Origin of the sequence: Burkholderia sp. E168m15 (genome assembly GCF_016586105.1) — a bacterium.
Taxonomy (GTDB): Bacteria; Pseudomonadota; Gammaproteobacteria; order Burkholderiales; family Burkholderiaceae; genus Burkholderia; species Burkholderia orbicola.
In genome coordinates this window covers 1-57417 of record NZ_BCPO01000034.1, presented here as the reverse complement: position 1 = coordinate 57417, position 57417 = coordinate 1, and the positions used below count along the sequence as shown (strand labels likewise).

The following is a 57417-nucleotide window of genomic DNA, read 5'->3' as shown; positions in this document are numbered from 1 at the left end:
CGCATCCCGTACTCGCACGCGATCAACACGCGGCGGTGTCGCGGGGCGAGCGCGCCACCTCGTTCGCACGGTCGAAGCCGCGCGAATCGTCGTACTACCGGCGTCCCGTCGTACTGGATCGATCACGTCATGAGCCGTTCCTCGCTGCGTCGAGCATCAGGTCCTCCCACTACAGCAATATTCAAACCAGCCGGCCCGCCTCCCGGCCTGCTTCGTTCCGCGACCATCGCGTGCGAACAGCGCGTCGCGGAATGTTTCACAACTGCTACGGGCACACGCATCGCCGGATCGACACGACAACGATAAACAGCCGGACGCGCGCGCGATCCGTCTGACGACGTCGTCCGATGAATCGTGCATGCATGTCGAGCGCGCGTGACGCGGCGAATCGCATGCATCTTTCGACGCGCGTTGCGTCGCCTCGATTCGACGCTTTCGTCTGTGCAGCGTGCAGCGCGCACGCGACCGTCGTCCACCCTCGCGCGCACCGGATTTCCCACGCACACGACGGTGCTTGCCTCACACGAATCGGTGCGCGGGAAATGTTGCGAATGTGTAACGCCACGCCCAAACCGGCAAATACATCGGAGTCCGGTCCATTCGTCTCATGTGAAAACGGCGTTCGTTCAGCGCGCCGGACCGTCTCGCACACGACGCACGACACACGACGGTCAGCCATGCCAGGCTGCGCCGACAATGCGGCACGACAAGTCGGACCGCCCCGGTCGCCGCGCGACATGTTCGAATGCATGCGATCGCCCCTGCGGAGTCGAATGCGGCGCGCGCACGCTGATTCGTCAGTGAATCAAAACACGCCGCCCGCGCGCCTTCCGCGTTCGCCTGCGGCGCTCGCCCCCTTGTCGCGCGGGGCATGCCGGCAGATGGCGCACGCCTTGCTTAATGTCAGACAGGTGCGTCCCGAAGCACTCGCACGGCAGCAAACCGACGGGAACGCCAAAGCAACGAAGCCGGGAGGCAACGCGTCCGTCCGGGGCAACCGACAACCGCCCCTGTGCGACGAACGCGTCACCGCCTTCCATTGACATCCGCGCGATCCACGGAGCGCCTTCAGCTCTCATCGGTCGTCGTCGCGGGCACGGGGACCAGGACATGACGAAAACGCGGGCGGCGTCACTCTGCGAGCAAGGCATCCTGCTGCTGATCGTGCTGGCCTGCTCGCTGGTCGTGCGCGACACCGGATCGCGGGCGATCGCCGAACCGGCCCGCTTCAGCGTGCCCGCCGCCAACATCACGACTGCCGCGAACCTCGCGATCGCGATGGAGCGCACCGCGCTCGACAGCGTGACGCTTTCGCTCGCCGCACAGGCCGCGACCGACACGGACGCGTCGCTCGAACCGCCGCCCGCCACCACGGCGGGCATCACGTTCGATCCCGAGCTGCTGCTGATGCCGTGCGTGGCGTACCTGTGGCTGTTCACGCTGCTGACGTGCGCGTATGCCGCGCGGCATTACGTATTCAGCCTCGATCGCCTGTTCAAGCCGCAGCACGCGCCTTACCGGACGATGACCCACGGCGATTGGCCGCGGCTCACGGTATTCGTCGCCGCCCACAACGAGGAAACGGTCATCGTCGATTGCCTGATGGCGCTGCTGGCCACGACCTACCCGCGCGACCGGCTCACGATCATCCCGGTCAACGACCGCTCGACCGACAACACGCGCGCGTTGATCGACGAGGTCCGGGCACTCGCGCCCGAGCTGATCCAGCCGTTTCACCGCGAAACCGGCAAGCCGGGCAAGGCAGCCGCGCTGAAGGATGCGCTGCGGTTCATCCGCGGCGACATCATGGTGGTATTCGACGCCGACTACCTGCCTCGACCGGGGCTGCTGAAGGAACTCGTCGCGCCGTTCTTCGATCCGGAAGTCGGCGCGGTGATGGGCCGTGTCGTGCCGCAGAACGCCGACAGCAACCTGCTCGCGCGGCTGCTCGATCTCGAGCGCGCGGGCGGCTATCAGGTCAACCAGCAAGCCCGCAACAATCTCGACCTGGTGCCGCAGTACGGCGGCACGGTCGGCGGCATCCGCAAGGGTGCGCTCGACGCCGTGGGCGGCTGGTGCGACGACACGCTCGCCGAAGATACCGACATGACCTACCGCCTGCTGCTGAGCGACTGGCGCACGGTCTATCTGAACCACGCCGAATGTTATGAGGAAGTGCCGGAGCGCTGGGCCGTCCGCGCCCGGCAACTGACCCGCTGGGCGAAGGGCCACAACCAGACGATGCTGCGCTATCTGGTGCCGGTGCTGCGCAATCCGCTGATCTCGCGGCGCTGCCGGCTCGACGGCGCACTGCTGCTCGGCGTATTCACGATGCCGGCGCTGCTCGCGATCGCGTGGAGCGCCGCGCTCGCGCTCTACCTGTTCAACGGCGTCAACTCGACCGCGCTCGGCCTGCTCCTGTCGCTGTTCGCGCTGTTCTCGTTCAGCACCTTCGGCAACTTCGGCGTGTTCTTCGAGATCGTCGTCGCCGCGCGGCTCGACGGCCGCGCGACGCGCCTGCGGCTCGTGCCGGTCAACGTCGTCGGCTTTTGCGTGACGATCGCGGCGGTCGTCTCCGCGCTCTGGGGGCTCGCGCTCGACGCCGCGTTTCGCCGCGAACTGAAATGGGACAAGACCGAGCGTTTTCGCCGGCAGTTGAAACCGGAGCGATGAGCGATGACGACCTTCAATGTGATGGTGCCGGTGGCCAGCGTACTCGCCCTGCCGTTCCTGCCGATGCTGCATGAACTGATCCGGCGCAGCGACGTCGCGGCACTCCCGATCGGCGACGGGCCGTTCGTCGATCAGGCGCTGCTCGCCGCGCGCTGGCACGACGCGCTGCGTGCCCACGTGGCCGGCACGCCGCCGGCGGATGCGTCGGCCGTGCCGCCGTGGCAAACGCTCGGGCTGGCCGTGCAGCACGCGGACGCGATCCACGTCGCACGTGACGCGCATCGCGACGACGTGCTCTACGCCGATCGCACGATCACGCTCGACGAAGGCGCGCAGGCCGCGTACGCGTTCGCCGACGAGCACATCGACATCCATGCCGGCGCGACGATCGGCACGCTCGCGCATGCGCCGCTGATCGACGTCGACGACGCAGTGCTGCGCGGCGTCGTGGTCGGCGACACCGTGCGCCTGCGCGGCGCCGGCGGCTTCGCGTGCCTGTACGGCGAGCCGCTCGTCTTCGGCGCGGCGCCCGGCCCGCGACCCGCTGACGCACCGGCCGCCCCGCGCCGCGCGATCTCGCTCACCCGCCACTTCGCGTCGCTGCCGCATCGCTTCGTGCACGGCCGTTACCTGCTGCCGTGCGACGTTCGCCTGCCCGCACACACGGTCGTGCAGGGCAACCTGATCGTCGAAGGCGCGCTCGTCCTCGGTGAAGGCTGCGTGCTGCGCGGCAGCGTCAAGGCGCATCGCGTCGAACTCGAACGTCATGCGTTGCTGCACGGTGCGGTATTCGCGCGCGACGACGTGTTGCTCGCCCACGCGAGCTGCATCGACGGCGTCGTGTCGGCCGGCGGCCTGCTGCGACTGACGGGGGCGCGCATCGGCGTCGCCGGCCATCCGGTCAGCGCGTGCGCGCGCGACGTCTCGATCATCAATCATGCCTGCGTGCATGGCGATCTCGTGGCGTGGCGCAGCGGCTGGTTCCACACATCCCGTTAAGGAGCGCCTCATGTCCGATCGCCCCAGCCATCGCGACCCGCGCGTGCCGGTTGCCACTCTCGCGATGCTGTGCGGCGTCGCCTTCGGCGCGCCCGCGGCGCTGGCGGAGCAGCCTGACGATGCCGCCGCCACGCCGGCCGTGCAGCCTCCGGCCCCCGCGACCGTCATCACGCCACGGATGCGCGACGAGTCGATGTTCGTGCGCGTGGACGCCGAAGGCCTGCCGGACGGCGTGCCGCTCGCCGAGTTCACGCCCGAGGATACGAACCGCCCGCCGCTGCCCGATGCAGTCGTCACGCATGTGCAGGCGCCGCAGGAATCGCACACCGAATTGACGCTCGGCTATTCGAACGCACACCTGACGCACGGCTACGGCGACTGGTACGGCGTGCATCTGCGCGGCGTCTACCAGGATGGCGGCCGCACCGTGCTCGGCGAATTGGCGCAACTGCACCGCTTCGGCGAGAACACGCAGCTCGGCGCGCTGACCTACGTGCAGGACCTCGGCCCCGACTGGTTCGGCGGGATCGGCTTTTCCGGCACCACATCGGGCACGATCCTGCCGAGTGCGCGCGTCGACGTGTCGATCAACCGCAAGCTATTGTCCGATCGTTCGCTGGTCGTGTCGCTCGGCGCCGGCTACGCATGGAACCGCAGCGGCCACCGCGATCAGCTGTATCACGCCGGCGTGATCTGGTATGCATTGCCGAAGTGGATTTTCGAGGCGGGCGCGAACTATACGGTCGATTCACCCGGATCGGTGAAGGCGCCGGCGTACTACGGCGCCGTCACCTACGGCGAAGTCGGCAAGAGCGTGATCGTGCTGCGCGGCGGCGTCGGCCGCGAGGCGTATCAGGTCACCGGGTCCGGCACGCAAATCGCGGATTTCCGCAGCCACGAGATCACCGCGAAATGGCGCTACTGGTTCACGCGCAAGTGGGGAACGCAGCTCGAATTCGACTATTACCACAACCCGTACTACTCACGAATCGGCGGCGAGCTCAGCGTCTTCTATCGCTGGTAACCGGGCGGGCGCCATGCACACGCATCCCGTCCGTCCTCCCGTCGATCGTTCGCTGCGCACCCACGCGTACCCGCAGCGCTGGCTGTCGTCGATCGCGCTGCTGACGCCCGCGCTGTACGCGTCGCTGTGGTTCGGCTTGCCGCTGGCGTGGCGCTACTGGCGCTCGGTCATGGCGTGGGGCGCGCACCAGCTCGATCCGGCGCTTCACGTGATCGTGATCGGTTACCCGCCCGACGCACCGCGCGTGCCGCTGCTGTCGATCGACGTCGCGGCCCGCATGCCGGGCGGCATGCTGCTGGCCGCCACCACCGCGCTCTGCGCGACCGGCTTCGCCGCATCGTTCATCCGGCGGGCGAACTGGTTGCCTGTTGCATATCTGTTACGTATCGCGAGCTTCACCCAGCTGCTGATCTGCGCATACTTCTGGCTTGCGCCCGGCACGTTTCCGTATGTCCCGCAATTGCACCTGCGCGACATGTTCGTGCTGTACGGCGCGGCGATCGCAGTGATCCCGCTGGTGATGGCCGCGCTGTACTACCCGCTCGATTTCTCGCTGCTGCAAAAAGCCGTCGCGTCGCTGCTGGTGCTCGGCTACTTCGTGTTCGCGCTGCCGTTCGTGATGCTGCTGCACGCGACGATCATCCATCACGGCTCGCTGCTGTTCCTGCCGTTCTGCTATTTCCTGCTCGGCGGGCCACTGCTGATCGGCCTGCTGGTCACGCTCTATACCTACTGCGCAAGCTGGCCCGGCGCACTGACGCGCGATCGCGATTCCGTCTGCTGATAGCGCGTTCAAACGCGCCGTATCAGCGATGAAACGAATCCGCCGCGTTTCCGGCCCTGCCGCCCGGCCCGCATCGCAGGAAGCCAGCAGGACCGGGCCTCCTGCGCCAATGGCACGTTGTTCGCTTCTTTCAATACGTCGCATCGAGTCCTCTCATCGGCGAAGGCAGCGCGGCGCCCCGGCGCCCTGGCGCAATCCGTCCGCCGTCGACATGCACCGCTCGATACCCGACGAACCGGACAGCCGCACACACCTACGGGGCTGGATTGGTCGCCCTGGCGGCACGCGCATTCCGGCTGCCGCACGCCCCCATTCCTTGAGCGAGGAGCACACCATGTTGGCAAAGTCAGGCAAGTTCTTGCGGATTCTGTTCGCGCTGTTCGCGCTCGCGTTCGCATTCAGTCCGGGCGGCGTTCAGGCGGCCACCAACCAGCTCCTCCTGTTGGTGCCCGACACGCTGACGCTGCCCGATTCGCGCGTGTCCGCATGGCTCGACAGTGCGCAGGAAGAAGGGCTGCAGATCAAGGTGATGACCGACAGCCAGTTCATGGCGGCCGGCGCGTCGCTGTCGCAGTATCCGGGCCTGATTCTGCCCGACCAGGTGCACACGACGGCCAGCGACACGCTCGTGACGGCGATCCAGAACTACGCACTGAACGGCGGCAAGGTGATGCTCGTCTACGATTTCGGCGTGCTGAATTCCGCCGGCTTCTACGTCAGCCCGAAATCGCGCTTCAGCAGCATGGTCGGTGTGGACTATGTGCTGTATGACCAATACGGCGGCAACATGATCGGCCTCGGCAACGTGACCGGCATGAGCAGCTGGCTGCGCACGCTCCAGGTGCCTCCCGGCAAGTCGATGGCATGGACCACGGCTTCGTCGAGCACCACGACCGCGACCGCGCTCGCCTCGACGAGCACCTCGGGCACGTCGACGAACACGTCGTCGGGCAGCGCGCAGTTCCTGGCCGCCAGCCCGTCGAACCCGGGCGGCCTCGCCAATTACAACCACGACGCATGGTTCATGTACACGACGCCGCCCACGGGCAGCGGCGTGCTGAACCAGACGACGCCGAAGCTGACCGGCACCGTGACCGGCAAGCTGAAGAAGACCACGACGTATACCGCCAATTCGCTCCTGAGCACGTCGACCGGCAAGACGGCCAACACGCTCGCGTCGACGCTGGCCACCACCAGCGACACGCTCGAAGGCATCTCCGGCTACGTGTACGGCTTCCTCACCTATCCGAGCTTCGTTACGCAGGGGACGTACACCGGCACGACGATCCTGACCTCGCCGACCTTCGGGCTGGTGTCCGGCTACAACACGTACGGCAACGGCGGCGTGCTGTTCGTCAACCTGCCGCTCGCCTACCTCGACGGCCAGACCGACGGCATGCTGATTCACGGCTACCTGCATTATTTCGGCACGCAGATGCTGAACCTGCCGTCGCTGTCGCCGCTGCCGAAGGCGATGGCCGGGCTCGTGTTCAACTGGCACTTCTGCGCGGGCGACCAGATCCAGCCGGCGCTTCAGCTGAAGAGCCTCGGCGTGTGGAACAACGGGCCGTTCTCGCTCGTGATCACGGCCGGCCCCGATGAAGCGACCTTCGGCGACGGCAACGGCGTCAACCTCGCCAACAACCCGACCGCGCAGAACCTCGTCAAGTATTTCCTGACCAAGGGCCATCGCGTCGGCAGCCACGGCGGCTGGATTCACGATTACTGGGGGGCGAATGCGAGCGAAACGAACGCGAGCACGTTCACGCAATACCTCGTGATGAACCATCAGGCCGTCCAGGCCGCGACCGGCCAGCCGGACGTCGAATACGCGGCGCCGGAAGGCAACACGCCGACCTGGTCGGTCAACTGGCTCGAAAGCAACGGCTTCAACGGCTACTACTTCACCGGCCACACCGGCTCGGCACCGACCCGCGCATACCGCAACGGCGCGCTGCTGAACCCCGGCCTGTGGGCTTACCCCGTGATGCCGTTCGGCAAGTACGCGACGTTCGAGGAGTTCCAGCAATACGCGGTGCCGACGGCCGACGTCAACAACTGGTACGCATCCCTGATGAACTTCGTCGTCGCGAACCGCACGAGCCGGCTGATCTATGCGCATCCGCTGGGCGCGTCGTCCTACACGTCGACGTTGTCCGCGATCTTCTCGCAAGCCAATACGCTGAAACTGACGGGTCAGTTCAAGTGGTACACGATGAGTGACATCACGACCTTCGATCGTGCACGCCTGAACGTCACGTGGTCGGCCACCGACACGGGCAGCGGCTGGACGTTCGCCGCCAGCCATCCGACCAGCCTCGCGAACATGACGTGGCTCCTGCCGAAGAAGAGCTTCGCGCTGCCGATCATCACGCAAGGCTTCGGCAGCGTCGTCATCACCGATTCGACGTACTGGCTCGTGACCGCGAACAGCGGCACCAGTCTCAAGTTCACCAGCGCCAAGGTGCACTGAGCCGCGACATCGACACACCCGTCGGCGCGCGGCGCGGCCAACGCCGCGCGCGGCGGGATTTGCGCAGGACCATCGCGCAGGAGCCCCCCATCATGAACCGGCCCGCGCTTTTCCCGGCCGCACGCGCACGCGTGGCGGCCACCGCCCGGCTATGCCGCCTCTGGTGCGTCGCCTGCTGTGTCGCCGCGTGCGGCGTCGCGCTGCAGGCGAGTGCCGCCGAACTCCAGCTCAACGGACTCTACCAACGCCCCGACGGCGCGATCACCGTGCGCCTGAACGGCGCCGGCATCGATCCTTATTTCGCGGCGAAGGCGCTGCTCGGCGCCGCCGACGCCGGGCTCGACGCCCATCAGGCCGCGCTCGCCTGGATCGCGTGGCTGCTGCCGCGCCAGCGCCCGGACGGCGGGTTCGATCGCTACTGCGTGAAGAGCGGCCAGTACAGCTCATGTGCCGAAGCCGACGCCGACGATGCAATGATGGCGACCTGGATCGAACTGCTCGCCCGCTTCGCGCCGCCCGACGGCCTGCCCGCCGCATGGGAACTCAGCCTCGATCGCGCGGCCGCGCATCTGGACGCGCTGCTCAGCAAGCCCGCGGGTGTCTATCAGATCTCGTCGACGCTGCACGTCGCGCTGCTGATGGACAACGTCGAGGTCCACAGCGCGTTCCAGGCGCTCGCCGCGTATTACGTCCGGCATGGCGACGCCACGCGCGCCGGCCCGTGGAGCCAGCGCGCCGACCGGCTCGCGTCCGCGATCCTGAAGGTGTTCTGGCGCGGCACGCAGTCCGGCTTTCGCGCGAGCACGCAGCGCATCAGCGACACGACGTTCTATCCGGCGAAAGTCGCGCAGGTCTTTCCGCTTCTTTCCGGTATTCAGGTTCCCCAGCAATCGAACGAGACGATCTACGCGCAGTGGATGCAGAAGTACGGCAAGACCTGGCTGCAACTCGCCAGCTCCGACTATCCGTGGGGCTTGATCGCACTGGTCGCATTCAAGATGAACGACATGAACACGGTCGCGTGCTGGCATGCACGATCGGGGCCGTACCGGCACGGCGCGCACTGGAACGTACTGGAGGAGGCGCTTTACCTGGCATTCGAAAGCCGGATGGCCGACCCGGTCGCACCCGCTCGATGCGGCTTCACGACGGCGGCGACAACGGAGACCGCGTCACGCTGACCCACGCGTGCGCACGGTCCGGGGAAATCTACAGGGAAGGAGACGTGTCATGTGTGGCATCGTCGGCGCGGTCGCGCAACGGGATATCGTCCCGATTCTGATCGAAGGTTTGCGCCGCCTCGAATATCGCGGCTACGATTCATGCGGAGTGGCGACCGTCGTCGACGGCCAGGCACGCCGCGAGCGCAGCATGTCGCGCGTCGCCGATCTCGACGCCCACGTGCGCAGTGCCGGCCTCGCCGGCAGCACCGGCATCGCGCACACGCGCTGGGCAACCCACGGCGCGCCCGCGACGTGCAACGCGCATCCGATCTTCTCGCGCGACGAAATCGCGCTGGTGCACAACGGCATCATCGAGAACCATGAAACGTTGCGCAAGCAACTGTCCGACGAGCACTACGAATTCGACGGCCAGACCGACACCGAGGTGGTCGCGCATCTGATCCACAGCAAGTATCGCGGCGACCTGCTCGCCGCCGTGCGCGATGCGACCTCGCAACTGCACGGCGCCTACGCGATCGCGGTGTTCAGCAAGCACGAGCCGCAGCGGCTGATCGGCGCGCGGGCCGGCTCGCCGCTCGTCGTCGGCGTGAAGGACGGCGAATGCTTTCTCGCGTCCGACGCGCTCGCGCTCGCCGGCATCACCGACCGCTTCATCTTTCTCGAGGAAGGCGACATCGTCGAACTGACGCCGGGCGGCGTGCGGGTACTCGATCGCACCGGCGCGCCGATCGAACGCGCGATACAAACCATTTCGTCCGCGCAGGGCGTGGTCGAGCTCGGCCCCTACCGGCACTTCATGCAGAAGGAAATTTTCGAGCAGCCGCAGGCCGTGGCCGCGACGATCCCCGATGCCGGGCTGTTCGATCCCGCCGTATTCGGCCCGGACGCCGCGCGCGCGTTCGAGCAGATCGACAACGTGCTGATCCTCGCATGCGGCACGAGCCACTACTCCGGCCTGACCGCACGCCGCTGGCTCGAGACGATCGCACGCATCCCCGCGCAGGTCGAGATTGCGAGCGAATACCGTTACAGCGACGCGCTTGCGACGCCGAATACGCTGGTGGTCAGCGTGTCGCAATCCGGCGAGACCGCCGACACGCTCGCCGCCCTCAAGTACGCGCAGGCGCTCGGCCACATCGACACGCTGGCGATCTGCAACGTGCCGACCAGCGCGATGATGCGCCAGACCGGACTGCGCTTCCTGACGCGGGCCGGCCCGGAAATCGGCGTCGCGTCGACCAAGGCGTTCACGACGCAGCTCGTCGCGCTGTTCATTCTCGCGGTGACGCTCGGGCGACTGCGCGGCTACGTCGACGATGCGCAACTCGCGCGCTATACGACGCAGTTGCGGCGCCTGCCCGGCGCGCTCGAAGACGTGCTGGGGCTGGAGTCGCAGATCGCGCGCTGGGCGGCGGAATTCTCGCAGCATGAAAACGCGCTGTTTCTCGGGCGCGGGCTGCACTACCCGATCGCGCTCGAAGGCGCGTTGAAGCTGAAGGAGATTTCGTATATCCACGCGGAAGCGTATCCGGCGGGCGAGCTGAAACACGGGCCGCTCGCGCTCGTCACGCACACGATGCCCGTTGCCACGATCGCGCCGAACGATGCGCTGCTCGAAAAGCTCAAGTCGAACATGCAGGAGGTGCGGGCGCGCGGCGGGCAGCTTTACGTGTTCGCGGATGCCGATACGCGGATCGACAACGGCGAAGGCGTGTCGGTGCTGCGAATGCCGGATTACTACGGGTTGTTGTCGCCGATTCTGCACGTCGTGCCGTTGCAGTTGCTCGCGTATCACGCGGCGTGCTTGCGGGGCGCGGATATCGACAAGCCGAGGAATCTGGCGAAATCGGTGACGGTGGAGTGATGCGTTTGCGTCATCCGGGGTGGCCCCGGGAAGATCGCCCAGTGATCAAACTGGCCCGCCCTACACGATTCGAACGTGTGACCTACGGCTTAGAAGGCCGTTGCTCTATCCAACTGAGCTAAGGGCGGTCGGGGAGAAAAGACACGGCCTGACACGAACCGCATTCGGCATCGGGGTTTTGAGCAACAACAACTCAAACCCCCGAAACAAAACGGGTCCGACACAAAGCCGAGCCCGAAATTATACCCGATCATCGCGCCAGATCACGCGAGATCGGCGCCGCCGCATCAAACCGGCTGCGGATGCAGCATGAACCAGCCGAGACAGAACACACCGGCGATCACGCAATACACGCCGAACGACGCGAGCCGGCCGCGCCCTTCGAAATAGCGCATCAGGAACCGCACGCTCAGGTACGCGGCGATCGCCGTCAGCACGCCGCCGAGCAGCGCATCCGCGAGCTGGTCGCGCGCATGGAACAGCTTCGGCAGTTCGAGCACGCCCGCGGCAAAGATGATCGGCGTGCCGAGCAGAAACGAGAATTCCGCCGCCTTTTCCGCCGTCAGCCCGGCCACATTCCCGGCAATCATCGTCAGCCCGCTGCGCGAGAAGCCGGGAATCAGCGCGCCGATCTGCGCGAGGCCCACGAAGAACGCCTGCTTGAACGTCATTTTCTCGGGCGCCTGATGCGCGCGGCTGCGCTGGATGCGATCACCCAGCCACAGCAACACGCCGTTGACGATCAGCGCGATCGCGACGATCCTCAGATCGTGAAACACGCGCTCGATGCGCTTTTCCAGCAGCAGCCCGACGATGCCGGTCGGGATCGTGCCGATGATCAGCGCCCACATCAGGTGGCCGTCGTCGTTCTTGCGGCCGCCGAGCTGCGCGAAGAAACCGCCGATCAGCGCGATCCAGCGCGCGCGGAAGTACCACAGTAGCGCCAGCGCGGTGCCGAGGTGGAGTGCGACGAGGAACGGCAGCAGTTGCGGCGCGTGCTTGTCGATGTGCATGCCGAACAGCGCCGGCACGAGCAGCGTATGGCCAAGGCTGCTGACGGGGAAGAGTTCGGTGACGCCCTGCAGGACGCTCAGGAATACCAGAAACCAGAGGCTCACGCGTCGGTCCTTTTAGTGAAGATTAAGCGGGAAGGAAGGCGGACGACGCGATGCGCGTCCTGAAAAACGCGCCCCGATTATGCCGAGCCCGGATTACTGCGCCAAGGCATTTGGCAGGATATTGCGGCGCTGCACACAAACGCTTGCAATTTGTAAGCGCCCAGAAAGCAAAAAGCCCGCCATTTGCATGGCGGGCCTGTCGACTTCGGCAGAAATTGCCGTCAGCGGCCGAGCTGATAGAAAAATAATACCGTGCTGCCGGTAAACATGCCGAACAGTGCGATTCCCATTGCCATTGCCAGATCCATGGCCCCCTCCACGAAGTGTCATGACCCGGCAACATCACCGGTTTAGAGACATTATCCCGACCGTCGACAATGTTAAAAACTCGCAATTTCCCGAGAAGGGTTTTCCCCGACCGGCCGCGGCCCGATAATGGAACGCCCGTTGCTCCCGTCACTCGCCCAACCCGATTCGCCATGCCGATCTTCCAGCAACACGACATTCACGAACTTCACGCCGGCCCGTCGCTCATCCGGGTCGCCCCGCAATTCGGCGGCCGCCTGCTGTCCTGGCACGTCGATGGCGAACCGGTGATCTTCTGGCCGGAAACCGCCGACTGGAGCAACCTCGCCCGCGTGCGCGGCGGCAATCCGCTGCTGTTCCCGTTCCTCGGCCGCCACCGCGTCGACGGCGAGATCGGCCGCTGGCGCGACGCCGCCGGCGTGGTCCGCGACCTGCCGATGCACGGCTTCGCGCGCGATCTGCCGTTCGACGCGCAGCCGTCGGCCGACGGCGCCGCGCTGTCGATGACGCTCGACGCGAACGACGCGCTGCGCGCGAGCTACCCGTTTGATTTCCGGTTCGAAACCACGTACCGGCTGGCCGACGCGCATACGCTCGACGTCGCGCTGACGACGACCAATCGTGGCGACACGCCGCTGCCCTACTACGCCGGCCACCATTTCTACTTCGCGCTGCCGCACGGCGAGCGGGCCGACACCCTCCTCGAGTTGCCGCCGACCCGCCGTTGCCACCAGCGCGCGGACGGCTCGATCAGCCCGCCCGAACCGGGTGAAGCCCGCTACCGCCTCGACGATCCGGACATCCTCGACCGCTTCCACTGCCTCGACGGTACGCCGTCCACGCCAGTGCGCATCGTGATGCCGGGCCGCCGCCGCACGATCGAGATCGCGCTGGACGTGCCGGGCTCGATCCCGTGGTACGCGGTCACCACCTGGACCGAAAAGCCGGATTCGGACTTCTATTGCGTCGAGCCGTGGCTCGGCCTGCCCGATGCGATCCACAACGGCCTCGGCCTGCGCATGCTCGCGCCGGGCGCGACCGAAACGGCCACGCTGCGAATCCGCGTGATCCCGCTCGCCGGCTGATTCGACACGCACGGAACCGGCGCCCGGCGGCCTTGGTAGCGCCCGAAACTGCGGTGCGCGAGTCGAACCCGTTAAAATCGGACGTTTTGTGTTGCCTGCCGCGTCACGCGTGGCAGGGTCTTGCGAGGTTCAATGTTCGGAACAACAACGAAGCGACTCTTCGCAGCCGCCTGCGCCGCGCTGCTCGTCGCGTGCGGCTCCGCGCCCGTCGGCCCCGGGTTCTATCGCGTCGAGCGTGGCGACACGCTCTACAAGATTGCGCGCGACAACCGCACGTCGGTACAGAGCATCGTGCGCTGGAACCAGATGACGAACCCCGATGCGATCGAAGTCGGCCAGGTGCTGCGCGTCGCGCCGCCGCCCGGCACGACCGCCGCATCGACGCCGTCGACCACCGGCACCGGCAGCGCGGGCCGTGCCCGCCCGGCGCCTTCCGCCCCGGTCGAATCGGCCGTGAAGCCGGCCACGAGCATTGCGCTGATCTGGCCGGCGGCCGGCAACGTGGTGCGCACGTTCGACGGCTCGAAATCGAAGGGCATCGACATCGCGAATTCGCCGGGCACGCCGGTGGTCGCGGCCGCGCCGGGTGTCGTGGTCTATGCCGGTAACGGGCTGCGCGGCTACGGCAACCTGATCATCCTGAAGCACAACGCCGATTACCTGACGGCCTACGCGCACAACCGCGCGCTGCTGGTGAAGGAAGGCCAGTCGGTCACGCAAGGGCAATCGATCGCGGAGATGGGCAACAGCGACAGCGATCGTGTCGCACTGCATTTCGAGCTGCGCTATGGCGGCCGCTCGATCGATCCGTCACGCTACCTGCCGGCGCGCTGAGCGCACGACAGACGACACGCGATGCCGGCGCGCATCGCGTGCCGTCGCGGCGAAAACGGAACACATCAAGTCAGCGCTTGCGCAGACGTCCGGTGAAACGGCCGGACAACGGATCGACGTGACGAGCAAACGCCACCAGCACCCCGATTCCGATCAGGCTGAACCCCGCAGCTATCAGAAGCAAATCCATGGTCACACCACTGTTTTGTCTTGATCTTATGCGTCATTGTGGAATCGTGCACTGAGCCTCGCCTATTGGACGAGTCCGAACATTCCCTATCAGCAAACACCATTGTGGATTCGTCTGCATGAAATCCTGATGTAAGCCGTTCACCCGACGCCACGCTCGACACCAGGAGACCTCGCGATGCTGCCCGCCGCCGACCGCTACGATCACCTCCTCTCCCGCTTCCGCTGGGACATTCCGGCGCGCTACAACATCGGCGTGGACGTGTGCGACAAATGGGCCGACGGCAGCGGACGCGTCGCGCTGATCCACGAAACGGCGCAAGGCGACGTTTCCCGCCTCACGTTCGACGACCTGAAGCATGCTTCTAACCGGCTCGCGAATAGCTTCGCGCGTGCCGGCCTGCGGCGCGGCGACCGGATCGGCATCTTTCTCGCGCAAGGCCCCCCGAAACGGCGATCGCACACCTGGCCGCGTACAAGTTCGGCGCGATCGCGGTACCGCTCTTCACGCTGTTCGGCGTCGATGCGCTCGAGTACCGGCTCGCGAACAGCGAGGCGGCCGCGCTCGTCACCGACGCGGCCGGTTACGCGAAGATCGCGCCGCTGCGCGCGCAACTGCCGGCGCTGCATACCGTCTACTGCATCGGCGACGATGCGCCCGACGTGCCCGGCGTGCTGCGCTACGACGCGGCGCTCGCCGCCGAGGCGCCGGATTTCGTGCCGGTGGATACGGCCGCCGACGATCCGGCGCTGATCATCTACACGTCCGGCACGACGGGCAAACCGAAGGGCGCACTGCACGCGCATCGCGTGCTGCTCGGCCACCTGCCGGGCGTCGAGATGTCTCAGCAGTGCTTCCCGCGCGACGCGCGCCTGTTCTGGACACCCGCCGACTGGGCATGGATCGGCGGCTTGCTCGACGTGCTGCTGCCGTCATGGCATCACGGCGTGCCGGTGCTCGCGCACCGCTTCGAGAAATTCGACGGCGACGCGGCGTTCGCGCTGATGGCACGGCACGGCGTCACCCACGCCTTTCTGCCGCCCACCGCGCTGAAGCTGATGCGCGCCGTCGTGACGCCGCGCGAACGCTACACGCTGGCGCTGAAATCGGTCGCGAGCGGCGGCGAATCGCTCGGCACCGAACTGACGGCGTGGGGCCGCGATGCGCTCGGCGTGACGATCAACGAGTTCTACGGGCAAACCGAATGCAACATGGTGCTGTCGTCGTGTGCGGCGCTGTTCGATGCGCAGCCCGGCGTGATCGGCAAGGCGGTGCCCGGTCATGCGGTCGCGATCGTCGATGCGCACGGCACGCCGCTGCCGCCCGGCGTCGAAGGCCGCATCGCGGTGCGCCGCCCCGACCCGGTGATGTTTCTCGAATACTGGCGCAACCCCGACGCGACGCGCGACAAGTTCGCGGGCGACTACCTGCTCACCGGCGATACGGGCACGATCGACGCCGACGGTTTCGTGCGCTTCGTCGGCCGCGACGACGACGTGATCACGAGCGCCGGTTACCGGATCGGCCCCGGCCCGATCGAGGACTGCCTGCTCACGCATCCGGCGGTGCGGATGGCCGCCGTCGTCGGCGTGCCCGACGCGACGCGCACCGAGATCGTCAAGGCGTTCGTCGTGCTGAACCCCGGCCACGTCGGCGACGCCGCGCTCGTCGGCGCGCTGCAGGCACATGTGCGCACGCGGCTCGCCGCCCACGAGTACCCGCGCGCGATCGCGTTCGTCGACAGCCTGCCGATGACCGCGACCGGCAAGATCATCCGGCGCGCGCTGCGCGACGCGTGAGCGCCCCGCTGCCGCTCGGCCCGCCCGGCCGGATGGTTTATAGTGGCGCCACGCAGTCTTTCCAAGAAACCGATGTCCTCTGATCAACACGCCGCGGGCGCGTCGCACAGCCCGCTCTACGCCAAACTCCTCGGCGAAACCGCCAAGATCGACTGGTGCGATCTCGAACGCTTCTTCGCGCAGGGCAAGCTGCTGTCGATCGCGCGCGACCTCGATCTCGTCAGCGTCGCGGAAGCGGTTGCCAGCGACGATGCCGAACAGGTCACGCGCTGGCTGTCGTCCGGCCTCGTCGCGCGCATGCCGGCCGAAACCGCCGCCGACTACGCGGCGCGCAATCCGGAGCTGTGGGCGGTCGTCGTCTCGCCGTGGGTCTGCGTGCAGGAACGCGCCTGACGCATCCGTCATGTCCGAATCCGCCTTACCGCTCGGGGCCGGCAGCGCGTCGGCCGCCGTCACGCATCGGCGCGTCCTCGCGCTCGCTTTCCCGATCGTCCTTGCGAATCTGACCCAGCCGATCCTCGGCGCCGTCGACACGGCCGTCGCCGGCCACCTCGACGGGACGCAATATCTCGGCGGTGTCGCGCTCGGCGGGCTGTTCTTCAATTTCGTGTTCTGGGGCTTCGGCTTCCTGCGGATGGGGACGACCGGCCTCGTCGCACAGGCGCATGGCGCCGGCGACGCCGCCGGAATCCGCCTGAACCTGCTGCGCGCGCTGATCGTCGCGTTCGCGCTCGGCGCCGCGGTGCTGGCGCTGCAGGTGCCGCTGCTGTCGTTCGCGCTGTCCGCGCTCGGCGGCAGCGATGCCGTCCGCGCGACGGCGCTCGCATACAGCCACGCACGGATCTGGAGCGCACCGTTCGCGCTCGCGAACTACGTGGTGCTCGGCTACCTGCTGGGCGTGCAGCGCGTCCGGCTCGCACTCGTCGCGCAGGTGTTCATCAACGCGGTGAACATCGGCGCCGTGCTGCTCTACGTGTACGGTTTCGGCTGGGGCATCGCCGGCATCGGCGCAGCGACCGCCACCGCGGACGCGTGCGGTTTCGCGCTCGGCGCGTGGATGCTGTGGCGGCTGCGGCCGCGCGGCCTTGCACCGCTCGCGGTACGCGCGCTTGCCGACCGCGTCGCGCTCAAGCGGCTGATCGCGCTCAATCGCGACATCTTCCTGCGCACGCTGTGCCTGCTCGGCGCGTTCGGCTGGTTCGCGCATCTCGGCGCGAAACAAGGCGACGCGACGCTCGCCGCGAATGCGCTACTGCTGAATTTCCAGACCTTCATGGCGTACGGCCTCGACGGCTTCGCGCATGCGGCCGAGGCGCTCGTCGGCGCGGCGGCCGGCGCGCGCGATCGCCGCGCCTTCCGGCAAGCCGTGCGCGTCACGCTGTTCTGGTCGGCACTCGGCGCGCTGCTGTTCGCGCTCGTTTACTGGGCGGCGGGCGGCTGGATCGTTGCGCGCCTGACCGACCAGGCCGAGATCCGCGCCGTCGCGCTGCGCTACCTGCCGTGGGCCGCGATCTCGCCGATCGTGTCGGTCTGGGGTTTCCTGCTCGACGGCGTGTTCATCGGCGCTACGCAGACGCAATCGCTGATGCGCGCGATGGTCGTGTCGTTGTCGATCTTCGTCGCGGCCACGCTCGCCGCCGTCGGCATGTTCGGCAATCATGGCCTCTGGTTCGCGCTGCTGCTGTTCATGGCGGCGCGCGGCGCGACGCTCGCACGCTACCTGCCGGCGCTGTTGCAGCGCGTTGGCGCCGAACCGCAGGCCGCGCCTGCGGCCCGCGCGTGACTACGGGCCCGGCCGACCGTTACTGCTGCTGCACGGGTTTCGGCGGCGGCGCGTCGAGCATCGACGGCGGCGTCATGTCGGTCGGCACGCCGTGATAGTCGGCCGGATCTTCCGGCGGGTGACCGCGGCGGGCCTGACGAGGATCGCTGCTGCAGGCGGCAAGAAGGGATGCGGCCAGCACGGCCAGCACGAAACGGGTCATCAGGTAGGGCTCCGGAAAACGGCGCGCCCATCGCACGCCGGGACCGCGCCGAGTCTAGCGGAAATCCGGTTTCGGGGTTGCGCCGCGCATGTCCTACTATGTACGCATGGCGCTGTGCCGTTGAAAGGAGGCTGCCATGTCGTCTGAGGAAATTGCGGGCCTGATCGGCCTGTTCATCGGTCTGATGGTGCTGGTCGCGCTGTCGTACTTCGAGTCGCGCGAATACAAGCGCAGCCACGAAGGCGAAGGGATGATCCACCACTGGATGGCGGAACACCACCTGCTCGACTGGCGGCGCAAGCACTGAGCGCGCCGCTGTCGTCCGGCCCTCCCACGGGCCGTCCCAGCCGTGCCGCCCTGCGGCACGGTGGTCGTTGCGTGTCTCTGAAATTATCGGGGCCCGATACGCAGACACGGGCCGGATACACGAACGCCGTCGTGCGGCAGCTACCGCGCGACGGCGTTTGCTTGCGTGCGCCCCGCCTCGGAGGTGCGGCGCGATTCGGATCGCTCAGCCCAGGAAGTGGCGGGCGTAGCGCGCGTTGATGTCCGACAGACGGAACAGCGTCAGGAAATCCGCGCAGTTGAAGTCGGGATCCCAGGCCGGGGCGCCGCAAATCTTCGCGCCGAGACGCAGGTAACCCTTGATCAGCGGCGGCGGTGCGACGACGGTGCCCGTCTGCAGTTCATCGACCGGCAGGGCCGTGTGCGGGAATGCGCGATACTCGGGCGCCGTCAGCGAGCTCGCCGACAGCGACTGGTACAGGTTCGCCGCGTAGTGGCCGCCGTCGGCCATCGACACGCTCGCGCAGCCGAGCATCGTCTCGTAGCCGTTCTGCATCATGTACGCGCCCAGACCGCCCCACAGCGCCATGATGACGGCGCCGCTGCGGTAGTCGCTGTGCACGCACGAGCGGCCGACCTCGACCATCTTGCCGCGCAGGTGCGTGAGGCGCGACAGGTCGAATTCGCCTTCGGCGTACAGGCGGCCGACACGCGCCGCCTGGTGCGGCGGCAGCACGCGGTACGTACCGACGACTTTCAGCGTGTCGAGATCGCGGACCAGCAGGTGGTCGCAATACACGTCGAACGGATCGACATCGAGACCGGACGGGCCGCTGACCTGCGCGCCCATCTCTTCGGCGAACACGCTGTAGCGCAGGCGCTGGGCTTCGCGCAATTCGTCTTCCGTACGCGCCCATGCGGCGCGCAGGCGATACTCCGATGTGACGGTTTCACTGGCGCGCGGCAGGTGGCGTCGCGACGTGTCGAGGGGCAGCGAGGCAAAAGGGAGCGTAGGCGTCGGCAGTTCTCGCATTAGGCTTTCCTGGTCGTAAGGAATAGGACGACATGCCCGCCAATGTAGTAACCGGCCGTGACCGTTATGTGGCACGACCGTGTCCTTTCAATGACGTGTCGCCGAATTGACTTTAGCAGAAAGCTTGCGAAACCGTACGATCAATCCCTTCAAACCAATTCAGGCGGGCTTTACACCAGTTCCGGCGTCAAAACCGCCCGCAATACGGCCTGCCGGCTGCCGTCGCGCGTGCGGCTCGCCAGCCACACGATTCCGCCCTTCTTGATGCTCCAGTTGTCGTCGCCGCCGGCGACCAGCTGCGCGGCCACGCTGCCGAGCGTCGGCTGATGGCCGACGATCACGACCGTCGGTGCGATACCGTCCGGCCAACCGGCCGCCGCCAGCACGTCGTCGACACTGCCGCCTGGCGCGAGGGCGTCGACGGTCCGGTACTGGTCGGTCAGCGCCTCGACGGTCTGCACGGTGCGCGCCGCCGGGCTCGCGAGAATCACGGTATTCGTCTCGAGCCGGCCGCGCAGCCATTTGGCCATCGCCTGCGCATCCTTGCGGCCGCGCACGGTCAATTGGCGCGCGAGATCGCTCGTCGCGTAGTCTTCGGCTTCGGCGTGGCGCCACAGGATCAGGTTCATCATGATGTTCTCCTTGCTTCGGCGAGCGCCCGCGCGCGCATGCGTGGGGGGCGGCCGATCATCCTGTGAATTGTCGCAAATCGCGGACCGCTCGCCGCCGCGGCATTTACCCGCATATCGTGATTGACCGATGCGGCCGTTCGACGTTATTATCTTTGGCTCGTCGGAGCGTAGCGCAGCCTGGTAGCGCATCTGATTTGGGATCAGAGGGTCGTAGGTTCGAATCCTATCGCTCCGACCAAGGAATCAAGGGGTTACGGTTGAACACCGTAGCCCCTTTTTCCGTTTACGGGTGTTTTTTACCGGCCCTTGAATCGCCCCGCCGTTTTCCGGGCTCGCCGCGATGCGGGCCAAGCCCGGCTCAACCGCCGCGTCGACGCACCCACGCCTCCACCACGAGTCCCGCGCACGGAACTTGCTGGAACACGCGATAATACGTGTGAAACAACCCGCAACCGCGCATGAAAAACAACGTTCTCAAGCCAGCCCTCTGCGCGTCGCTGCTCGTACTCGCGACCACCGCCGGCACCGCGTCGGCGAAAGCGCTCGACGACGCGCTCGACTGTCATTCGACCGGCCACAAGTTCGTCGCGCCGCTGCTCGCCGCCGGCGACATCCAGTCCGAGCCGATGCACGTCGAATCGAATTCGGTCAACGCGTTCCGCACGAACCGCTCGCTGACGGCCTACGGCTTCGGCGTCTACGTCGTGCTCGGTTACCAGGCGAACGATCCGATCTTCCGGCCGGGCGACGGCACGCCGATCGGCGACTGGGCCTACGGCGTCGTCGTGCGCGGCACGAAGAGCGCGGTCGAGGAAGCCGTGCGCAAGGCCGGCAGCGATGCAACCGTCAAGCAGGCGTTCCCGTTCCTGACCGCGATCGTCTGCTCGTCCGATTGAGCCGACCGTCGGTACCCGCGTTGGGTGGCCCTTGACGATCGTGCGGGGCGATACCTGACGAGCGCCTCACCCGCACATCCATCCACCCGGCGCCCGGAGCACCTCCCGGGCTCGCTATTGGCCCGTCACGCGCCGGTATAAACCACGCGATACGGGATACCGACCTTCTCCCACTCCGCCGCCTCCTGGCTGAGGCTGTAGTCGGTCAACGGGTTCTGCTCGACCCAGGCACTCGGCAGACGCACCTCGTACCCGCCCTTCTTCATCTGCGAAACGGAAATGTCGGGCAGCCCCGCATCGGTCCGGCGCCGGCACAGCAGCGCCGCGAGCCGCAGGCAGAACAGCAGCGGCCATTCGACCTCCCGCGCCTGCGACAGCTTGCCGAGCTTGCCCGCATGGCCGAGCACGAGCGCGGCAAGCCGCGCCTGGTCGGTACGCGAAAAACCCGGCATGTCCGCATTGCTCGCGATATAGGCCGAATGCTTGTGATACGCGCTGTGCGAGATCGACAGGCCGATCTCGTGCAATGCGGCCGCCCAGCCGAGGAACATCCGCCCTTCCTCGCGCGCTTCCTCGTCGTCTTCCTCGAGCTCGTCGTAAAAACGCGCGGCGAGCGCCCCGATCCGCTCGGCCTGTGCGCGATCGACGCCGTAGCGGCGTGTGAAACCCTCGACGGTCACCGCGCGCATGTCCTCGTGCTGGGTCCGGCCGAGCAGGTCGTACAGCACGCCGAGGCGCAGCGCGCCATCGGTCGTGTCGACGTAGTCGACGCCCAGTTCCTCGAACACCGCCAGCATGATCGCCAGGCCGCCCGCGAGTACCGGCACGCGGTCGGGCTTCAGCGCGATCAGCTTCAGCCGGTTGACGTTCTCCGACTTGATCAGCGCACGCTTCAGCCGCTCGAGGCCGCCGCGCGAAATGCCGTGCGTGATGCCCGGATCGTTGAAGCCGTTCGCCTCGACGAGCTCGGCGAGCGCGCGTGCGGTGCCGGACGAGCCGATCGCCTGGTCCCAGCCGGCCTTCTTGTATTCGCTCGAAATGATCTGGATCTCGCGCTTGGCCGCGAGTTCGGCCTGCCGCATCGTGTATTCGTCGACGTTGCCGGCCGGAAAGAAGGTGCGGCTATGGCTCACGCAACCGATATAGAGGCTCTCCATCACGATCGGCGTGTAGTGCGAGCCGATGATGAATTCGGTCGAGCCGCCGCCGATGTCGACGACGAGCCGCTTGCCGGCGCTCGCCGGTACCGAGTGCGCGGCGCCCGCATAGATCAGGCGCGCCTCTTCGCGGCCCGCGATCACTTCGATCGGGAACCCGAGCGCCGCCTCGGCCTCGCCGAGGAATTCGGCGGCGTTCTTCGCGACGCGCAGCGTGTTGGTCGCGACCGCGCGCACATGATCGGGATGGAAATCGCGCAGGCGCTCGCCGAACCGCTTGAGCGCCTCCCAGCCACGCTCCTGCGACGCGCGATCGAGCATCTTGTCGCTCGACAGGCCCGCGGCCAGCCGCACCGGCTCGCGCAGCGCGTCGACGGGATAGATCTGACTGCCCGCCGGCGTTTCCTCGACGCGCCCGACGATCAGCCGGAAGCTGTTCGAGCCGAGATCCACGGCAGCCAGCAAGTGGGGAGTTGTAACCATCAGAAGGGGGCTCCGTGCGCGTTCTTCCGCGGCAGCCGTTCCTCCGGCAACCGCGGGCGATCAATCAAAGGCGACATTTTAAGCGTGGAACGCTTGCCGTTGCCACGCTTCACGGGCATGCACACTGCTCGATTCCATATAGCCGAAACATTTATGCGACGAAAGGGTTACGGCGTAGAATTTCCCGATATAAAACCATTATTGTCATCAGCACGTCATCGTACCGTGAGAGTTTCCGAGCGTCCTTTCGAATCATCGCCTGAATTACCTCCTACTCTGCCGATGTCCGTCCGTTACCCGCTTCTCAACCGTGAACTCGGCATCCTCGGTTTCAACGAGCGCGTGCTGGCCCAGGCGGCCGATCCGCAAGTCCCGTTGCTCGAGCGCCTGCGCTTCATCTGCATCACCAGCAGCAATCTCGACGAATTCTTCGAAGTCCGGATGGCCGGCCTGCAGGAACAGATCCGCGACAACCCCGGCGCGCTGACGCCCGACGGCATGTCGCTGCAGCACGCTTACGATCTCGTCGTCGAACGCGCGCAGCGGCTCGTGCATCGACAGTACACGATGCTGCACGAAACCGTGCTGCCGGCGCTCGAACAGGAAGGCATCTACTTCCACGCGAGTGACTCGTGGAACGACGAGCAGCTCGAATGGGCGCGACGCTACTTCCTCGACGAACTGCTGCCGGTGCTGACGCCGATCGGCCTCGATCCGGCCCACCCGTTCCCGCGCGTGCTGAACAAGAGCCTGAACTTCGTCGTCGAGCTCGAAGGCCGCGACGCGTTCGGCCGCCAGGCCGTGATGGGCATCGTGCAGGCGCCGCGCGCGCTGCCGCGCGTCGTGCGCATGCCGCATGCGCTGTCGGGTTTCGAGCACGGCTTCGTGCTGCTGAGCTCGTTCATGCAGCGCTTCGTCGGCGAACTCTTCCCGCAACTCGTCGTGAAGAGCTGCAACCAGTTCCGCATCACGCGCAACAGCGAGCTGTTCGTCGACGAAGACGAAATCACGAACCTGCGTGTCGCGCTGCAGGGCGAACTGCCCGCGCGCCACCTCGGCAACGCGGTGCGCCTCGAAGTGTCGGCCGACACGCCGCTGCACATCGTGCGGCGCCTGCTCGAGGAAAGCGAACTCGGCGACAAGGACTGCTATCGCGTGGCCGGGTCCGTGAACCTCGTGCGCCTGATGCAGATTCCCGATCTCGTCGACCGCCCGGACCTGAAGTTCACGCCGTTCACCGCATCGACCCCCGCGGTAATCGCCAACGCGCCGACGATGTTCGACGCGATCGACGCCGGCGACATCCTGCTGCACCACCCGTACGAGAGCTTCCAGCCCGTGCTCGAACTGCTGCAGCAGGCCGCGAGAGACCCGAGCGTCGTCGCGATCAAGCAGACGATCTATCGCACCGGCACCGACTCGCCGCTGATGGACGCGCTGATGGAAGCCGCGCGCAACGGCAAGGAAGTGACCGTCGTCGTCGAGCTGCTCGCGCGCTTCGACGAGGAAACCAACATCAACTGGGCGTCGCAGCTCGAAGCCGTCGGCGCACATGTCGTGTACGGCGTGGTCGGCCACAAGTGCCACGCGAAGATGATGCTGATCGTGCGACGCGTCGTGCAGGCCGGCAAGGCGTCGCTGCGCCGCTACGTGCATCTCGGCACCGGCAACTACCATCCGCGCACCGCACGCCTCTACACCGACTTCGGGCTGATGACGGCCGACCAGAAGATCTGCGAGGACGTGCATCACGTGTTCCAGCAACTGACCGGGATCGGCGGCGAACTGACGCTGCACGAGCTGTGGCAGTCACCGTTCACGCTGCATCCGCGCATCATCGAGTCGATCCGCGCGGAGATCGACAATGCGCAGGCCGGCAAGCGCGCGCGCATCGTCGCGAAAATGAACGCGCTGCTGGAACCGTCGGTGATCGCCGCGCTGTACGAAGCGTCGCAGGCCGGCGTCAAGGTCGATCTGATCGTGCGCGGCGTCTGCGCGCTGAAGCCCGGTGTGCCGGGGCTGTCGGAAAACATCACGGTGCGCTCGATCGTCGGCCGCTTCCTCGAACACCACCGCATCTACTATTTCCATGCGGGCGGCGCCGAGGACGTCTATCTGTCGAGTGCCGACTGGATGGACCGCAACCTGTTCCGCCGCGTCGAAGTCGCGTTCCCGATCCGCGAGCGCAAGCTGAAGCGGCGCGTGATCGCCGAGGGGCTGTCGGTGTGCCTCGGCGACAACCAGTCGGCATGGCAGATGCACAGCGACGGCCATTATCGCCGGCGCCGCACCGGCAAGACGATCCGCAACGCTCAGCTCGGGCTGCTCGCGAAGTTCTGCTCGTGAACCGTCGGCGCGATGCAGATCGCGCCGACGCATCGCCATGAAAAAAAGCAGCCCGCGGGCTGCTTTTTTGAACGCCGACGAGCCGCTACACGATCATGCTTCGTAAGCAGCCGGCCGGATCGCGATGACGCGCGAGCCCGGGAACCGCGCGGTGAACGTACTGCCGCGCCCTTCCTCGCTCTGCACGTACAGATGCGCATCGTGCCGCTGCAGCACGTGCTTGACGATCGCGAGCCCGAGGCCCGTGCCGCCCGTATCGCGCGAGCGGCTGCGATCGACACGGTAGAAGCGCTCGGTGAGCCGCGGCAAATCGGCGGCCGGAATCCCGAAGCCGCTGTCCGTGACCGAAAACACGCCCTGCGCGCCCTCGCGCCGCCACGACACGACGATCTTGCCGCCGTCCGGCGTATAGCGGATCGCGTTCGTGACGAGATTCGCGAACGCGCTGAACAGCTCCGTCTGCGCCCCCGTGACGCCGAGCGTCTCGTCGATCGAGAACGCGATGTCGTGATGCCCGTTCGACAGCGTCTGCGCATCCTCCTTCAGATGATCGAACACCGCCCGCATGTCGATCGCATGATCGACCGGCGGCTTGCTCTCGCCTTCCAGCTTCGCGAGCACCAGCAGGTCGGTCACGATGTGCCGCATCCGTGACGCCTGCTGCTCCATCATGTCGAGATAGCGCGCGCGGTCCTCCTCGTTCAGCGGCAGCTCGCGCATCGTCTCCAGGAAACCCGACAGCACGGTGAGCGGCGTCTTCAGCTCGTGCGACACGTTCGCGACGAAGTCACGCCGCATCGCGTCGGTGCGTTCGAGCTCGGTGATGTCCTGCGTGAGCAGCAGCTTGCGGTTCTCGCCGTACGGAAACACCTGCACGGCCAGCACGTTCTGCCGCGAGTCGCCCATGCCGCGCATCAACAGCGTCTCGTCGTAATGCTGCGCATTGAGGTAGCGGACGAAATCGGGATGGCGCACCAGGTTCGTGATGTGCTGGCGCAGGTCGCGCTTCGCATCGAGGCCGAAATGGACTTCGGCGATCGCATTGCACCACTCGATCTGGTCGTGATCATCGAGCATCGCGACACCGTTCGGCGAGGCCTGGATCGCCTGGATGAAACGCGAGTGCTGCTGTTCGACCTGCCGCACCTGCGCATGCCACTGCTTCGCGAGCTTGTGCAGCCGATAGTAGATCTCGCCCCAGATGCCCGGCGCGCTCGGCACCTCGCCGTAGACGGGCGCATCGAGCAGGCGCCACAGACGCTGCGTATGGAAGGTGCTGAAAAAGCCCTGCGCGACCAGCATCACGACCACGAACACGAGGCCCGCGGTCGGGCCGGCGAAGACGCCGACCAATACGCCGATCAGCACGAGCAGCACGAGCGACACCAGAAAGCGCGCCCAGATGATGTTCATGATTCAGCGTCCGAAAGAAGGAGCGGCACGCCGCGGCACGCGGCATGCCCGAATACGTTACGCGTGCTTGGCGAGGCGGTAGCCGCTGCCGCGCACGGTTTCGATCATCGCATCGCAGCCGGCCGGTTTCAAGGCCGCGCGCAATCGTTTGATGTGCACGTCGACGGTACGCTCCTCGACGAACACGTGGTCGCCCCACACCTGGTCGAGCAGCTGCGTGCGGCTGTGCACGCGCTCCGGATGCGTCATGAAGAAATGCAGCAGGCGGAACTCGGTCGGGCCGAGATCGAGCTTGATCTCGCTGCCGTCGCCGTGCGCGGCGACGCGATGCGTGGCCGGGTCGAGGCGCAGCCCGTTGATCGACACGACGTCCTCGGTCAGCTGCGGCGCGCGGCGGCGCAGCACGGCCTTGATGCGCGCCATCAGCTCCTTCGGCGAGAACGGCTTCGTCACGTAGTCGTCCGCGCCGATTTCGAGGCCGAGCACCTTGTCCTGCTCGTCGCCGCGGGCGGTGAGCATGATGATCGGGATGTGCTTGGTCCGTTCGTTGTTGCGCAGGTCGCGCGCGAACGCGATGCCGGACTTGCCCGGCAGCATCCAGTCGAGCAGCACGAGATCGGGCAGCACGTCGCTGATCAGGTTCTGCGCCTGTTCGGCGTTGTAAGCGCGGATCGGGCAGTGACCGGCGTGCTGGAGATTCACCGAGATCAGTTCGGAAATCGCGGGCTCATCTTCAACGACGAGAATGTTGCTGGGCATCGGCACCTCTGTTCTTCCTATGGAGTCGATTAACTGTTGGCTTCGCGATCGAGCGTGTCGCGCGGCTGGTGCCGCACGTCGGTGCCCTTCACGATGTAGATGATGAATTCGGCGATGTTCTTCGCGTGGTCGCCGATCCGTTCGATCGCCTTCGCGATGAACAGGTAGTCGAGGCCGACCGAGATCGTGCGCGGATCTTCCTGCATGTACGACACGAGCTTGCGCACGAACGCGCGGAATTCCATGTCGATTTCCTTGTCGTCCTTGACGATCTGCGCGGCGGCCACCGTATCGAGGCGCGCGAACGCGTCGAGCGCGCGGCGCAGGATCGTCACGGCCATCTCGCCCGACACCTTGATCTCGGCGATGTTGACCGCACGCGCGGCCGGCTCGTCGACCAGGCGGCGCACGCGTTTGGCGATCTTCTCGGCCTCGTCGCCGGCGCGCTCGAGGTTCGTAATCGTTTTCGAAATCGACATCAAAAGACGCAGGTCACGTGCGGCAGGCTGTCTCCGCGCGATGATGTTGCCGCATTCCTGGTCGATGTCCACTTCCATCGCGTTCAGCGTTTCCTCGGCCGCGATCACCTTCTCGGCCGTATCGCGATCGAATTCGTTCAGCGCGCGCATCGCGCCGACGATCTGCGACTCCACGAGTCCGCCCATTTCCAGCACTTTCGACGACACGGCATTCAGGTCCGCGTCGAACTGGCTCGACAGATGTTTATCCGACATGGTTGTTGTTCTCCGTCATCAGCCGAAGCGGCCGGTGATGTAGTCTTCCGTTTCCTTGCGCACCGGCTTGATGAAGATCTTTTCGGTCTCGCCGAACTCGATCAGCTCGCCCAGGTACATGTAGGCCGTGTAATCCGAGCAGCGTGCGGCCTGCTGCATGTTGTGCGTGACGATCACGACCGTGTAGTCGCTCTTCAGCTCCGCGATCAGCTCTTCGATGCGGCCCGTCGAGATCGGGTCGAGCGCCGAGCACGGCTCGTCGAGCAGCAGCACTTCCGGACGGATCGCGATGCCGCGCGCGATGCACAGACGCTGCTGCTGGCCGCCCGACAGCCCGTAGCCGCTCTGGCCCAGCTTGTCCTTCACTTCGTTCCACAGCGCGGCCTTCGTGAGCGCCCACTCGACACGGTCGTCCATTTCCGAGCGCGTGAGCTTTTCGAACATCTTCACGCCGAACGCGATGTTGTCGTAGATCGACATCGGGAACGGGGTCGGCTTCTGGAACACCATGCCGATCCGCGCGCGCAGCAGCGAGATGTCGCGCTTCGTCGTCAGCAGGTTCTCGCCGTCCATCAGGATCTCGCCTTCGGCGCGCTGCTCCGGATAGAGCGCGAACATCTTGTTGAACGTGCGCAGCAGCGTCGACTTGCCGCAGCCCGACGGGCCGATGAACGCCGTCACCTTCCCTTCGGGAATGCGCAGGTTGATGTTCTTCAGCGCGTGGAACTTGTTGTAGAAGAAGTTGAGGTTGTTGACCTCGATCTTCGCGTTCAGCGGCGCGAGCGGACGGCCGTGCGCCGCGTCTTGCGTGCCGGCGGGCGCAGCGGTGCGCTCGACGGGATTCAGGTGGCTTTCTGCCATATTCATCGGATTGCTCCGCCGTTACTTTTTCGAGAAGATCGAGCGCGCCAGGACGTTCAGTCCGAGCACCCCGAGCGTAATCAGGAACACGCCCGCCCACGCGAGCGACTGCCATTCCGCGAACGGGCTCATCGCGAACTTGTAGATCGTGACCGGCAGGTTCGCCATCGGCTGGCTCATGTCCCACGAGAAGAACTGGTTCGACAGCGCGGTGAACAGCAGCGGCGCCGTTTCGCCGGCGATCCGCGCGACCGCGAGCAGCACGCCCGTCACGATCCCGCCGACCGACGCGCGCAGCGTGATCTTCAGCACCATGCGCCACTTCGGCGTGCCGAGCGCGACGGCCGCCTCGCGCAGCGCATTCGGCACGAGCTTCAGCATGTTCTCGGTCGTGCGGATCACGATCGGGATCTGCAGCAGTGCGAGTGCGATCACGCCGGCCCAGCCCGAGAAGCGCCCCGACTTCGCGACGACGATCGCGTACACGAACAGGCCGATGACGATCGACGGCGCGGACAGCAGGATGTCGTTGATGAAGCGGATCGTGCTGGCCAGCAGGTTCTTCTGCCCGTATTCGGCGAGATAGACGCCCGCGAGGATGCCGATCGGCGTGCCGACCAGCGTGCCGAAGCCGCACAGCAGCAGGCTGCCGACGATCGCGTTCGCGAGACCGCCGCCTTCGGTGTTCGGCGCCGGCGTCGATTCGGTGAACAGTTGCAGCGACAGGCCGCCGACGCCGAGATGCACGGTCGTGTAGAGAATCCACACGAGCCACAGCAGGCCGAACGCCATCGCGCCGAGCGACGCGGTGAGCGCGATCGCGTTGACGGCCTTGCGCTTGCGCTGCAGGCGGTTGCGCATCGCGTCGAGCGCGGCGCCGTCCGGCCCCGGGAAATTCATGATGGGCTCGCTCATTTCTTGCCCTCTCCCTTCTCGAGACGAAGCAGCAGCAGTTTGGAGATGGACAGCACGATGAACGTGATCACGAACAGGATCAGGCCGAGTTCCATCAGCGCGGACGTATGCAGGCCCGGCTGCGCTTCCGCGAATTCGTTCGCGAGCGCCGACGTGATGCTGTTGCCCGGCGCGAACAGCGACACGCTGTCGAGCAGGTTCGTGTTGCCGATCACGAAGGTCACGGCCATCGTTTCGCCGAGCGCGCGGCCGAGGCCGAGCATCACGCCGCCGATCACGCCGGTCTTCGTGTAGGGCAGCACGACCTTCCACATCACTTCCCAGGTCGTGCAGCCGATCCCGTATGCCGATTCCTTCAGCAGCACCGGCGTGACCTCGAACACGTCGCGCATCACCGATGCGATGTACGGGATGATCATGATCGCGAGGATCACGCCGGCCGCGAGGATGCCGATACCGATCGGCGCGCCGGACGTCAGCGGGCCGAGCACCCACACGTCCTTGAGCAGGCGGCCGAGCGGCTTCTGGAAGTATTCGGCGAAGATCGGCGCGAACACGAGCAGGCCCCACATGCCGTACACGATCGACGGAATCGCGGCGAGCAGCTCGATCGCGATGCCGAGCGGACGGCGCAGCCACACGGGCGCCAGCTCGGTGAGGAACAGTGCGATGCCGAAACTGACCGGCACCGCGATGACGAGTGCGATCAGCGACGTCACGATCGTGCCGTAGATCGGCACGAGTGCGCCATAGATGTCCGAGTTGGGGTCCCACTCGGATTGCCACAGGAAGCCGAGGCCGAACTTCTGGATGGTCGGCAACGACGCAATGATCAGGGAAACGATGATCCCGCCAAGCAGCAGCAGGGTCACGATCGCGGCGAGCCGTGCGAGGCCGCCGAACAGGACATCCCCGAGACGGCTCGGCGCGCGCTGCTGCGCGCTGTCGGGCGATCGGGAGGACGTGTATGAAATATCAGACATGGGTGCCTGCTTTTGATCGCCGGGCGCCGTAACGCCCGGCTTTACCGCACACACTGCCCGACCGGCACGGCCGGGCAGCGAACCGCTGGATGGCTTACTCGGCGGCGACCGGCTTGCCCGAAGCGTCCGTCACCTTCGTCTTCCACTGCTTGCGGATTTCCGTCTCGACCGTCGCCGGCAGCGAGATGTAGTCGAGGCTGTCGGCAGCCTTCTCGCCGTTCTTGAACGCCCAGCTGAAGAACTTCAGCGTTTCCGCGCCCTGCTCCGGCTTGTCCTGCTTCGCGTGCAGCAGCACGAACGTCGCGCCGACGACCGGCCACGCTTCCTTGCCCGGCTGGTTCGTCAGGATCTGGTAGAACGACTTCGACCAGTTCGCGCCTGCTGCTGCGGCCTTGAACGTTTCCGTCTTCGGCTCGACCACCGTGCCCGTCGAATTCTTCAGCGCAGTGTAGGTCATGTTGTTCTTCTTCGCGTACGCCCACTCGACGTAGCCGATCGCGCCCGGCAGACGCTGCACGAAGGCCGCGACGCCGTCGTTGCCCTTGCCGCCCGTGCCCGTCGGCCAGTTGACCGTCGTGCCTTCGCCGATCTTCGACTTCCACTCGTCGTTGACCTTCGACAGGTAGTTCGTCCAGATGAAGCTCGTGCCCGAGCCGTCAGCGCGGCGGACCACGGCGATGTCCGTATCCGGCAGCTTGACCTTCGGGTTCAGCGCGGCGATCGCCGGATCGTTCCACTTCTTGATCTTGCCGAGGTAGATGTCGCCGAGCACCGGGCCCGACAGCGTCAGTTCGCCGGCCTTCACGCCCGGCACGTTGACGACCGGCACCACGCCGCCGACCACCGTCGGGAACTGGAACAGGCCTTCCTTCGCGAGTTCTTCATCCTTCAGCGGAGCGTCCGAACCGGCAAAATCGACCGTCTTCGCGACGATCTGCTTCAGGCCGCCCGACGAGCCGATGCCCTGGTAGTTGACCTTCGAACCGCCGGACTGCTGGTAGTCCGCAGCCCATTTCGTATAGATCGGCATCGCGAACGTGCTACCTGCGCCCGTGATGTCGGCAGCGTGGGCGGCGACGGCGAAAAGCGCGCCAGCCAGGCCGGCAATCGCGGTTTGCATCAATTTCATGAGACCTCCAGTGTGTGAGCGGATGACTACGGCACCGCGAAGGTTAGGGGCTGCTCATGACGGTAATGTGACAATCGATGAAACTGGCGTGACAGTAACATGACTGGTTGAAAGGGAATATCGGGCGGCGCGTCGGGACGACTGAGCGGCGGTGGCGGCAAGAATTGCCTGGCGCGGAGGGATGGGGACGACGCCTGTCTTCGAGGGCGTGCTGACGCATCGTAGCGCAGCGTCAGCCGGGCGGGAAGCCTGTTTCGCGGTCGCTGAAATCGTGGGGTCGGATACCTGATGAGATCGGAATAATGCGTTTGCCGAAGTGCGTTACTTATAGGTATGGCAAACCTTTGCGTCTGACAAAAACGACGGCGCCCGAAGGCGCCGCATGCGAATTCGCCGGAAGCCGGCGCGCGGGCGGCCGGACCGCCGCGCGCGCCTGCCGCTGGTCAGGTCGTTGCCGCCCGCACCGCGTCGGCGATCGTCTCCGCATGGCGCACCGCATCGGCCGCCTGCTGCGCTTCGACCATCACGCGCAGCACGGGCTCCGTGCCCGATGCGCGGATCAGCACGCGCCCGCTGCCGGCGAGCGCGGCTTCGGCGGCATCGATCGCGGCGCGAATCGACGCGCTGCCCTTCCAGTCGGCACCCGGCTTCATCCGCACGTTGATCAGCTTCTGCGGGAACAGCGTGACGCCGTCGAGCACCTGCGCGAGCGTGCGGCCGCTGCGCTTGAGCGCCGCCAGCACGAGCAGCGCCGACACGATGCCGTCGCCGGTCGAATGCCGGTCGAGCGACAGGATGTGGCCCGACCCTTCCGCGCCGAGTTGCCAGCCGTGCTCGCGCAACTGCTCGAGCACGTAGCGGTCGCCGACCGCCGCACGGACGAACTTCACGCCCTCGCGCTGCAGCGCGACTTCGACCGCGAGGTTCGTCATCAGCGTGCCGACCGCGCCGTCGACCTTGCCGTCGGTCGCGATCCGGTCCTTCACGAGCACGTAGAGCAGTTCGTCGCCGTTGTACAGGCGGCCGGTCGCGTCGACGACCTGCAGGCGGTCGGCGTCGCCGTCGAGCGCGATGCCGAGATCGGCATGGTTCGCCCGCACCGCGCGCACCAACGCGTCCGGCGCAGTCGCGCCGACGCCGTCGTTGATGTTGAAGCCGTTCGGCGCGACGCCGATCGGGATGACGTCCGCGCCGAGTTCGTGGAACACGTGCGGTGCAATTTGATACGCGGCGCCATGCGCGCAATCGATCACGAGCTTCAGGCCGCGCAGGTCGAACGCGGCCGGAAACGTGCTCTTGCAGAACTCGATGTAGCGGCCGGCCGCGTCGTCAAGGCGACGCGCCTTGCCGAGCCCGTCGGACGGCGCGCATTCGAGCGGCTTGTCGAGCCACGCTTCGATCGCGGCTTCGGTGTCGTCGGGCAGCTTGTTGCCGTCAGCCGAGAAAAACTTGATCCCGTTGTCGTGATAAGGGTTGTGCGACGCGCTGATCACCACACCGGCCGACAGACGCAGCGCACGCGTCAGGTACGCGACGCCGGGCGTCGGCATCGGGCCAGCCAGCATCACGTCGACGCCGGCCGCCGAGAATCCGGCCTCGAGCGCGGCTTCGAGCATGTAGCCCGACACGCGCGTGTCCTTGCCGATCAACACCGTCGGACGCGAGCCTGCCGCGACGTCGGCCGAGCCGGCCAGTACCTTGCCGGCCGCGTAGCCGAGGCGCAATACGAAGTCCGGCGTGATGGGCGCTTCGCCCACCGTGCCGCGAATGCCGTCCGTGCCGAAATATCGACGTCCCATGAGTCCTTCCTCCTTCGTCTTTCTGACTTGCTTATCGTTGCCGTGCGGCTGCGCGCACGGTATTCCATACTTTCAGCGCATCGACCGTCGCCGCGACGTCGTGCACGCGCACGATCGCGGCGCCCCGCTCGACCGCGCACACCGCGGCCGCCACGCTCGCCGCGACGCGTTCCATCGGCGGCTTGCCGCCGATCACCGCACCGAGCATCGACTTGCGCGACATGCCCGCGAGAATCGGATAAGCGCGGCCGTCGGGCCGCGCGGGCGCCGTGTCCGGCAACGCGGCCAGCAGCGCATAGTTGTCGTCGACGACCGCCTTGCCGAACCCGAAGCCGGGGTCGACGCAGATGCGCTCCGCCGCCACCCCCGCGTCGCGCAGCGCCTCGGCGCGCGCAGCGAGAAAATCGCGGACGTCGGTCACGACGTCGCCGTAGTCGGGCTCGCCGACCTGCATCGTCTGCGGCTCGCCGAGCATGTGCATCGCACACAGGCCGCTGTTGCCGTCGCGCACCGCATCGATCGCACCCGGCTGGCGGAACCCCCAGATGTCGTTGATCAGATCCGCGCCGGCGGCCAGCGCCGCGCGCATCACGGCCGGCTTGTAGGTATCGATCGACAGCGGCACGTTGAGCGGCCGCAGCGCCTCGACGAGCGGAATCACGCGCGCGAGCTCCTCGTCGAGCGGCACCGGCGGCGCACCGGGGCGCGTCGATTCGCCGCCGATGTCGAGCAGGTCCGCGCCGTCGGCGATCATCCGCTCGGCCTGGCGCAGCGCATCGTCGCGCGCGAGGAAGCGGCCGCCGTCGGAGAACGAATCGGGCGTGGCGTTGAGGATGCCCATCACGAGCGGGCGTTCGAACGTCAGTTCGAAGCGGCCGCACTGGAGCGGAGCGGGAATGAATGGGGACACAGCGGAATCGGACACGAGCAACGGGCGTGGATGAATGCAAAACGGGCCGGTGTGAAGCCACACCAGCCCGTGAACGGCGTTAAAGCGGAGATTATGCCGCCGGCGTAGCCGGCGCCGGCGCGCTGCCGGGCTTGACCTCGGCGCTGCCACCGCCCGACGAATCGCCGCCGACAGCCGGCGAGCTCTTCGGCGAGCGCGGCGGACGGCCTTCCATGATGTCGTTGATCTGATCGGCGTCGATCGTCTCCCACTCCATCAGTGCGGCCGTCATCGCCTCGACCTTGTCGCGGTTGTCTTCGAGCAGGCGGCGTGCGAGGTTGTACTGTTCGTCTAGCACGCGGCGGATTTCCGAGTCGACCTTCTGCTGCGTCGCTTCCGAGATCGTACGTGTGAAGCCGCGGCCGAACGGCGACGCATCGTTCTCGTCGTCGACGTAGACCATCGGCCCGAGTGCGTCGGTCATGCCGAAACGAGCCACCATCGCACGCGCGGTCTGCGTGGCCTTGTTGAAGTCGTCCGATGCGCCGGTGCTGACCAGGTTCATGAACAGCTCTTCGGCCACCCGGCCACCGAACAGGATCGCGAGGCGGTCCAGCAGGTAATCCTTCGAATACGTCTCGTTGTCATGCTCCGGCAACTGCCACGTGACGCCCAGCGCGCGACCGCGCGGGATGATCGTGACCTTGTGCACCGGGTCGGCCTTCGGCAACAGCTTCGCGATCACCGCGTGGCCCGACTCGTGATAAGCGGTGGCGCGCTTCGCTTCCTCGCGGATCACGGCCGACTTGCGCTCCGGACCCATGAAGATCTTGTCCTTCGCGTCCTCGAAATCCTGCATCTCGACGATACGCTTGCCGCGACGGGCGGCGAACAGCGCAGCCTCGTTCACGAGGTTCGCGAGATCGGCGCCCGAAAAGCCCGGCGTGCCGCGTGCGATGACCGCCGCGTCGACGTCGTTCGCGATCGGCACCTTGCGCAGGTGCACGCGCATGATCTGCTCGCGGCCGCGGATGTCCGGCAGGCCGACATAGACCTGACGGTCGAAACGGCCCGGACGCAGCAGCGCCTTGTCGAGCACGTCGGAACGGTTGGTCGCGGCGATCACGATGACGCCCGAATTCGCCTCGAAGCCGTCCATCTCGACGAGCATCTGGTTCAGCGTCTGTTCGCGCTCGTCGTTGCCGCCGCCCATGCCGGCGCCGCGATGACGGCCGACCGCGTCGATTTCGTCGATGAACACGATGCACGGTGCATGCTTCTTCGCCTGCTCGAACATGTCGCGCACACGGGCCGCGCCGACGCCGACGAACATTTCGACGAAGTCCGAACCCGAGATGCTGAAGAACGGCACCTTCGCTTCACCCGCGATCGCGCGGGCGAGCAGCGTCTTGCCGGTACCCGGAGGGCCGACCAGCAGCACGCCGCGCGGAATGCGGCCGCCCAGCTTCTGGAATTTCTGCGGATCGCGCAGGAAGTCGACGAGCTCGGACACTTCTTCCTTCGCTTCGTCGCAGCCCGCGACGTCGGAGAAGTTCACCGCGTTGTTGTTCTCGTCGATCAGCCGCGCACGCGATTTCCCGAACGAGAATGCGCCGCCTTTGCCGCCTCCCTGCATCTGCCTCATCATGTAGAACCAGAACACGATGATCAGGATCGTCGGCCCGAGATAGTACAGCGCGGACATCAGCGCGTTCGGCTCGTCGTCGGCCTTGCCGCTGACCTGCACGCCGTACTTCATCAGATCGCCGACCATCCAGATGTCGCCGGGCGACACGATCTGGTATTTCTGGCCATCAGCCGGAGTGACGGTGAGGTTGCGCCCCTGAACGATGACGTTCTTGACCTTGCCGTTCTTGGCGTCGTCCATGAACTGCGAATAGGACACGCCTTCCTGGACGCGGGGCTTGTCGAACTGCTTGAACACCGTAAACAGCACCAGTGCGATCACCAGCCACACCGCTGCCTTCGAAAACATATTGTTGTTCAAAGCACCACTCCTTCACTCGTAGACGAGCGCCTACATTTTCCTTGCGGCGCCCCTCGGTCATTCTAATCCAGTCCGACCACCCCCGCCATAAGCATTGACAACCGCCGCGATAGCGCTTCGCTTGTCTGGCAAGGGCCGGAGCCCGTTTGCGGCACCGCACTCCGCATCAGCGCGGATGCTTCAGCTGCCGACCCAAAATGAACGTTTCGGACGATTTGTCGCGGGATGCCTTGGGCTTGCGCGGCGCGACAACCTTAAACTGCTGTTTGAACTTCTCGACGATCTGGCTGTAGCCACTGCCGTGAAAGCACTTCACGAGCAGCGCACCGTCCGGCTTCAGATGGTTCTGCGCGAATTCGAGCGCCAGATCGCAGAGATGCTCGATGCGCGCCGCGTCCGCCGAGGCCACGCCGGAGAGGTTGGGGGCCATGTCGGAAATAACAAGGTCCACCGCGCGGCCTTCGAGCACTTCTTCGAGCTGGTGGAGGACGTCGTCCTCGCGGAAGTCGCCCTGCAGGAAGTGGACGTCGGCGATCGGCTCCATCGGCAGGATGTCGAGCGCAACGATCGTGCCGTCGATGCCGCCTTCGCGCTCCGCGTCACGCTTCTTGCCCTGCGCGAGCTTGTTGCGGGCATACTGGCTCCAGCTGCCCGGCGTGGCGCCGAGATCGACGATCACCTGGCCGGGACGGATCAGCTTGTCCTGCTCGTCGATTTCCTTAAGCTTGTACGCGGCGCGCGCGCGATAGCCCTCCCGCTGCGCCATTTTGACGTACGGGTCGTTGATGTGGTCGTGCAGCCAGTGCTGGTTGAAGCGGTTTTTTGCCATTCGAGAGAGAGATTGCTGCCAATTGCTTCGTGAAGCCGCGCTTTTAGCGGATAATACGCGTCTTCTTCGCGCGGCTGCGGCCCCTTTTCAGGCCCAAGCCGCGATTTTACGTGGTTTCGGCGCACGGCTGACGCGGGAACGTCCCGCGATCGCTTTTCAGTCAGCGCGCCCTTATTTAGATTTCGACATTTCCATGCCCGCCCTTTCGCTTTCTCCCGCCGAGCGCTCCGCGCTGCGCTCCCAGGCCCATGCGCTCAAGCCCGTCGTGCTGATCGGCGCCGAAGGGCTGACCGACGCCGTGCTGAAGGAAATCAAGGTGCACCTCGACGCGCACCAACTGATCAAGATCCGCGTGTTCGGCGACGAGCGCGACGAACGGATCGCGATCTACGACGATATCTGCGACCGCTTGAACGCGGCCCCGATTCAGCATATCGGCAAGCTGCTGGTGATCTGGAGGCCCGAAGCCGCAGCAGCCCCGGCCCGCGGCCGTCGTGCCGGTGCGCTGCCCAGCGCGGCAGAAGCCGCCGACGACAAGAAAGGCCGCGCCCCGCGCACCGTGAAGGTCGTCAAGGTGTCGCCGAACGCGAGCCCCGTGCGCCGTCCGAGGCCGGTGAAGGTCACGGTGCGCGGCAACGAACGCGTGACGGCAGGCGGCACCGTGAAGCGTGCGAAAAAGCGCCAGGCCAGCACCAAGCGGCCGTTCCAGGACAAGTAACACGCCGGTGCGGCACGGATTCCCGTGCCGCCCTGCCCCGTCGTTGCGCAACGCGCAACGACGAGCGCTCAGGCGTCGCGCGCCGGCAGACGCCAGATCAGCATCAGCCCCAGCACGCTTTCGACGAGATAGAACACGCTCGAAACGCCGTGCAGCATCCCGAAGCGGCTCGCATACGGCGAATTCGCGATATCGGTGCCCGCATCCATCGCGGCCACGCGCAGCGCGTTCATGAACGGCTGCAGCGCAAAATACCCGACCAGCACGCATACGACCATCGCGGCGACGATCCAGCGCACGCGGCGATACTCGCTGCTGCCGCGCCGCACCTGCTGATTCGACAACGCGAGCAGCAGCACGCCGCACACGACGCCGAGGATCGCCTCGATACGGAACAGCTGGGCGGCGACCGAACCGGCCGTCATCCGTTCCAGCGTCTTGAACAATACGGGCGCGACCGCATACCCGATCGTCAGCAGGCTGCCGACCCATACGGCCGACAGCAGACGGAACACGCGATGCGGCATCACGTCGCCCCGCTTCAGATGTAGCTGACCGAGATGATTTCGTACTCGCGCACGCCGCTCGGCGCCTGCACGGCCGCGACGTCGCCTTCGGACTTGCCGATCAGCGCACGTGCGATCGGCGAGCTGACCGAGATCAGGCCGTGATCGATGTCGGCTTCGTCGTCGCCGACGATCTGGTACTTGACGGTGTCGCCCGACTCGAGATCCTCGAGTTCGACCGTCGCGGCGAACACCACGCGGCCATCGGCGTCGAGCACCGTGGGATCGATGATTTGCGCGGCGGACAGCTTGGATTCGAGTTCCGCGATGCGGCCCTCGATAAAGCCCTGCTTTTCCTTCGCTGCGTCGTATTCGGCGTTTTCGGACAGATCGCCCTGTGCGCGGGCCTCCGCGATCGCGTTGATCACGGCCGGCCGCTCGACGGACTTGAGGCGCTGCAATTCATCGCGCAGTTGCTCTGCGCCACGCTTTGTCAACGGAATGGTGCTCATAAACGGCTCAATCGCTAAAAACGGCTATAAAAAAAATCACCGCGATTAAGCGCGCTTCCGATGCACTGGAAACACCGCCTAATCGCGGCACGTGTTGCTTCGACAGGTAACTGACCGCTTAGTTTAGGCGAGCGTGAAGACCTTGTAAATCATAGACTTCCAGATCCTTCAGGTAGCGCAAGCCTTCAACTGCCGCGCGCGCGCCCGACATCGTCGTGTAGTACGTGACCTTGTGCGCCTGCGCGCTCATGCGGATCGAGCGCGAATCGGCGATCGCCTGGCGCGTCTCGTCGACCGTCGTGAACACGAGGGCGATCTCGCCGTTCTTGATCATGTCGACGATGTGCGGACGGCCGTCCTTCACCTTGTTCACGACCTTCACCGGCACGCCGGCCGCTTCGATCGCGGCAGCCGTGCCCTTGGTCGCGACGATCGGGTAGCCGAGGTCGTGCAGCATGCGCGCAACTTCGACGGCCTTCGGCTTGTCCGCGTCCATCACGGTCAGCAGCACCGTGCCCGACTCCGGCAGGCGCGAACCGGCCGCGAGCTGCGACTTGAAGAGCGCTTCGCCGAACGTCTGGCCGACGCCCATCACTTCGCCGGTCGAGCGCATTTCAGGCCCGAGGACCGGATCGACGGTCGGGAACTTGACGAACGGGAACACCGCTTCCTTCACGCTGAAGTACGGCGGCTCGACTTCCTTCGTCACACCCTGCTGCGCGAGCTTCTGGCCGACCATCGCGCGCGCCGCGATCTTCGCGAGCGGCAGGCTGGTCGCCTTCGACACGTACGGTACCGTGCGCGACGCGCGCGGGTTCACTTCCAGCACGTAGATGATGTCCTGCTTCGAGCCGTCCGCCTGCGGTACCTGCTGGATCGCGAACTGCACGTTCATCAGGCCGACCACGTTCAGCGCCTTCGCCATCGCGCCCGTCTGGCGCTTCAGCTCGGCCACGGTTTCCTTCGACAGCGAGTACGGCGGCAGCGAGCATGCCGAATCGCCCGAGTGGACGCCCGCCTGCTCGATGTGCTCCATCACGCCGCCGATGAACACGGCTTCGCCGTCGCAGATGCAGTCGACGTCGCACTCGATCGCGTCGTTCAGGAAGCGGTCGAGCAGCACCGGCGAATCGTTCGACACCTTCACGGCCTCGCGCATGTAGCGCTCGAGGTCGCGCGGCTCGTGGACGATTTCCATCGCGCGGCCGCCGAGCACGTACGACGGACGCACGACCAGCGGGTAGCCGATTTCGTCGGCCAGCGCGAGCGCTTCGTCTTCGGCGCGCGCGGTGCGGTTCGGCGGCTGGCGCAGGCCGAGGTCCTGCAGCAGCTTCTGGAAGCGTTCGCGGTCTTCGGCCGCGTCGATCATGTCCGGCGACGTGCCGACGATCGGCACGCCGTGCGCCTCGAGGTCGAGCGCGAGCTTCAGCGGCGTCTGGCCGCCGTACTGGACGATCACGCCGACCGGCTTTTCCTTGTCGACGATCTCGAGCACGTCCTCGAGCGTCAGCGGCTCGAAGTACAGGCGGTCGGACGTGTCGTAGTCGGTCGACACCGTTTCCGGGTTGCAGTTGACCATGATCGTTTCATAGCCGTCCTCGCGCATCGCGAGCGCCGCGTGCACGCAGCAGTAGTCGAACTCGATGCCCTGGCCGATCCGGTTCGGGCCACCGCCCAGCACCATGATCTTCTTGTTCGTGGTCGGCTGCGCCTCGCACTCTTCCTCGTAGGTCGAGTACATGTAGGCGGTTTTCGTCGCGAACTCGGCCGCGCACGTGTCGACGCGCTTGTAGACCGGGCGCACGTTCAGTTCGACGCGACGCTTGCGGACGTCTTCCGGCGTCGCGCCGAGCAGCTTCGCGAGGCGGCGGTCGGAGAAGCCGCTCTGCTTCAGGTAGCGCAGCTCGTCGAACGTCAGCGACGCGAGCGTACGGCCCGACAGCGCCTTTTCCTTCAGGATGATCTGCTCGATCTGCTCGAGGAACCACGGATCGATCGCGGTTTCCGCGAAGATTTCCTCGGCCGTCATGCCGATGCGGAACGCATCGCCGACGTACCAGATGCGGTCCGGACCCGGCTCGTGGATCTCGATCGCGATCTCGTCGCGGTTGGTCGACTTCTCGTCGAGGCCGTCGACACCGACTTCGAGGCCGCGCAGCGCCTTCTGGAACGATTCCTGGAACGTGCGGCCGATCGCCATCACTTCGCCGACCGACTTCATCTGCGTGGTCAGGCGCGAATCGGCTTCGCGGAACTTCTCGAACGCGAAACGCGGAATCTTCGTGACGACGTAGTCGATCGTCGGCTCGAACGACGCCGGCGTCTGGCCGCCGGTGATTTCGTTCTTCAGCTCGTCGAGCGTGTAGCCGACCGCCAGCTTCGCGGCGACCTTCGCGATCGGGAAGCCGGTCGCCTTCGATGCGAGCGCCGACGAACGCGATACGCGCGGGTTCATCTCGATGACGACCATGCGGCCGTCCCGCGGGTTGATCGAGAACTGCACGTTCGAACCGCCCGTGTCGACGCCGATCTCGCGCAGCACCGCGAGCGATGCGTTACGCAGGATCTGGTATTCCTTGTCGGTAAGCGTCTGCGCAGGCGCTACCGTGATCGAGTCGCCGGTGTGCACGCCCATCGGGTCGAGGTTTTCGATCGAGCAGACGATGATGCAGTTGTCGGCGCGGTCGCGCACGACTTCCATCTCGTATTCCTTCCAGCCAAGCAGCGACTCTTCGATCAGCAACTCGCGCGTGGGCGACAGGTCGAGACCGCGCTTGCAGATCTCCTCGAACTCTTCGCGGTTGTACGCGATGCCGCCGCCCGAACCGCCGAGCGTGAACGACGGACGGATCACGACCGGGTAGCCGCTGCCGCCCGTCTCCGCCATGATCTCGGCGTGCACCTTGGTCGCCTCTTCCATCGAGTGCGCGATGCCCGACTTCGCGGAACCGAGACCGATCTTGGTCATCGCTTCCTTGAACTTCTGGCGGTCTTCCGCCTTGTCGATCGCTTCCGGCGACGCGCCGATCAGCTCGACGCCGAACTTCTCGAGCACGCCGTGGTGGTGCAGGTCGAGCGCGCAGTTCAGCGCGGTCTGGCCGCCCATCGTCGGCAGGATCGCGTCCGGGCGCTCCTTCTCGATGATGCGTGCGACGACTTCCCACGTGATCGGCTCGATGTAGGTCACGTCGGCCGTGTTCGGGTCGGTCATGATCGTCGCCGGGTTGCTGTTGACGAGAACGACCTTGTAGCCCTCCTCACGCAACGCCTTGCAAGCCTGCGCGCCCGAATAGTCGAACTCGCACGCCTGGCCGATGATGATCGGGCCGGCGCCGATGATGAGGATGCTCTTGATGTCTGTGCGTTTTGGCATGGCTTGTGAATTCAATAAGTAATCGTTGTCGTGGGTCGGCCGGCGGCGCTCAGCTCATGGTCGCCAGCGCCAGCTTCACCGAGAAACCGATGAACAGGCCGCCCACGCTGCTCGCCGCACCTGCCGCGAGCTTGCGGCGGCGGCGGAAGTGCTCGGCGAGCCGCGCCCCCGCGAAGATCAGCGTGCTCAGGTACAGGAAGCTCGCGCATTGCGCGATCGCCCCGAGCACGACGAACGACAGCGCGGGATGCGGGAATGCCGGGTCGACGAACTGGATGAAGAACGAGATGAAGAACAGGATGGCCTTCGGATTCAGCAGGCTCACGATCAGCGCTTTCCGGAACGGCCGCTCGCCGTCGACCGCCTGCGGCGCCTCGACCGGCGCATCGCCGCGCGCGCGCAGCTTGCTCCACGCGCCGCGCAGCATCCCGGTGCCGATGTACAGCAGGTAGGCGGCGCCGCCGTACTTGACGACGGAGAACAGCAGCGGGTTCGCCTTCAGCAGCGACGCGACGCCCGCGGCGGACAGCACCATCAGCACGGTATCGCCGACGAACACGCCGCACGCCGCGCGATAGCCGGCCTTCACGCCGCGCTGCGCGGCGAGCGACAGCACGTACATCGAGTTCGGCCCCGGCAGCAGGATGATGAAGATCACGCCGAACACGTAGGTCCAGATATCCGTGATGCCGAGTGCGTGGCCGAACATGATGTGAATCTCCCGTTCTTCGGTTGCGTCAGTGACTCAGGCGTTGCGCTGCTTCGCCGCGTCCATCAGCGCGGTGAAACGGTCGAACAGATAGCCGATGTCGTGCGGGCCGGGCGACGCTTCCGGGTGGCCCTGGAAGCAGAACGCCGGCTTGTCGGTCAACTCGAAGCCCTGCAGCGTGCCGTCGAACAGCGACACGTGCGTCACGCGCGCGTTGGCCGGCAGCGAATCGGCGTCGACCGCGAAGCCGTGGTTCTGCGACGTGATCACGACCCGGCCGTCGCCGAGATCCTTCACCGGATGGTTCGCGCCGTGGTGGCCCGTCTTCATCTTCAGCGTCTTCGCGCCGACCGCGAGACCCATGATCTGATGGCCGAGGCAGATGCCGAAGGTCGGCACGCCGCGCTCGATGAATGCCTTGGTGGCCGCGATCGCGTAATCGCACGGCTCGGGGTCGCCGGGGCCGTTCGACAGGAAGATGCCGTCCGGATTCAGCGCGAGCGCATCTTCCGCGCTCGCCTGGGCCGGCAGCACCGTCACGTGGCAGCCGCGCTCCGCGAGCATGCGCAGGATGTTGTACTTGACGCCGAAGTCGTACGCGACGACGCGGTACTTCGGCGCTTCCTGCATGCCGTAGCCGCCTTCGAGACGCCATTCCGTCTGCTTCCACTCGAACGGCTTGGTGGTCGACACGACCTTCGCGAGATCCATGCCGGCGAGACCCTCGAACGAGCGCGCGAGCTCGATCGCCTTCGCTTCGTCGTCGGAGCCCGTCAGGATGCAGCCGCTCTGCGCGCCCTTGTCGCGCAGGATGCGGGTCAGCTTGCGGGTATCGATGCCGGCGATCGCGACGACGCCTTCGTCGCGCAGATAGTCGCCGAGCGTGCGGTCCATGCGGAAGTTCGATGCGAGCGTCGGCAGATCGCGGATGATCAGGCCGGCGGCATGGACTTTCGTGGCTTCGACGTCTTCGGCGTTGACGCCGACGTTGCCGATATGCGGATAGGTGAGCGTGACGATCTGGCGCGAGTAGCTCGGATCAGTCAGGATTTCCTGATAGCCGGTGATCGCGGTATTGAACACGACTTCGCCGATCGTATGGCCTTCGGCCCCGATCGAATAACCACGAAAGACCGTGCCGTCGGCGAGTGCAAGCAAGGCGGGAGAAAAAGACGGCAACACGGGAGGCTCCTTGGGGAACACCCTGCTGCCGACCTGTTTACCCTGCCGCGCGAGCGCCGCGCTGCGTGGGCGCGCGTGGTCGCTAGCTGGACGCGGCCTGCGTTGTCGAGACGCGAACCCGGCGCGTGGCGCACGAGGCTTCGCGGCATCGCCCGGCAGGCGGCGTGCGGCGGATGAACGGGATGAATGAGGTAGGCGCTAGGGTGCGAGGTTGATCAGCACAAACTTTCAAATTATAGCCTGAAAATGGCCCTATCTTCAATTGATATGGCCGTCCGATCATGCGCGCGCCGCGAGCGGCGGGCGCAGCGCACCGTGCTGCGGCCCTGTTTTCGCGGCCGCCGTACCTATCAGCGTACCGCCGGATCAGTGCGCCTGGCCAGCGCCGCGCGTGGGCCAGACGTACCAGATCGCGCTCGCGAGCTGCAGCGCGAGCAGCACGCCCCAGGCGGTGAAGTGCGCGGCGGCCGGATAACGGCCGTCGACCGCCGGCCAGTGCGACAGCACGGCGCCGACGCCGATCTGGAACGCGAAGATCAGCAGGAAGATCACGAGCGTGAGCGTCGTGTTCGCGCGACCGATCAGATGGGCGGGAAAGTGGCCGGCCATCACCGCGTAGGTCAGGATGCCCACGCCGCCGAACATCCCGTAGGCGGCCCACAGCACGGCGGGCGGCAACGGCACGCGCGCGACGATCGCGAGCTGCGTCGCGACGAACAGCGCCATGCCGATGCCGCACGTCGCGTAGACCGACACGCCGCGCCGCTCGAGCACGCGCGCCGCCGCGCCGAAGCCGACGCAGCCGGCCATCATCGCGAAGCCGAGCACCGACACGAGGCGCGCGGCATGCGGCGCGTCGAATCCGCCGACATCGCGCAGATACGGGCCCACCCACAGCGACTGCATCGCATAGAACACGCCCTGCGTGACGACGGAGAACGACGCGATCTTCCAGAACGCGCGGCTCGTCAGGATGTGCCACGTGCCCTTGAACTGGCTGACGAGGCCACCCTGGTGACGTGCCTGCTGCGCGTCGGGCGCCCCGAAGCCGATCGACGCCGCGACGGCCACGGTCAGCACCGCGAGGCCGAAACAGATCGCGCGCCAGCTCGCCCAGCCGAGCAGCAAGGTCAGCGGCGAGCCGACCATCACGCCGCCGAGGCCGCCCACGGCCATCACGAGGCCGTTGACGAGCGGCAGCCGGCCAACCGGGAAATGCTGCGCGAGCGCCTTGAACGCCGCACCGAGACACACCGATACGCCGACGCCGATCAGCAGCCGGCCGGCCATCATCGTGCCGATGCCATGCGCCGCACCGAACACGGCCGCGCCGGCCGCCGCGAACAGCAGCATGCCGGCCGTCACGCGCCGCGGGCCGAAGTGGTCGAGCATCACGCCGGCCGGGATCTGCGCGCCCGCGAAGCCGAGGAAATAGAGGCTGGTGAGCAGGCCGAGATCGGCGGCCGACAGCCCGAGCTCATGCGTGACGAACGGCGCGAAGCCCAGATTGACGCCGCGAAACACATACGACACGAAATACCCGACCGAAAACAGCGCGAGCACCCTCACCTGCACCGACGACATCGCTCCCCCTTGTTCGATGAAGACGCGCGACGTTATGCCGCGCGCAAACGAAAACGCCGTCACCTCGGTGACGGCGTTTCGTCGATTTCGTCGGATGATAGCGCAATCGCGCGGGCCTCACCGGCCGCCACGTTGCGCGCGGCAGCCGCGCTTACTTCTTCTTGCCCTTGTGCGCGGCGGCCTTGGCCGGCGCGGCTTTCGCGGGCGCGGCCTTCGCCGCCGGCCGAGCCGACGACTTGGCGGCGCCGCGCTTGCCGCCGTGCGACTTGCCGCCCACCGCCAGGCTCGCGCGCTCGATGTGCGCACCGCCCGTCGACGTCGCGATCCGCTCCGGACCGGGTTCCGCCGGCACCGAACGGCCGACCGGCACGTGCAGCACGAGCGCCTGGCCCGGCATCGCGAGATCGCGGTGCGTACGGTTCCACGCCTTCAACTGGCCGACCGACACGCCATAGCGGCCGGCGATCGCCGCCATCGACTGCTTGCGGCGCACGCGGATCAGCATCTTGCGCGTATCGGGGACGTCCGGCTCCATCGCGAGCGCGCCGTTTTCGGCGACGTCGGCGCTGATGTCCTCGTCGTCGTCATTGCCGCGCGGCACGACGATCGTCGAGCCCGGCTTCAGGCGCATGCCGGCCGGAATCTTGTTGACCGACATCAGTGTATCGGCGTCGACGCCGATCTTCTCGGCGATCGCGGCCGGGCGTGCACGCTCGCTGACCGTGTAGGTGGTCCACGACGACAGCTGGCCGTTGTACGCTTTCAGGCTCTTCTCGAACGCGGACGCGTTGTCGAACGGCAGCAGGATCTGCGGCTCGGTCGCGCCGAGGATCACGGGCTTCGAGAACGACGGGTTCAGCGAGCGGAACTCGTCGAGCGGCAGGTTGGCGAGCTTCGCGGCCACCGCCACGTCGATGTCGCGCGACGTCGTGACCGTCACGAAATACGGGTGGTTCGGGATATCCGGCAGCGCCAGGCCGTACTGCTGCGGGCTCGCGATGATGTTCTTCACCGCCTGCAGCTTCGGCACGTAGTTGCGCGTCTCGTTCGGCATCCGCAGGTTCTGGTAGTCGGTCGGCAAGCCGGCCGCCTGGTTGCGCGCGATCGCGCGCTGCACGTTGCCTTCGCCCCAGTTGTACGCGGCCAGCGCCAGATACCAGTCACCGAACATGTCGTGCAGGCGGGACAGGTAGTCGAGCGCGGCGCTCGTCGACGCGAGCACGTCGCGGCGCTCGTCCTGCCACATGTTGCGCTTCAGGTTGTACGTGCGGCCGGTGCCGGGCATGAACTGCCACATGCCGGCCGCCTTCGCGACCGACAGCGCCTGCGGGTTGTACGCGGACTCGATGAACGGCAGCAGCGCGAGCTCGGTCGGCATGTGACGCGCCTCGAGCTCCTCGACGATGTGGTACAGGTACTTCTGCGAGCGCTCGGTCATGCGCTGCACGTAATCGGGACGCTGCGTATACCAGGTCGTCTGCATGTCGACGAGATCGCTCTGCAGGTCGGGCATCTGGAAGCCGCGGCGAATGCGCGCCCAGAGATCGGAGTCTGCCGTGGTCAGGTCGCCGACGGATTGCTTGTCGACGTCGACAGTTTCTTTGGCGGTGGCTGATTTACGGAGGTAGTTGGACGTCGCCTGCGAATCGGCGGCGTTGTTGGCGACAGGGGGCTGGCTCGCACAAGCGGCGAGTAGCAGCACCACCATCGCACTCAATATAAGTCGCATGAAAATCTCGGCTTCCGACGGCTGGAAATTGCAGGCGATACTACGGAAGTGCGTGCTTCACGTCAATAAAAACACCGAAAACTCAGCGAAATCCTACATTTGGAGCAATTTTTACAGACACCGCTTGAGCTTTGGAGTCCTCCGGAAAACGTCACCGGAACCGGTTTTTCCATTCGCGCATCAGCGTGAACGCCGCCAGGCGATCCGTCACCGTTTCGTGCAGCTCGGCCTCGAGCGTCGCGTGGATCGCCGCGCTGTCGGCCCGCATGAACGGGTTAACGGCACGCTCGTGCGCGATCGTAGTGGGCAGCGTCGGCACGCCGCGCGCACGCAGCGCCTGTGCGTCGTCGCGCCACGCGGCGAGTGCCGCATTGCCCGGCTCGCACGCGAGCGCGAAGCGGATGTTCGACAGCGTGTATTCGTGTGCGCAATGCACGCGGGTGTCGCCCGGCAACGCGGCGAGCGCGTCGAGCGACGCGAGCATCTGCGCGGGCGTGCCTTCGAACAGACGGCCGCAGCCGCACGAGAACAGCGTGTCGCCGCAGAACACGTGCGGCACCGCGTTGCCCTGCCCGGCCGCGCCTTGACCGGCCGCCTGAAAGTAAGCAATGTGGCCGCGTGTATGGCCGGGCACGTCGAGCACGTCGAATGCGACCGCGGGCGCGTCGAGCGTCACGCGATCGCCGCCCGACAGCGGCCGCGTGACCACGCCGATCGCTTCGGCCGCGGGGCCGTAAACGGTGAGCGGAACATCGGCCGGTTGGCTATGCTGCAGCGCCTCGACACCGCCGACGTGGTCGGCGTGGTGGTGCGTGAGTAAAATAGCGGTCAACCGCCAGCCTCGTTCGGCAAGAACCCGGCGTACGGGCGCGGCTTCACCCGGGTCGACGGCGATCGCATCGCGGCCGTCCGAGACGAGCCAGATATAGTTGTCTTCGAATGCCGGAACCGGCACGTATTCCAGCTCGTTCATAGGCGCGCAATCATCGTTATGTCTGACCGTCAAATTATAGACTGGCCCGCCTGGACCGACTCGCCGCCCGGCCGTTACGTGCTGGGCTGGGAGCAGGCGCAGCTCGACCGGATCGTATCCGACGTCTTCGGCTTCCACGCGCTGCAGCTCGGCCTGCCGCAGCTCGACGCACTGCGCGAGAACCGCATGCCGTATCGCGGCCTCGTGCTCGACCCGGCGAGCGGCGCGAGCGCGCCGTATCAGTATCCGTGGGCGCGCGAAGCACACACGGCGGCCCACGCGCCCGCCGATCGCAGCACGACGTGGTGCGATCTGCTCGACCTGCCGTTCGAGTCGCAGAGCGTCGACCTGATCGTGATGCCGCACACGCTCGAATTCACGTCCGACCCGCACCGTCTGCTGCGCGAGGCCGAGCGCGTGCTGATGCCGGAAGGCCAGCTCGTGATCACCGGCTTCAATTCGCTGAGCCTGTGGGGCATGCGGCAGTCGTTCGGGCGCATGGCGAACCGCCCGTTCGTGCCGGCCACGCGCGACCAGATCGCGTTCATCCGGCTCAAGGACTGGATCAAGCTGCTCGGTTTCGACCTCGAACGCGGCCGCTTCGGCTGCTACCGGCCGCCGCTCGCCACCGACCAGTGGCTGGCCCGCTACGGCTTCATGGAGGCCGCCGGCGACCGCTGGTGGCCGATCTTCGGCGCCGTCTACATGGTGACGGCCGTCAAGCGCGTGCGCGGCATGCGCCTCGTCGGCCCGATCAAGATGAAGAAGCCCGTGCTCGCACCGGGCCTGACGCCGGCGGCCTCCCCGACCACTCACCAAGAACGTTCATGACAACCGACACCATCGACATCTATACCGACGGCGCCTGCAAGGGCAACCCCGGCCCCGGCGGCTGGGGCGCCCTGCTGCGCTACGGCAGTCAAGAAAAGGAACTGTTCGGCGGCGAGCCGAACACGACCAACAACCGCATGGAGCTGATGGGCGTGATCGCCGCGCTCGAAGCGCTGAAGCGGCCGTGCCGGGTGATCGTGCATACCGACTCGCAATACGTGCAGAAAGGCATCAGCGAGTGGATCCACGGGTGGAAGAAGAAAGGCTGGGTCACCGCGGCGAAGACGCCCGTGAAGAATGCCGACCTGTGGAAGCGGCTCGACGCGCTCGTCGCTCAGCACGAGATCGAGTGGCGCTGGGTCAAGGGCCACGCGGGCCATCCCGAAAACGAGCGCGCGGACGCGCTCGCGAACCGCGGCGTCGAATCGCTGGCCGCCTGAACCCCGGCCGCCCTCTCCTGTTTTCGTTGCTTTTCCCGATATGCGCCAGATCATTCTCGATACCGAAACCACCGGCCTGAACGCCCGCACGGGCGACCGTCTCATCGAAATCGGCTGCGTCGAGCTGCTGAACCGGCGGCTCACCGGCAACAACCTGCACTTCTACGTGAACCCCGAGCGCGACAGCGATCCGGGCGCACTGGCGGTGCATGGCCTCACGACCGAATTCTTGAGCGACAAGCCGAAATTCGCGGAAGTCGCCCACCAGATCCTCGACTTCGTGAAGGACGCCGAGCTGATCATCCACAACGCGCCGTTCGATCTGGGCTTCCTCGACGCCGAATTCGCGCGGCTCGGCCTGCCGCCGTTCACCGAGCATTGCGGCGGCGTGATCGACACGCTGGTGCAGGCCAAGCAGATGTTCCCCGGCAAGCGCAATTCGCTCGACGCGCTGTGCGACCGCTTCGGCATCAGCAACGCGCACCGCACGCTGCACGGCGCACTGCTCGACTCGGAGCTGCTCGCCGAGGTCTATCTCGCGATGACGCGCGGCCAGGACAGCCTCGTGATCGACATGCTCGACGACGCGAGCGCCGACGGCGGCGCGGCGAACGGCAAACGCGTGTCGCTCGCCGCGCTCGACCTGGCCGTGGTGACCGCGAGCGAAGACGAGCTTGCCGCGCACCAGGCTCAGCTCGACGAGCTCGACAAGTCGGTCAAGGGCACCTGCGTGTGGCGCCAGCCCGCCGACACGGATACCGCCGAAGCAGCCTGAGGCACGCGGCACGCGCCGCGGCCGCGCCGCTCAGGCGCGCGGCTGCAGCGCGATGACGGCCATTCCGCCGAGCGCGAGCACCGCGCCGGCCACGTCCCAGCGGGTCAGCGCGACACCGTCGACCACCCGCAGCCAGATCAACGCCACCGCGATATAGACGCCGCCGTACGCGGCATACGTGCGCCCCGCCGCGCTCGGGTGCAGCGTCAGCAGCCACGCGAACAACGCGAGCGACAACGCCGCGGGCACCAGCAGCCAGGCCGGGCGCCCGGCCTTCAGCACGAGCCACGGCAGGTAGCAGCCGACGATTTCGGCCAGCGCAGTAGCGGCGAACAGCGCCGCGATCCTCATCAGTTCGGTCATCCGGTTCCTCGCGAATTCAGCCCCGTCGCGGCGGCCGGCACGGCCGCGCCGCGCCGCGCGCCGCCGATCATACCCGAGCAGGCTCCCCGGGATGCCCCGCCAGACGGGCGATTCCGGGCAATTTGCACGATCGTCCGTCATCGTGCTATCATGTCGCCTGTTTCAACATTCAATCTCTGTCTTTTCGATTTTGAGAGAAGTCCGTCCGCACGTTGCGGCCCGGTGCCTCGATCGAAATTGCATCCACAGGAAAGCCCGCCCGACAGGCCCGCTTTTCTCGTTTCGCTGCCCCTCCGGGGCGTTGCCGGCACGCCGGACCCATCGTCCGCACCGGCATCCGCCGCCTGCATTACGCGGCCCATTCTTCATGAGCGCACTGTCGCGACGGCCCATCGGGCCCGCGTCGAAGCAGCCCCTTGGCCCTTTGCTGCCCTCTATGCAGTAAGTGCTTAATGGTCTGCCCCGACGCGCAGCACACGACACCGCGCTCGCCGGCAAACCGTGTCGGACGGCCCGCCCGTTCCGGCGCTGTCAAAGGAGTGCATGACCTTGACCGCAACACACGTCAGCCCGACCGCTGTCTCTTCCCCCGCTTCGTCGTCCGGCGAAGCCCCGCTCGCCGCGGACGACATCACCGTCGTCGACCAGAGCCTGCTCAAGCGCGCCGTCAGCGCAATGGCCATCGGCAATGCGATGGAATGGTTCGACTTCGGCGTCTACAGCTATATCGCCGTCACGCTCGGCAAGGTGTTCTTTCCGTCCAGCAGCCCGTCCGCGCAGTTGCTGGCCACCTTCGGCACGTTCGCGGCCGCGTTCCTCGTGCGCCCGCTCGGCGGCATGGTGTTCGGCCCGCTCGGCGATCGCATCGGCCGCCAGCGCGTGCTCGCCGCCACGATGATCATGATGGCCGTCGGCACCTTCGCGATCGGCCTGATCCCGAGCTATGCGTCGATCGGCATCATGGCCCCGATCCTGCTGCTCGTCGCCCGCCTCGTGCAGGGCTTCTCGACCGGCGGCGAGTACGGCGGCGCGGCCACCTTCATCGCCGAGTTCTCGACCGACAAGCGCCGCGGCTTCATGGGCAGCTTCCTCGAATTCGGCACGCTGATCGGCTATGTGCTGGGCGCGGGCGTCGTCGCACTGCTCACCGCGTCGCTGTCGCAGGAAGCGCTGCTGTCGTGGGGCTGGCGCGTGCCGTTCCTGATCGCCGGGCCGCTCGGCCTGATCGGTCTGTACATCCGGATGAAGCTCGAGGAAACGCCCGCGTTCAAGCGCCAGGCCGAAGAGCGCGAAGCGCAGGACAAGGCCGTGCCGAAGGCGCGCTTTCGCGAGACGCTGCTGCGTAACTGGCGTGCGCTGCTGCTGTGCGTCGGCCTCGTGCTGATCTTCAACGTGACCGACTACATGGTGCTGTCGTACCTGCCGAGCTTCATGTCGTCGACGCTGCACTTCGACGAATCGCACAGCCTCGTGCTGGTGCTGCTCGTGATGGTGCTGATGATGCCGATGACGCTGTACGCCGGCCGCCTGTCGGACAAGGTCGGCCGCAAGCCGGTGATGCTCGCCGGCTGCGTGGGCCTGCTGGTGCTGTCGATCCCGTCGCTGATGCTGATCCACACGGGCACCACGGCGTCGGTGTTCGGCGGCCTGCTGATCCTCGGCGTGCTGCTGTCGTGCTTCACGGGCGTGATGCCGTCGGCGCTGCCCGCGCTGTTCCCGACCGAGATCCGCTACGGCGCGCTCGCGATCGGCTTCAACGTGTCGGTGTCGCTGTTCGGCGGCACGACGCCGCTGGTGACCGCGTGGCTCGTCGACGTGACGCACAACCTGATGATGCCCGCGTACTACATGATGGGCGCCGCGCTGATCGGCATCGTGTCGGTCGTCGCGCTCGCCGAAACCGCGCGCCAGCCGCTGAAGGGCTCGCCGCCGGCCGTCGCGACGCGCCGCGAAGCGCACCAGCTCGCGCGCCAGTTGCGCGAGGACGACGACGAATCGGAGGTCTACGGCGTCGCGACTCCCGCCCGCGCGTAAGCGTCGCGCAATGAAAAAGCCCCGGCCGAAGCCGGGGCCCGATCGAACCCGATCTGCCCGACCGGCTTGCGCCGGCCGGGCTTTTTTTTCATTCAGTCGGCGCGAACGCCTTCATGCCTGCGCTTCGCAGTGACGGCAGAAGATCAGCGCGCGCGACCGCGACACGGCTGCCTGCGCACCGCGCGCCGCGACGATCATTCCGACCTGGCCGAGATTGAAATCGCGCTCGACCATCAGCTGCGTGAGCCCGGCAAGCGCCAACACGACGGACGGGTGGTACAGGCTCGATTCGATCAGGGCTTTCATCATCGGCTCCATCTGGCAATGCGTGATTTGATGGAGTGGATTCTAGGGATCGGTCGCGTCCGGATAAACAGCGCGAATGCGAAGTCACTTGTCAGCCGCCGAGAACAATCGGCAGCGGCTTGCCGGACAAGGGCGAACGGCGGCCGACAGCGGTGCGCGACAGTCCGGCGCCCCGCTTCGAAACCTAGACGAGCGGCGTTTCGACGAAAGCCGGCAACGCTTCCGCCCGTGCGGAATGCGCGGCGAGCGCCGGATAACGGGCCGGATCGATCCGCGCCAGCACCGGGTAATCGGCCGCCATGAACTGCGTGAAGCGCCACGCCACCGCGACCGTCACGTCCGACTGCAACAATCGCGCGCCGCCGAACCAGCCGTTGGCGGCCGCGACCAGCGGCTCCAGCGCGCCGTATGCACCTTCGAGCTGGCTCAGCACGCGATCCACCCACGGCTCGTGCTGCTTGTCCGACGGGCGCAGCGCCTGCTCGTAGACGACCTGCACGGTTTTCTCGGCGGCGGCCAGCGCGAAGCCGATCGGCACCAGCGCGCGCAGCCGGGCCTCGACGGCGTCGGGCAGCAGGCGCCGCTCAGGTGCTGCCACGTGGTCGAGATAGTCGACGATCAGCGACGAATCGAGCAGCGTCGCGCCGCCGTCGGTCACGAGCGTCGGCGCCTTGACGACCGGGTTGAGCGTCCTGAACCGCTCGATATGACGAAACACCGAGATCGACTCGTGTTCGAACGGCAGGTCGAGCAGCTTCGCCGAAATGGCGACGCGGCGCACGAACGGGGAATCCAGCATGCCGATCAGCTTCATCGCGAACGCTCCGCTTCGAGGGAATGGGCCTGACGACTGTAGCAGCGGCGGCCGGCAGCGCCTAGCGTGCCCCTGCGCTTGACGCGCATCAGCCGGCCGTACATCGGGCTCCCGCTGCCCGGCCGCTATGACCATAATGGAGGTTCACGCTCCTTCCGCCCCAGGGTCCGCCATGTGGTATGCCGTCGTCGAGCAGCAGCGGGAATGGATGCGCGCATGGCGCGCGGCGACGCGATACGCGTTCGACGCATGGCCCACGGCGTCGCTGCCGCACGCCGCGTCATCGTGCTACGACGACCTGTTCGAACCGCTGCTCGGGCCACAGGCCGCGCCGCCGGGCTTCGATCTCGCGTGGCCCGCCGTCAGCGAGCAGATCGTCGCGCACACGCCGTTTTGCGACTTGCGGCGCTTCGCGCACGCCGATGCGCGCCGCACGGTGCTGCTGTGCGCGCCGCTCGTCGGGCACGCGGCCGTGATGATGCGGGAAACCGCCGAAACGCTGCTCGCCGATGGCGACGTCTGCGTGACCGACTGGCGCAATGCCCGCGACGTGCCGCTCGCGGCAGGCCGTTTCGGGCTCGACGAATACGTCGCGATGCTCGACGGCTTCGTCGGCACCCTCCAGCACGACGAGCGGCCGCTGCACGTCGTCGCCGTTTGCCAGGCGACCGTACCGGCGCTCGGCGCCCTGGCGCTGCGCGCCGCGCGCGGCCTCGCACCGCCCGCGAGTATCACGCTGATCGGCGGCCCGATCGATGCGCGCCTGAACCCGAGCGCGCTCGGCACCGCGGCCGCGGCCCATTCGCTCGACTGGTGCCGGCGTCACCTGATCGACATCGTGCCGCCCGGCTTCGCCGGGCATGGCCGCCACGTGTTCCCGACCTATCTGCAACAGGGCGAGATCGCGCTCCTGTATCCGCAACGCTTCCTGACGCTGATCGAGACCTACGCGCTGGCAGCTTCCCGCTTCGACATGACCGGGCTCGCCGACGCCCGGCGGGCACTGCGCGAATACACGGCGCTGCTCGACATGCCGGCCGACTATTTCCTCGACACGGTCGACGTCGTGTTTCAACGCATGCTGCTCGCGACCGGCGCGTGGCATGTGGACGGCCGGCGCATCGAACCGGCCGCGCTGCGCGATGTCGCGCTGCTGACCGTCGAAGGCGCCCGCGACGCAGTCACGGGCGCCGGGCAGACGCATGCGGCGCTCGATCTGTGCAGCGGCCTCTCGGACGACGAGCGCCATCGCGTCGACATCGATGATTGCGATCACTACGGGTTGTTTACGGGGCCACGCTGGCACGGCAACGTCCATCCGGCGCTGCAGCGCGTGTTCGCGCTCGCGGAAGCCGGCCGACCGCGCCCGCGCCGAAACCGGCAAACCTGACGCCGCATCACGGGCGCGCGGCGTCGAGCAGCGCGCGCACTTCGTCGTCGCTCGTCTGCTCGAAGCGCGCGTAGAACTGGCTGATCCCGAAGAACCGCGCCGGCTGCGACACCGTGACGAATGCATCGGCCAGACCGTCGAACGCACGCACGGCACCCGCCGGCGCAACCGGCACGGCCGCGACGATGCGCGCCGGGTGACGCTCGCGCAGCGCCTGCAGCGCGACGCGCATCGTCGCGCCGGTCGCGACGCCGTCGTCGACCACGATCGCGATGCGCCCGTCCACCGCCAGCGGCGGCGCCGCGCCGCGATACAGCGCCTCGCGACGATGCAGTTCGGCCGTCTCGCGCGCGATCACGTCGGCGAGTTGTGCATCGGATACGTCCATGTCGCGGATCACCGAACGTTGCAGATGCGTCCCGCCGCCCGTCGCGATCGCGCCCATCGCGAGCTCGGGGTCGAACGGCACGCCGAGCTTGCGCACGACCAGCACGTCGAGCGGCGCGCGCAGCTACGGGCGACCGGATACGCGACGGGTACACCGCCGCGCGGCAACGCGAGCACGACGACATCGCTTCGCCCCGCGTATTCGCGCAACGCGTCGGCCAGCTGGCGACCGGCATCGGCGCGATCGGCAAAACTGCTTTCGATCACGATCGACTCCCTGCCGTTGCGCCGATGCGCGAAAGCCGCGCCGGCGCCTGTCAACGAGGATGGTTCATCGGTCGCGCCGATGCAAGCAGGGTCACACCGGCGCGCAATGCGCCGCAGGAAGGGTCAGAGGCCGCCGGCCTGCCGGTACAGCCGCCAGAACGATTGCGCGTAGGACTGCGCGAGTTCGGGCGCGCGCCGGAATACGTTGACCGTGTCGGCCTGCTCGGCCGCGCCGTCGGACAGCGTCGTCAGCGCGACGCTGTCGTCGACGATCGCGAAACGCGACGCGGGGCCGCCATGCCGCGAATCGATCGCGACGTCGATACCCGCGGATTTCAGGTAGCCGGCGCCGCTGTACCTGCCCGCACGCGGCGGGCGCACCAGCACCACGCGCACCTCGATCCCCCGCGCGCGGGCCACGCGCAGCGCGCTCGCGACAGCCGGCGGCACCTGCGTATAGCCGGCCAGCAGCACGCGGCGCTGCGCCTGTTCGATCAGGTCGACGGTCGCGTCGGCCGCCGCGTTGTCATACGAAAAGTACGTGCCGACCGATGCGGCGTCGGACAGAATCTGGCTGGCGTGGACGCTCGTCGCGCAGCAGAACGCGGCGAGGAAGAAGGCGGCTGGTCTCATGGCGGGCGCCATTGTAGCGACGCCAATTCGCGTGGCAAGGGGCGGCTGCGACGCTGCTGCGCCGGCGCAACACACAGTGCCGAACCGGTGCCCGGACGCTGTGTTTCGAGCCGGGTTTCAGCCCGTCGATCAGCCGGGCGCGACGCGTGCGAGCCAGCTCGTCACGCCGTCGACGGAACGGAAATCCGCGAGGCTGCGCGCCGGCAACGCGGGATACGCGCCGCCGGCCATCTCGGCCAGCGCGCGCCCGGGACCGAGTTCGAGAAACGCGGTGGCGCCCGCCTCCACACATGCGGCAAGACAACTCGCCCACTCGACCGGCTCCGCGATCTGCCGCGCGAGCTTGTCGAGGCCCGTGTCGACATCGAGCACCGACGCGCCGTCGATCCCCGAGAACAGCCGCGTGCCGGGCAGCGGCCGGC

Annotated in this window: 48 protein-coding genes, 2 tRNA genes and 3 pseudogenes; 22 read left to right on the top strand and 31 right to left on the bottom strand. The window is 66.7% G+C overall.

Annotation, left to right across the window (positions count from 1 at the left end; genetic code table 11):
* Window positions 1–1110 precede the first annotated feature (1110 nt).
* From JMF86_RS06270 to glmS, 7 genes are all read left to right on the top strand, one after another.
* On the top strand, window positions 1111–2673 hold the full coding sequence (locus tag JMF86_RS06270) for a glycosyltransferase family 2 protein (protein ID WP_011545116.1): 1563 nt from the start codon (window positions 1111–1113) through the stop codon (window positions 2671–2673).
* 3 nt (window positions 2674–2676) lie between these two features.
* A complete protein-coding gene (locus tag JMF86_RS06265) occupies window positions 2677–3672 on the top strand; it encodes a polymer-forming cytoskeletal protein (protein ID WP_011545115.1) in 996 nt (331 codons plus the stop codon).
* A 10-nt stretch (window positions 3673–3682) separates the two neighbouring features.
* Entirely contained in the window at window positions 3683–4696 is a 1014-nt protein-coding gene (locus JMF86_RS06260) for a YaiO family outer membrane beta-barrel protein (protein WP_011545114.1), read from the top strand.
* A gap of 13 nt (window positions 4697–4709) precedes the next feature.
* Window positions 4710–5480 (top strand): hypothetical protein, encoded by a 771-nt coding sequence (locus tag JMF86_RS06255; protein WP_011545113.1) that lies wholly within the window; start codon window positions 4710–4712, stop codon window positions 5478–5480.
* Window positions 5481–5814: 334 nt separating this feature from the next.
* A complete protein-coding gene (locus JMF86_RS06250) occupies window positions 5815–7953 on the top strand; it encodes a polysaccharide deacetylase family protein (protein WP_011545112.1) in 2139 nt (712 codons plus the stop codon).
* 92 nt (window positions 7954–8045) lie between these two features.
* The gene (locus tag JMF86_RS06245) at window positions 8046–9134 is read left to right on the top strand and encodes a hypothetical protein (RefSeq protein WP_011545111.1); all 1089 of its coding nucleotides are present in this window, start codon (window positions 8046–8048) and stop codon (window positions 9132–9134) included.
* 49 nt (window positions 9135–9183) lie between these two features.
* A complete protein-coding gene (glmS, locus tag JMF86_RS06240) occupies window positions 9184–11001 on the top strand; it encodes a glutamine--fructose-6-phosphate transaminase (isomerizing) (RefSeq protein ID WP_011545110.1) in 1818 nt (605 codons plus the stop codon).
* Between the two features lie 51 nt (window positions 11002–11052).
* On the opposite strand, the gene JMF86_RS06235 is transcribed toward glmS, so the two are convergent.
* Window positions 11053–11129: transfer RNA gene (locus JMF86_RS06235), tRNA-Arg, on the bottom strand.
* A 159-nt stretch (window positions 11130–11288) separates the two neighbouring features.
* On the bottom strand, window positions 11289–12119 hold the full coding sequence (locus JMF86_RS06230) for an undecaprenyl-diphosphate phosphatase (RefSeq protein ID WP_011545102.1): 831 nt from the start codon (window positions 12117–12119) through the stop codon (window positions 11289–11291).
* Between the two features lie 479 nt (window positions 12120–12598).
* On the opposite strand from JMF86_RS06230, the gene JMF86_RS06225 reads away from it, so the two are divergent.
* From JMF86_RS06225 to JMF86_RS06205, 5 genes and pseudogenes are all read left to right on the top strand, one after another.
* On the top strand, window positions 12599–13510 hold the full coding sequence (locus JMF86_RS06225) for an aldose epimerase (RefSeq protein WP_201316815.1): 912 nt from the start codon (window positions 12599–12601) through the stop codon (window positions 13508–13510).
* A 132-nt stretch (window positions 13511–13642) separates the two neighbouring features.
* Window positions 13643–14344 (top strand): peptidoglycan DD-metalloendopeptidase family protein, encoded by a 702-nt coding sequence (locus JMF86_RS06220; RefSeq protein ID WP_077177962.1) that lies wholly within the window; start codon window positions 13643–13645, stop codon window positions 14342–14344.
* A gap of 367 nt (window positions 14345–14711) precedes the next feature.
* Window positions 14712–16333 (top strand): annotated as a pseudogene (locus JMF86_RS06215) (acyl-CoA synthetase).
* A 72-nt stretch (window positions 16334–16405) separates the two neighbouring features.
* Complete coding sequence (locus JMF86_RS06210) at window positions 16406–16726, top strand: DUF2288 domain-containing protein (protein WP_012328256.1); 321 nt, start codon at window positions 16406–16408, stop codon at window positions 16724–16726.
* A gap of 10 nt (window positions 16727–16736) precedes the next feature.
* On the top strand, window positions 16737–18116 hold the full coding sequence (locus JMF86_RS06205; RefSeq protein WP_011694250.1) for an MATE family efflux transporter: 1380 nt from the start codon (window positions 16737–16739) through the stop codon (window positions 18114–18116).
* A gap of 19 nt (window positions 18117–18135) precedes the next feature.
* Here the strand turns inward: JMF86_RS06205 and JMF86_RS06200 are convergent, their stop codons facing one another.
* Window positions 18136–18318, bottom strand: a complete 183-nt coding sequence (locus JMF86_RS06200) for a hypothetical protein (RefSeq protein ID WP_011545098.1) — start codon at window positions 18316–18318, stop codon at window positions 18136–18138.
* Window positions 18319–18454: 136 nt separating this feature from the next.
* Here JMF86_RS06200 and JMF86_RS06195 point away from each other — a divergent pair, with 136 nt between their 5' ends.
* Window positions 18455–18625: a hypothetical protein gene (locus JMF86_RS06195; RefSeq protein ID WP_006476323.1), complete on the top strand. Its 171-nt coding sequence runs from the start codon at window positions 18455–18457 to the stop codon at window positions 18623–18625.
* Window positions 18626–18829: 204 nt separating this feature from the next.
* On the opposite strand, the gene JMF86_RS06190 is transcribed toward JMF86_RS06195, so the two are convergent.
* Together JMF86_RS06190 and sixA are read right to left on the bottom strand one after the other, a co-directional pair.
* Complete coding sequence (locus JMF86_RS06190) at window positions 18830–19636, bottom strand: GNAT family N-acetyltransferase (protein ID WP_011694249.1); 807 nt, start codon at window positions 19634–19636, stop codon at window positions 18830–18832.
* Window positions 19637–19806: 170 nt separating this feature from the next.
* Window positions 19807–20268 carry a phosphohistidine phosphatase SixA gene (gene sixA, locus JMF86_RS06180; RefSeq protein ID WP_011545096.1) on the bottom strand — a complete coding sequence of 154 codons (462 nt, stop codon included), beginning with the start codon at window positions 20266–20268 and terminating at the stop codon, window positions 19807–19809.
* A 161-nt stretch (window positions 20269–20429) separates the two neighbouring features.
* On the opposite strand from sixA, the gene JMF86_RS06175 reads away from it, so the two are divergent.
* Window positions 20430–20506: transfer RNA gene (locus tag JMF86_RS06175), tRNA-Pro, on the top strand.
* Window positions 20507–20726: 220 nt separating this feature from the next.
* Complete coding sequence (locus JMF86_RS06170; RefSeq protein ID WP_011545095.1) at window positions 20727–21164, top strand: hypothetical protein; 438 nt, start codon at window positions 20727–20729, stop codon at window positions 21162–21164.
* A gap of 125 nt (window positions 21165–21289) precedes the next feature.
* On the opposite strand, the gene ppx is transcribed toward JMF86_RS06170, so the two are convergent.
* Window positions 21290–22804, bottom strand: a complete 1515-nt coding sequence (gene ppx / locus JMF86_RS06165) for an exopolyphosphatase (protein ID WP_011545094.1) — start codon at window positions 22802–22804, stop codon at window positions 21290–21292.
* 282 nt (window positions 22805–23086) lie between these two features.
* Here ppx and ppk1 point away from each other — a divergent pair, with 282 nt between their 5' ends.
* Window positions 23087–25150: a polyphosphate kinase 1 gene (ppk1, locus tag JMF86_RS06160; RefSeq protein WP_006476331.1), complete on the top strand. Its 2064-nt coding sequence runs from the start codon at window positions 23087–23089 to the stop codon at window positions 25148–25150.
* 93 nt (window positions 25151–25243) lie between these two features.
* On the opposite strand, the gene phoR is transcribed toward ppk1, so the two are convergent.
* From phoR to JMF86_RS06105, 11 genes are all read right to left on the bottom strand, one after another.
* Window positions 25244–26563 carry a phosphate regulon sensor histidine kinase PhoR gene (phoR, locus tag JMF86_RS06155; RefSeq protein ID WP_006476332.1) on the bottom strand — a complete coding sequence of 440 codons (1320 nt, stop codon included), beginning with the start codon at window positions 26561–26563 and terminating at the stop codon, window positions 25244–25246.
* A gap of 57 nt (window positions 26564–26620) precedes the next feature.
* Window positions 26621–27322 (bottom strand): phosphate regulon transcriptional regulator PhoB, encoded by a 702-nt coding sequence (gene phoB, locus JMF86_RS06150; protein ID WP_006750313.1) that lies wholly within the window; start codon window positions 27320–27322, stop codon window positions 26621–26623.
* A gap of 29 nt (window positions 27323–27351) precedes the next feature.
* The gene (gene phoU, locus JMF86_RS06145; protein WP_006476334.1) at window positions 27352–28056 is read right to left on the bottom strand and encodes a phosphate signaling complex protein PhoU; all 705 of its coding nucleotides are present in this window, start codon (window positions 28054–28056) and stop codon (window positions 27352–27354) included.
* Between the two features lie 18 nt (window positions 28057–28074).
* The gene (gene pstB, locus JMF86_RS06140) at window positions 28075–28923 is read right to left on the bottom strand and encodes a phosphate ABC transporter ATP-binding protein PstB (RefSeq protein WP_006490515.1); all 849 of its coding nucleotides are present in this window, start codon (window positions 28921–28923) and stop codon (window positions 28075–28077) included.
* 15 nt (window positions 28924–28938) lie between these two features.
* Complete coding sequence (gene pstA / locus JMF86_RS06135; protein WP_011545091.1) at window positions 28939–29832, bottom strand: phosphate ABC transporter permease PstA; 894 nt, start codon at window positions 29830–29832, stop codon at window positions 28939–28941.
* Complete coding sequence (gene pstC, locus JMF86_RS06130) at window positions 29829–30815, bottom strand: phosphate ABC transporter permease PstC (protein ID WP_011545090.1); 987 nt, start codon at window positions 30813–30815, stop codon at window positions 29829–29831. Before pstC ends, pstA begins: the two co-directional genes overlap by 4 nt.
* A gap of 94 nt (window positions 30816–30909) precedes the next feature.
* Window positions 30910–31944, bottom strand: a complete 1035-nt coding sequence (pstS, locus tag JMF86_RS06125) for a phosphate ABC transporter substrate-binding protein PstS (protein WP_006490565.1) — start codon at window positions 31942–31944, stop codon at window positions 30910–30912.
* A 443-nt stretch (window positions 31945–32387) separates the two neighbouring features.
* Window positions 32388–33743 carry a phosphoglucosamine mutase gene (gene glmM, locus JMF86_RS06120; protein WP_011545088.1) on the bottom strand — a complete coding sequence of 452 codons (1356 nt, stop codon included), beginning with the start codon at window positions 33741–33743 and terminating at the stop codon, window positions 32388–32390.
* 31 nt (window positions 33744–33774) lie between these two features.
* Window positions 33775–34716 carry a dihydropteroate synthase gene (gene folP, locus JMF86_RS06115; protein ID WP_074800344.1) on the bottom strand — a complete coding sequence of 314 codons (942 nt, stop codon included), beginning with the start codon at window positions 34714–34716 and terminating at the stop codon, window positions 33775–33777.
* Window positions 34717–34744: 28 nt separating this feature from the next.
* Complete coding sequence (ftsH, locus tag JMF86_RS06110; RefSeq protein ID WP_011694248.1) at window positions 34745–36640, bottom strand: ATP-dependent zinc metalloprotease FtsH; 1896 nt, start codon at window positions 36638–36640, stop codon at window positions 34745–34747.
* 166 nt (window positions 36641–36806) lie between these two features.
* On the bottom strand, window positions 36807–37469 hold the full coding sequence (locus JMF86_RS06105; protein ID WP_006476343.1) for an RlmE family RNA methyltransferase: 663 nt from the start codon (window positions 37467–37469) through the stop codon (window positions 36807–36809).
* Between the two features lie 193 nt (window positions 37470–37662).
* On the opposite strand from JMF86_RS06105, the gene JMF86_RS06100 reads away from it, so the two are divergent.
* A complete protein-coding gene (locus JMF86_RS06100; RefSeq protein WP_069232448.1) occupies window positions 37663–38187 on the top strand; it encodes a YhbY family RNA-binding protein in 525 nt (174 codons plus the stop codon).
* 68 nt (window positions 38188–38255) lie between these two features.
* On the opposite strand, the gene JMF86_RS06095 is transcribed toward JMF86_RS06100, so the two are convergent.
* The 8 genes from JMF86_RS06095 to gloB form a co-directional block, all read right to left on the bottom strand.
* Entirely contained in the window at window positions 38256–38714 is a 459-nt protein-coding gene (locus JMF86_RS06095) for a DUF4149 domain-containing protein (RefSeq protein ID WP_006497614.1), read from the bottom strand.
* 14 nt (window positions 38715–38728) lie between these two features.
* Window positions 38729–39205, bottom strand: a complete 477-nt coding sequence (gene greA, locus JMF86_RS06090; protein WP_006476345.1) for a transcription elongation factor GreA — start codon at window positions 39203–39205, stop codon at window positions 38729–38731.
* Window positions 39206–39323: 118 nt separating this feature from the next.
* Entirely contained in the window at window positions 39324–42578 is a 3255-nt protein-coding gene (carB, locus tag JMF86_RS06085; protein WP_011545085.1) for a carbamoyl-phosphate synthase large subunit, read from the bottom strand.
* 49 nt (window positions 42579–42627) lie between these two features.
* Complete coding sequence (gene leuE / locus JMF86_RS06080) at window positions 42628–43287, bottom strand: leucine efflux protein LeuE (RefSeq protein WP_011545084.1); 660 nt, start codon at window positions 43285–43287, stop codon at window positions 42628–42630.
* 36 nt (window positions 43288–43323) lie between these two features.
* Window positions 43324–44469: a glutamine-hydrolyzing carbamoyl-phosphate synthase small subunit gene (carA, locus tag JMF86_RS06075; protein ID WP_023475510.1), complete on the bottom strand. Its 1146-nt coding sequence runs from the start codon at window positions 44467–44469 to the stop codon at window positions 43324–43326.
* A 366-nt stretch (window positions 44470–44835) separates the two neighbouring features.
* Window positions 44836–46116, bottom strand: coding sequence for a nitrate/nitrite transporter (locus tag JMF86_RS06070; protein WP_374039638.1), 1281 nt, complete (start codon window positions 46114–46116; stop codon window positions 44836–44838).
* An 88-nt stretch (window positions 46117–46204) separates the two neighbouring features.
* A complete protein-coding gene (locus JMF86_RS06065) occupies window positions 46205–47782 on the bottom strand; it encodes a transglycosylase SLT domain-containing protein (RefSeq protein WP_011694247.1) in 1578 nt (525 codons plus the stop codon).
* Window positions 47783–47933: 151 nt separating this feature from the next.
* Complete coding sequence (gloB, locus tag JMF86_RS06060) at window positions 47934–48755, bottom strand: hydroxyacylglutathione hydrolase (RefSeq protein WP_011545080.1); 822 nt, start codon at window positions 48753–48755, stop codon at window positions 47934–47936.
* Window positions 48756–48773: 18 nt separating this feature from the next.
* Between gloB and JMF86_RS06055 the strand changes: the two genes are divergently transcribed.
* From JMF86_RS06055 to dnaQ, 3 genes are read left to right on the top strand one after another with little or no spacing between them, the layout of a single operon-like run.
* Window positions 48774–49586 carry a class I SAM-dependent methyltransferase gene (locus tag JMF86_RS06055; protein WP_011545079.1) on the top strand — a complete coding sequence of 271 codons (813 nt, stop codon included), beginning with the start codon at window positions 48774–48776 and terminating at the stop codon, window positions 49584–49586.
* The gene (gene rnhA / locus JMF86_RS06050) at window positions 49583–50026 is read left to right on the top strand and encodes a ribonuclease HI (RefSeq protein ID WP_006476352.1); all 444 of its coding nucleotides are present in this window, start codon (window positions 49583–49585) and stop codon (window positions 50024–50026) included. The genes JMF86_RS06055 and rnhA overlap by 4 nt, the downstream gene beginning before the upstream one ends.
* A gap of 40 nt (window positions 50027–50066) precedes the next feature.
* Complete coding sequence (gene dnaQ, locus JMF86_RS06045; RefSeq protein ID WP_077177967.1) at window positions 50067–50801, top strand: DNA polymerase III subunit epsilon; 735 nt, start codon at window positions 50067–50069, stop codon at window positions 50799–50801.
* A gap of 30 nt (window positions 50802–50831) precedes the next feature.
* Here the strand turns inward: dnaQ and JMF86_RS06040 are convergent, their stop codons facing one another.
* Complete coding sequence (locus JMF86_RS06040; protein ID WP_011545077.1) at window positions 50832–51164, bottom strand: YnfA family protein; 333 nt, start codon at window positions 51162–51164, stop codon at window positions 50832–50834.
* Window positions 51165–51707: 543 nt separating this feature from the next.
* Here JMF86_RS06040 and proP point away from each other — a divergent pair.
* Window positions 51708–53198, top strand: coding sequence for a glycine betaine/L-proline transporter ProP (proP, locus tag JMF86_RS06035; protein ID WP_027809592.1), 1491 nt, complete (start codon window positions 51708–51710; stop codon window positions 53196–53198).
* 111 nt (window positions 53199–53309) lie between these two features.
* Here proP and JMF86_RS06030 read toward each other — a convergent pair whose 3' ends face one another.
* Both JMF86_RS06030 and JMF86_RS06025 read right to left on the bottom strand, forming a co-directional pair.
* Window positions 53310–53516, bottom strand: coding sequence for a hypothetical protein (locus JMF86_RS06030; protein ID WP_006476356.1), 207 nt, complete (start codon window positions 53514–53516; stop codon window positions 53310–53312).
* Window positions 53517–53688: 172 nt separating this feature from the next.
* The gene (locus tag JMF86_RS06025) at window positions 53689–54318 is read right to left on the bottom strand and encodes a glutathione S-transferase family protein (RefSeq protein ID WP_201316813.1); all 630 of its coding nucleotides are present in this window, start codon (window positions 54316–54318) and stop codon (window positions 53689–53691) included.
* Between the two features lie 172 nt (window positions 54319–54490).
* On the opposite strand from JMF86_RS06025, the gene JMF86_RS06020 reads away from it, so the two are divergent.
* Window positions 54491–55708, top strand: a complete 1218-nt coding sequence (locus JMF86_RS06020) for a polyhydroxyalkanoate depolymerase (protein ID WP_201316812.1) — start codon at window positions 54491–54493, stop codon at window positions 55706–55708.
* 7 nt (window positions 55709–55715) lie between these two features.
* On the opposite strand, the pseudogene JMF86_RS06015 reads toward JMF86_RS06020, so the two are convergent.
* From JMF86_RS06015 to JMF86_RS06005, 3 genes and pseudogenes are all read right to left on the bottom strand, one after another.
* Window positions 55716–56362: pseudogene (locus JMF86_RS06015) on the bottom strand (phosphoribosyltransferase).
* A gap of 123 nt (window positions 56363–56485) precedes the next feature.
* Window positions 56486–57007 carry a phospholipase D-like domain-containing protein gene (locus tag JMF86_RS06010; protein ID WP_201316811.1) on the bottom strand — a complete coding sequence of 174 codons (522 nt, stop codon included), beginning with the start codon at window positions 57005–57007 and terminating at the stop codon, window positions 56486–56488.
* Between the two features lie 117 nt (window positions 57008–57124).
* Window positions 57125–57417: pseudogene (locus JMF86_RS06005) on the bottom strand (malonate decarboxylase subunit epsilon); the annotation flags it as partial.

What these genes read in the sequence shown, in the direction of transcription:
- glmM (WP_011545088.1), bottom strand. Translation starts at nt 33,743, where the DNA reads ATGGGACGTCGATATTTCGGCACGGACGGCATTCGCGGCACGGTGGGC.
- gloB (WP_011545080.1), bottom strand. Translation starts at nt 48,755, where the DNA reads ATGAACGAGCTGGAATACGTGCCGGTTCCGGCATTCGAAGACAACTAT.
- JMF86_RS06010 (WP_201316811.1), bottom strand. Translation starts at nt 57,007, where the DNA reads ATGGCGCCCGCCATGAGACCAGCCGCCTTCTTCCTCGCCGCGTTCTGC.
- phoB (WP_006750313.1), bottom strand. Translation starts at nt 27,322, where the DNA reads ATGCCCAGCAACATTCTCGTCGTTGAAGATGAGCCCGCGATTTCCGAA.
- JMF86_RS06260 (WP_011545114.1), top strand. Translation starts at nt 3,683, where the DNA reads ATGTCCGATCGCCCCAGCCATCGCGACCCGCGCGTGCCGGTTGCCACT.
- JMF86_RS06200 (WP_011545098.1), bottom strand. Translation starts at nt 18,318, where the DNA reads ATGACCCGTTTCGTGCTGGCCGTGCTGGCCGCATCCCTTCTTGCCGCC.
- glmS (WP_011545110.1), top strand. Translation starts at nt 9,184, where the DNA reads ATGTGTGGCATCGTCGGCGCGGTCGCGCAACGGGATATCGTCCCGATT.
- ppx (WP_011545094.1), bottom strand. Translation starts at nt 22,804, where the DNA reads ATGGTTACAACTCCCCACTTGCTGGCTGCCGTGGATCTCGGCTCGAAC.
- JMF86_RS06100 (WP_069232448.1), top strand. Translation starts at nt 37,663, where the DNA reads ATGCCCGCCCTTTCGCTTTCTCCCGCCGAGCGCTCCGCGCTGCGCTCC.
- JMF86_RS06095 (WP_006497614.1), bottom strand. Translation starts at nt 38,714, where the DNA reads ATGCCGCATCGCGTGTTCCGTCTGCTGTCGGCCGTATGGGTCGGCAGC.
- JMF86_RS06270 (WP_011545116.1), top strand. Translation starts at nt 1,111, where the DNA reads ATGACGAAAACGCGGGCGGCGTCACTCTGCGAGCAAGGCATCCTGCTG.
- ppk1 (WP_006476331.1), top strand. Translation starts at nt 23,087, where the DNA reads ATGTCCGTCCGTTACCCGCTTCTCAACCGTGAACTCGGCATCCTCGGT.
- pstC (WP_011545090.1), bottom strand. Translation starts at nt 30,815, where the DNA reads ATGTCTGATATTTCATACACGTCCTCCCGATCGCCCGACAGCGCGCAG.
- JMF86_RS06105 (WP_006476343.1), bottom strand. Translation starts at nt 37,469, where the DNA reads ATGGCAAAAAACCGCTTCAACCAGCACTGGCTGCACGACCACATCAAC.
- JMF86_RS06205 (WP_011694250.1), top strand. Translation starts at nt 16,737, where the DNA reads ATGTCCGAATCCGCCTTACCGCTCGGGGCCGGCAGCGCGTCGGCCGCC.
- phoR (WP_006476332.1), bottom strand. Translation starts at nt 26,563, where the DNA reads ATGAACATCATCTGGGCGCGCTTTCTGGTGTCGCTCGTGCTGCTCGTG.
- JMF86_RS06245 (WP_011545111.1), top strand. Translation starts at nt 8,046, where the DNA reads ATGAACCGGCCCGCGCTTTTCCCGGCCGCACGCGCACGCGTGGCGGCC.
- JMF86_RS06030 (WP_006476356.1), bottom strand. Translation starts at nt 53,516, where the DNA reads ATGGAGCCGATGATGAAAGCCCTGATCGAATCGAGCCTGTACCACCCG.
- carB (WP_011545085.1), bottom strand. Translation starts at nt 42,578, where the DNA reads ATGCCAAAACGCACAGACATCAAGAGCATCCTCATCATCGGCGCCGGC.
- JMF86_RS06025 (WP_201316813.1), bottom strand. Translation starts at nt 54,318, where the DNA reads ATGAAGCTGATCGGCATGCTGGATTCCCCGTTCGTGCGCCGCGTCGCC.
- phoU (WP_006476334.1), bottom strand. Translation starts at nt 28,056, where the DNA reads ATGTCGGATAAACATCTGTCGAGCCAGTTCGACGCGGACCTGAATGCC.
- sixA (WP_011545096.1), bottom strand. Translation starts at nt 20,268, where the DNA reads ATGATGAACCTGATCCTGTGGCGCCACGCCGAAGCCGAAGACTACGCG.
- JMF86_RS06265 (WP_011545115.1), top strand. Translation starts at nt 2,677, where the DNA reads ATGACGACCTTCAATGTGATGGTGCCGGTGGCCAGCGTACTCGCCCTG.
- JMF86_RS06220 (WP_077177962.1), top strand. Translation starts at nt 13,643, where the DNA reads ATGTTCGGAACAACAACGAAGCGACTCTTCGCAGCCGCCTGCGCCGCG.
- greA (WP_006476345.1), bottom strand. Translation starts at nt 39,205, where the DNA reads ATGAGCACCATTCCGTTGACAAAGCGTGGCGCAGAGCAACTGCGCGAT.
- JMF86_RS06190 (WP_011694249.1), bottom strand. Translation starts at nt 19,636, where the DNA reads ATGCGAGAACTGCCGACGCCTACGCTCCCTTTTGCCTCGCTGCCCCTC.
- dnaQ (WP_077177967.1), top strand. Translation starts at nt 50,067, where the DNA reads ATGCGCCAGATCATTCTCGATACCGAAACCACCGGCCTGAACGCCCGC.
- pstB (WP_006490515.1), bottom strand. Translation starts at nt 28,923, where the DNA reads ATGAATATGGCAGAAAGCCACCTGAATCCCGTCGAGCGCACCGCTGCG.
- JMF86_RS06250 (WP_011545112.1), top strand. Translation starts at nt 5,815, where the DNA reads ATGTTGGCAAAGTCAGGCAAGTTCTTGCGGATTCTGTTCGCGCTGTTC.
- pstS (WP_006490565.1), bottom strand. Translation starts at nt 31,944, where the DNA reads ATGAAATTGATGCAAACCGCGATTGCCGGCCTGGCTGGCGCGCTTTTC.
- JMF86_RS06170 (WP_011545095.1), top strand. Translation starts at nt 20,727, where the DNA reads ATGAAAAACAACGTTCTCAAGCCAGCCCTCTGCGCGTCGCTGCTCGTA.
- JMF86_RS06065 (WP_011694247.1), bottom strand. Translation starts at nt 47,782, where the DNA reads ATGCGACTTATATTGAGTGCGATGGTGGTGCTGCTACTCGCCGCTTGT.
- rnhA (WP_006476352.1), top strand. Translation starts at nt 49,583, where the DNA reads ATGACAACCGACACCATCGACATCTATACCGACGGCGCCTGCAAGGGC.
- leuE (WP_011545084.1), bottom strand. Translation starts at nt 43,287, where the DNA reads ATGTTCGGCCACGCACTCGGCATCACGGATATCTGGACCTACGTGTTC.
- JMF86_RS06040 (WP_011545077.1), bottom strand. Translation starts at nt 51,164, where the DNA reads ATGACCGAACTGATGAGGATCGCGGCGCTGTTCGCCGCTACTGCGCTG.
- JMF86_RS06255 (WP_011545113.1), top strand. Translation starts at nt 4,710, where the DNA reads ATGCACACGCATCCCGTCCGTCCTCCCGTCGATCGTTCGCTGCGCACC.
- proP (WP_027809592.1), top strand. Translation starts at nt 51,708, where the DNA reads ATGACCTTGACCGCAACACACGTCAGCCCGACCGCTGTCTCTTCCCCC.
- JMF86_RS06225 (WP_201316815.1), top strand. Translation starts at nt 12,599, where the DNA reads ATGCCGATCTTCCAGCAACACGACATTCACGAACTTCACGCCGGCCCG.
- pstA (WP_011545091.1), bottom strand. Translation starts at nt 29,832, where the DNA reads ATGAGCGAGCCCATCATGAATTTCCCGGGGCCGGACGGCGCCGCGCTC.
- JMF86_RS06195 (WP_006476323.1), top strand. Translation starts at nt 18,455, where the DNA reads ATGTCGTCTGAGGAAATTGCGGGCCTGATCGGCCTGTTCATCGGTCTG.
- JMF86_RS06210 (WP_012328256.1), top strand. Translation starts at nt 16,406, where the DNA reads ATGTCCTCTGATCAACACGCCGCGGGCGCGTCGCACAGCCCGCTCTAC.
- JMF86_RS06055 (WP_011545079.1), top strand. Translation starts at nt 48,774, where the DNA reads ATGTCTGACCGTCAAATTATAGACTGGCCCGCCTGGACCGACTCGCCG.
- JMF86_RS06020 (WP_201316812.1), top strand. Translation starts at nt 54,491, where the DNA reads ATGTGGTATGCCGTCGTCGAGCAGCAGCGGGAATGGATGCGCGCATGG.